Source organism: Streptomyces sp. MUM 203J (assembly GCF_022414595.1).
GTDB lineage: Bacteria > Actinomycetota > Actinomycetes > Streptomycetales > Streptomycetaceae > Streptomyces.
The window spans coordinates 1-57671 of the sequence record NZ_JADWYO010000007.1; the positions used below are offsets into that span (position 1 = coordinate 1).

A 57671-nucleotide genomic window follows, 5' to 3' on the forward strand; every position below is an offset into this window, starting at 1 on the left:
CCACCGAGCCCACGTCGTCAGTGTGGCCGGTGAGAGTGCGCAGCAGGCGGCCGGAAGAAGCATCCCAGAGCCGGGCCGTACGGTCTTCGCTTGCGGTGGCCAGGGTGCGGCCGTCCGGACTGAACACCACCGAGCCCACGTCGTCAGTGTGGCCGGTGAGAGTGCGCAGCAGGCGGCCGGAAGAAGCATCCCACAGGCGGGCCGTATCGTCGAGGCTGGTGGTGGCCAGGGTGCGGCCCTCCGGACTGAACACCACGGAGCTCACGCTGTCGGTGTGGCCGGTGAGAGTGTGCAACAGGCGGCCGGAAGAAGCGTCCCACAGGCGGGCCGTATCGTCGAGGCTTGCGGTGGCCAGGGTGCGGCCCTCCGGACTGAACACCACCGACCGCACCCGGTCGGTGTGGCCGGTGAGGGTGTGGGGGAGGGGGGTTGCGGCGGCGGTGCGGAGGCTGGAGGTGGCTTCAGCGGTGGGGGAGGTGCGGTAGGCGTAGGCGGCGAGGAGGGCGGCGAGGTCTGGTTCGGTGTCGATGAGGCTGTCGGATGCAGCGGCGAGTTCCCGGGAGATGGCTTGCTGGCGGGCAGTGATGGCGTTCTGGCGGGCGGTAATGGCGTTGTTCCATTGCCAGCTGGCCAGGACGGTGGCGATGAGGGTGAGGGTGAGCAGGCCGACCAGGAGGTAGATGCGCAGGCGGGCGCGGTGGCGGCTTTTGGTGATGTAGCGGTGGATGTGGGCGGGCAGCCCGCGCTGGCGGGCGTATTCGGTGCCTACGGCAAGGTCGCTGCCGTGCAGCAGCCGGCCGGCTTCCCGGTGGCGTTTCCAGCGGGTGTGCTGTTCTTCGGCGCGGTGGAGCCAGCGGTGGAAGTCCTGGTCCTTGGTGACCCAGGCGCGCAGGTCGGGCCAGTCACGGACGAGGGAGTCGTGGATGAGTTCCGCGACCGGCTCGCGGGGTTCCGGGCCTGTGCGGGATGTGTGGGTGATGATGATCCGGTGGCGGGTGAGGGCGTTCAGGACGGCGTCGACGTCGTTGTGTCGGCGTGAGGTTGGAGGCGTGGTGTGGGGCTGGTCGAAAAGAGCGTGGAGGGTGAACAGGGGGCGTTGGAGGCGGGCTGCGGGGGTGGCGTGGTCGGGGTGAGCGGGTAGGACCAGGGCAGTCAGGATCTGGCGGGCGATGTCGTGGTGGGGCTTGGGCAGGTCGTCGAAGACGCGGGTGCACCAGGTGGTCAGGGCGCCGGTGACGGTGCCGATGCGTTCGTAGGCTTGGTGGGTGAGCCGGCCGTCGGTGCGGCGCTGCCACAGTTGGTGCAGGGTGAGCTGCAGGGCGGGCAGGGAGGTGACCGGCGTGGTGCGGGCCGTGCCGCTGCCTGCTGCGGTGTCCGTGCCGGGCTGGGGGCTGTCGAGCAGGTCGGCGATGAGGCGGTTGGTCAGGCCTTCTTCGATGTGCAGTCCGGCGTGGGCGGCGGGGTGTTCGATGATGGCGCGCAGGTCGCGTTCGCTGAGCGTGGCGGGGATGTTCAAGGGTGGGGAGACAGCCTCCAGCAGGGCGGGCGCGCGGGCGGCCAGGGGTGCGTAGAAGTCGTCACGCATGATCAGGATCAGGGTGACCGGGGCCCGGGAGCCGGCCAGATGGGCCAGTTGGGTTAGTTGCTCGACTGCCGGACCGATGCCGTCACCGTCTGGAGTTTCGGTGGGGGCGAGCAGTTCTTCGAACTGGTCGATGACCAACAGCACCCGGATGTGCGCTGGTTGTTCGTCCAGCAGGCGCCGGGCAGCGGCCTCGATCCCCTCGGAGACGGCGCCGGGCAGGCCGTGGCGTTCGGCTGCGGCCAACAGGTCGTGGCCGGGGCGGGGGACAAGCACGGGCAGCCAGCGATCGCTACCAGGCACCGCCGTCCCTTCGGCCAGCGCGGGCAGGACTCCGGCCTGCAGGAGGGAGGATTTACCCGATCCGGACGGGCCCAGCAGCATCAGCGCCCCGGTGGGCCCGCGCATCGACGCGATGACGAGGTCCTGCGCTGTAGCGCGGCCGTGGAAGAAGGCGGCGTGCTCGGTGGTGAGCGGCTCCAGGCCCGGATACGGGCGCAACGCCAGCTCGGCCAGGTCGGGGCAGAGAGCGCGCAGGACCTTCACGGGAGTCGCATAGGCGGTACTCAGGCCGCGGGAGTGCCGGTCAGCGGCGGTGATAGCGGTCACCATACCGATCACCAGGCCGGTGATGTCATCGACGACCGGGGCGCCGCTGAAGCCCTCGGTGAGGTCATTGGCCTCGGTCAACTGCAGCAGACCCCCCGCCCCCGCTCCGGTGGGGCTGTCCAGGACATGCCCCACCGTCAGATGCCCGAAGTGCCCGCCGGGCCGGGCCTGTCGGGGGAAACCGTAGGAGCTGGCCGGGTGCCCCCGGCAGCCCTCGGCGCTGCCCAAAGCGAGCACCGGCACACCCGGCGGCAGGCCATCGAGCCGCAGGAACGCCACATCCTCCGCTTCCACCTCTCGCCACGTCCCGGCCTCCACCACCCCCCACGTCTCCAGGGACTCGGGCTGGCCGAGGAAGGCCAGCGACAGGCGGTCCCCGGGACCGCAGCCGGCCGCGCGCACCACGTGAGCACAGGTGACCAGCAGATCCTGACCGGCCAGGAAACCCGCCCCGGCGACCACGCCGCGCACAGTGCGGATCTCAGCGACCGACCGGGAAAACCCCCGCCCCGCCCCATCCAACGGGTTCACCGTGCCCTTCGTGGGCTGCTGTCAGCGGCCCTCATGGTCTTCGCCGGTGGAGGGGACGGGTGTGGCATGCCAGGTGACAGTGACGGTCAGGTGGCAGCCCGTCTCGGTCCTGGCGATCACGGCGCCGGCCTCGGCGGACAGGTCGACACCGAACTCGATGACGACCTCGTCCGGACCCGCCTGCCGCAACTGCTCCAGCGCCGCCCGTGCCATGCCCGTCACCGGCTGCAGAGCCTGCTGCACCGTGTGCGGCAACTCCTGAACAGCGTCTGCCAGCCGTCCCACCTTCACCGGCCCGTCCGGCTCCTGCCGTGTCGCCAGCAGGACCGAGCCTCCGTTCTCCAGCGGCAGCCGCGCGAGAACCCCCACTCCAACCTCCCCGTCACTGAAAGCCCCAGATCTTGAACGCAGCGTCCGGAGCATGAGCGAGAGAAACGCTAGCCCACGTGGCGCAATCCAACTGGAAATCGGGTGAATCAGAGTGAAGCTTTCGTTGGCAGGCGTCCTCGTCTCGGGAGTTGAGGAACATCCGTGCCCGGGCGTCAGCCACGACGCCTCCGGTTCGTCCTGCATCTGCAGTCGGCTTGTAAGCAACACCTATGATGCGGTGCCGAGATGCCCAGCCACGCACCCGGCACGAAAGAGTCGCTGCTACCGCCCTGTCGGTCCTGCTCGGCGGGCGCCGCGGGCGCGGGCGGCGTCGAGGCCCTCGCTGGTGCCCTGGACGATGAGTTCGCGGATGAACTCCGCGAGGGCGGCGAAGACATGGAAGACGAGCCGGCCGCCTGGGGTGGCGGTGTCCAGGTTCTCGTCCAGGGAGGTGAAGCCGATGCCGCGCTTGCGCAGTCCTGCCACGATGGCGATGAGGTCCTGGATGGAGCGGCCGAGGCGGTCGAGGGAGGGCACCACGAGGGTGTCGCCCTCGCGGGCGTAGTCGAGGGCATTCGAGAGTTCTTCGCGCTCGGCGTTCTTGCCGGACTTCTTGTCGGACTAGATCCGAGGGCAGACGGCCGCGTTGAGCGCGTAGATCTGGCGGTCCAGCAACTGCCCCTTCGTCGAAACCCTCGCATAGCCGATTGACTTCCCGTTGGGGATGGAAGGGACGGGGGCCAGCGGGTCATCAACGTCGCGGGGCTGCTGCGCCCGCAGATCGTACTCACAAATCCGGGGTGCCCGAGTTGTTGAGCACCCCGACTTCCTGACACCGTTTATGAGCATGATCCCGGCCGGACCGGCTTCCTCCGGACCAATTTTTGATCTTGCCCATCTATCGACCGGTACATGAGCAAGATCGGAAATGGCGTCCCGGGGCCCTTCCGTCAGCGCCCGGCCGGAAGGTCGCCTCAGTGGCAGTGCATGCGGGTCGCGGTGGCGGGAGGGTGGCGCGTTGCCGCTCCCGCACGGCTACCCGCTGCGGGTCTGCCGGTCGATCATGGAGACCAGGGTCGAGACGAGTTCCTCGGCCGTGATGTGCCACTTGTCCGCGTCCAGGTGCCCGCTGACCTCCATATCAGTGATCCCGTGCACGCTGGTCAACAGCAGCGCTGCGTATCGACTGGTGTGCTGGGCGCCGACCAGATCGCCGACGATGGCGAGGAACTCGTCCTGGGCACGGTCGCCCGCCTGCGTCGCCGCGCGGATCGCCGCCGGGTCGCCGGCCGGGGAGGCGAACATCAGCCGGTACAGGTGCGGCTGACGGCGGCCGATCGTCATCAGCGCGGAAAGTGCGCGGCGCAGCTTGTCGGCCGGGGGCGCCTGCGGATCGGTGCGCACGTCCTGCGCCTGATCCGCGAGCCGGTCCAGGGCTTCGGCTGCCACGGCGGTCAGCAGGCTGTCCTTGTCGGGGAAGTGCCGGTACGGCGCCCCGCGGGTGACCCCCGCGCGCGCCCCGACCTCGCGCAACGTCACCGCGCCCGGCCCGCCGCTGTCCAGCAGGTCGGCGGCCGCGTCCAGCAGGGCGCGTCGCGTTGCGGCGGCGGATTCCACTCGGCTGACCATGCCGATCACTATACAGTTGACACTGTCATCTGAGTGGTCCACCCTTGTTAAGGTGACAACGTCATCTGAAACTGCGCTGGAAGACCGCGGCTGCGTCGTCGTGACCGGAGCCTCGACCGGGATCGGCGCGGCGTCCGCCCGCGAGCTGGCCCGCCGGGGATTCCACGTCCTCGCCGGCGTCCGCCGCGACCAGGATGCCGACGCGCTCCGCGCCCCGGGCATCGAGCCGGTCATCCTCGACATCACCCGGCCCGACCACATCGCCGAGCTGGCCGCCCGCGTCGGCTCGCAGACAGGTGCGTTGCGGGCGTTGGTGAACAACGCCGCCATCTCCGTCAACGCCCCGGTCGAGGCCCTGCCGCTGGACGAGTGGCGCCGACTGTACGAGGTCAACCTGTTCGGCCACGTCGCCGTCACCCAGGCACTGCTGCCCGCCCTGCTGCGCCACCATGGCCGGGTGGTCAACATCAGCTCGGTCGGCGGGAAGGTCGCCATGGCCACCTTCGGCCCCTACGCGGGCACGAAGTTCGCCCTGGAGGCGGTCAGCGACGCGCTGCGCCGGGAAGTGACGCCGCTGGGCGTGCGCGTGGTGGTCGTCGAGCCCGGCGGGGTCCGCACCGAGATGGGCGACCGGGGCATCGCCACCACGAGCCGGCTGGCCCAGGCCATGTCACCGGAACAGCGGGATCGCTACGGACCGCTGGTCCAGGCGGTCATCGCGCTGACCGCCGCGGGCACCGCGAGCGGAAAGACCGCCGACGATGCCGCCCGGGTGATCGCCAAGGCCGTGACCGCCAGGAAGCCCCGCACGCGCTACACCGTCGGTCGCGACGCGGCCGTACTCACCCGGCTGTCGCGGGTACTGCCGGACCGGATGCTCGACCGCATCAGTGCGGCCGCCCTCCGCCCGCACTACCCGAAGACCACCACCCCGCAGGAAACCCACGTTCGAACGAGCAGCTGCTGACCACGCGGGCATGCCGCTGCCCAGGCCCTGATACGGCCCGTACGTTCCAGGCGTCCCGGGTGGGGAGAGAGACGGCCCCGCCCCGGACGCCTGGTCGCCGCACCCACGGAGTCCGTCACTTTCACGGCTGCTACTCCGTCGGCCACGACGCCCTATGGGGCGTCAACCGCAAGAAGAAGAGTGCGGTGAACACCCTGGCCGCACTCAGGTCGATCCGCGCGGCCAGGCCGGACGGCGCCCCGATCTACGTCATCCTGGACAACCTCTCCGCCCACAAGGGCGAGCAGATCCGATGCTGGGCCAGGAAGAACCGCGTCGAACTGTGCTTTACCCCGACCTACGCGTCCTGGGCCAACCCGATCGAGGCCCACTTCGGACCGCTGCGGCAGTTCACCGTCGCCAACTCCCACCACCGCAACCACACGGTCCAGACCAGGACCTTGCACGCCTACCTCCGCTGGCGCAATCAGAAGGCCCGCCACCCCGCCATCCTGGCCACCCAGCGTCGCGAGCGCAGCCGCAGCGAGAAGGGTGTCCGCTGGGGTGGGCGTCCACTGACAGCAGCCCGACCAGCGTGGATGCTTCTGGCAGTCATTCAGTCAGCGCTGCCTGGAGGGCATCGAAGGTCTCGCGTAGTTCGGGAGTGGTAATCGGATCGATCTCCATCTGAAAATGGCACACGTCGTCGTCTCCGTCAGGCGTGAGCCGCACGAAGAAGGCGAAGCCGTCCCCGACGGGCTCCGCCGTCAAGGCCAGAGGGTTGTTGCGTCCGGAGCTCACCACTTCGGAGAAGCGTCCGCCCGACGGTGCCTGCAGGCGAGAGAGCATCCGTGCTGCGAAGTCAGCGACCTCTGCGGTGCTGAGGTATGCTGTGAAGTCGGCTGTCAGGCAAGAGCACCAGTCGGCTGTGACCTGCCAACTGTCCTCATCGGTCCGAGTCACTGCCAGCCACGCGCTATCACTCCCGAGGCGTATCCGCGGCTGTTCCATCAGCTCCTCCTCCGATCCGCACCTGAGCCCAAGATCTTATGGTGCGGACCTTCCCGCCTGCAGCCCCTGCGGCTCACCACCTCGCACGTCACCGCCCCGGGGAACCTTCCCGGTCAGAGCACTAGCGACGGCACGGGGCCGCGAAGCGGCCGGCCGGAACACCGGGCGTGGACGGTCCGATCGGCGGGAGACCCGCCGTGGAACGGACCGTCCTGCCGCCACCGATCAGGAACTACCCGCGCCCCTGCACAGGCGCAGCGTCAGGATCTGGAAGGGCCGGAGTGTCAAATCCACTCGGCCGCCGCCGGTCACCGGGTGCCCTGACGCGTCCGGAAGCGGCCTTTCGAGCAGATCCGTCTCGATCGCCTCGGCGAGCGGGAAGCCCGTCGTCAGCGTGCCGGAGGTACGCGCGCCTGCAGCCTCGTAGATGCGGACCACGACATCGCCGCTGCCGTCCTCGGCAAGCTTGACGGCTTCGACGACGAGTGCGTCGTCGTCGACGGACACCAGTGGTTCGACGGTCCGGCCCGCACCGGTGACCGTGCGCTCGGGCAGGTTGATCCGATGGCCCTCGCGGACGGCGTCGACGACGCCCGCGCCCGGGGCGAGCCCGAACCGCAGACAGTGGCGGCCCTGGTCGGTCTGCGGGTCGGGGTAGCGCGGGGCGCGCAGCAGGGACAGGCGAACGGTCGTGGTCTGGCCCCCGTCCGCGCGCATGTCGCGCGTGACGTCATGGCCGTACGTGGAGTCGTTGACGAGGGCCACGCCCCAGCCCGGCTCTTCGACCTGAAGCCAGCGGTGGGCGCAGATCTCGAATTTCGCGGCCTCCCACGAGGTGTTGGTGTGGGTGGAGCGGTAGACGTGCCCGAACTGGGTTTCGGCGGCGGAGCGGTCGGCCTTCACGTCCAGCGGGAAGGCAGCCTTGAGGAACTGCTCTGTCTCGTGCCAGTCCACCTCGGCGTCGACGTCCAGCACCTTGGAGCCGGCGCGCAGCGTGAAGGTCTGCCGCACGGTGGAGTCGCCGAAGGAGCGGAAGACGCGGACGGAGACCCGGCCGCCGCCGGACTCGGCGAGGGTGATCTCGTCGACGTCCACCAGGTCGGTGACGTTGTGGCGGTAGAACGCGTCGATGTCCCAGGCGTCCCACATGTTGGGGAAGTCGGGGTGGATCTGCAGCAGCCCGCCGGCCTGCCCCGGGGCGATGGCCTCGCGCCGGGAGGCGACGTCGTACGCGGAAGTAATGAGTCCGCGGCCGTCGATCTCCACCCGCAGCAGGCCGTTGTCCACGGCGAAGCCCCCACCGGGGCGCGGCGACACGGCCACGGCCTGGGCCTGCTCGCGCGCGGCGGCCGGGGCGGCGCCCCCGCCGGGAACGCCGCCGCGGGCGTGCGGCGCCGCGTTGAAGACGACCTCCGTCCCGCCCTCGCCGGCCAGTGCGCCCTGCGCGCCTGCGATGAGAGCGGTCAGCTCGTCGCAGACACGCGCGTAGGTCTCCCGGGCCTCGCGGTGCACCCAGGCGATGGAGGAGCCCGGCAGGATGTCGTGGAACTGGTGCAGCAGCACCGTCTTCCAGATCCGCTCCAGGTCCGGCTTGGGGTAGCGGTAGCCGGGGACGCGCACGGCGGCGGTGGCGGCCCACAGCTCCGCTTCGCGCAGCAGGGACTCGCTGCGCCGGTTGCCCTGCTTGGTCCCCGCCTGCGAGGTGTAGGTGCCGCGATGTAGTTCGAGATAGAGCTCGCCCTGCCAGACGGGGGCGTCCTCGTACTCGGAGCGGGCCTTGTCGAAGAACGCGTCGGGCCGTTCGATCTCGACGCGCGGCGAGCCCTCCAGGTCGCGGGTGCGCCTGGCGCGGGCGAGGTGCTCGCGGGTCGGGCCGCCGCCGCCGTCGCCCCAGCCGAACGGCGCCAGCGAACGAGTGCCGCGGCCCTTCTCCCGGTAGTTGCGGGCGGCGTGGGCCAGCTGCTCCCCGCCGAGGTCGGCGTTGTAGGTGTCGATGGGCGGAAAGTGCGTGAAGACTCGGGTGCCGTCGATGCCCTCCCACCAGAATGTGTGGTGCGGGAAGTCGTTGACCTGGCTCCAGGAGATCTTCTGGGTGAGGAACCACGTGTTGCCGGCCAGTTTGACGATCTGCGGCAAGGCCGCGGTGTAGCCGAAGGAGTCCGGCAGCCACACCTCCTTCGTCTCGATGCCGAACTCGTCCAGGAAGAACTTCTTGCCGTAGAGGAACTGCCGGGCCATTGCCTCGCCGCCGACCATGTTCGTGTCGGACTCCACCCACATGCCGCCGACCGGGACGAACTGTCCGTCCCCGATCTTCTTCTTCACCTTCTCGAAGACCTCGGGCCTGTGCTCCTTGATCCAGGCCAGCTGCTGGGCCTGGGACATGGCGAAGACCAGCTCGGGGTGGTCGTCCATGAGGCTCACCATGTTGGAACAGGTGCGCGCCACCTTGCGCACCGTCTCCCGCAGCGGCCACAGCCAGGCGGAGTCGATGTGGGCGTGCCCGACGGCGCTGATGCGGTGCGCGGAGGCGTGGGCGGGGGCGGCGAGGACGCCGGCCAGCCGCTCCCGGGCGCGGGCGGCGGTGCCGGCGACGGCGGTGAGGTCGAGGGCGTCCAGGGCTCTCTCGACGGCGCGCAGGATCGCATGCCGTCGCGCGTCGTCCCGGGCGAGTTCGGCCATCAGGGACTGGAGCACTTCCAGGTCCTGGACGAGCTCCCAGACCTCGGTTTCGAAGACGGCCAGGTCCATGCGCGCCAGCCGGTACAGCGGACGGTCGCTCGCAGTGGTCCGGTCGCCCTCGCGGGTGGGGCCGTGGTGCACGAGGACCGGGTTGGCGGCGGCCTCGACGAACAGCTCGACATCCTCCCCGCCCTCGGCCCGTTCGTTGATCCTGACCCAGTCGTTGTACGGGTTGAGGGCTTTCACGGCCTCGCCGCTCGCCCGGTAGACCAGGCCCTCGCACTGGAATCCGGGCATCATCCGGTCGAAGCCCAGGTCGAGGACAGCCTCGACGGTGCGGCCCGCCCAGGCCCCGGGTACCTGACCGGTCACCTTGAACCAGGTGGTGCCCCAGGCAGGGCCCCAGGCGTCTCCGGCCCCGGCCGGCCGGTACGCGGCGGCGAGGCCTTCGGCGACGGGCGGCGGCTCGCCCGGCGCGTCCCACCGTTGCACGGCGAGAGGGACCGATGCGCTGTAGACGGCGGGCTTGACGCGCTCGCTGAGCACCCGGCGCAGCCGGTGTTCGACGATTTCACGGTCGTCGTGCATGAGAGAAGCTCCTAGGCGGTACGCGGGACGGCGGAGGGGGAAGGCTGCGGGCTACCAGGGCAGGTCTACCGGGGCCGGGGCCGACGCGGAGTAGTGCGCGCCGACGGCACGCACCGTGAGGCGGGTCCTGGCCTCGGACCCGCTGCGGCGGACGACCGGAACGTAGAACGCGCCGCCGCTGGTGCCGCCGAGGAAGCGGCGGCCGCCGCCGGGGAGTTCCTGGTGCACCACGTAGTGGCGCGCACCGCCGTCGCGCCGCCAGGCGAGGCGGACCTCGGCGGCGCCGGGCACGGTGGCACGGGACCCGGTGACGCGCAGTCCGGACGGCGCCGCGGGGGCCACCGGTTCGGTGTCACGGACGGCCAGCGCGCCCAGGCGCCAGCGGGCCGTGCCGCCGCCGGGCGAGGACAGGCGCACGCCCAGGGCGCGGATCGCGCGGATGCCGTCCAGGACTACGGCCGAGGTCGTCCAGCCGTCGGCGGCGGTGACGGCGGCGGCCGGCAGCAGCCGGTACGGAGCGGGCCGCCCGGGACGGGCGGCCTCGGTAACGGCGACGGCCACCTCGACGGTGACGGGTGCCGATCCGCCGTCGACGCGGTGGGCGATCTCCACGACGGCGTCGCACGCAGGCGTGAGCCGGGTCTGGTACAGCTCCAGCGTCACGGGGCAGGTGAGCGAGCCGTCGACCAGGACGCTGCTGCCGCCGTGCCAGGCGTCGGCGAAGTCGAAGCCCGCCTCGGGCCGCTCTCCTGCGGTGTGCAGCAGCCAGCGGCGGGCGGGCAGCACATCCTGCACGCCGAGATGGTTCCACTCCGTTTCGCCGGTGCGCTCGCCGTCCTCGTACCAGGCCACGCCGTGACCGGTGTTGAAGGTGGTGGCGAAGGGCAGCGAGGTGACGGTGGAGCTGTCGGCGACGTGCCGGGCGGCGGGCCGCCAGCGGCCGGGGCCCTCCGGACGGGCCGGATCACTGTGCTGCCCGGCCCAGAACCGGTCGTCGCGCGCATGGAACTGGGCCGGCGTGCGGGTGGCGTGGGGCAGCGAGTGCAGGGTCCACTCGGGGCGGTAGTAGCTGTAGGAGGTGACGTGGTCGCGCTCGTCGGGGGCGAAGGCGTCCCAGTCGTAGCTGCCGTTCCAGCCGCCGGGCTCCACGTTCAGGCCTGCGAACAGCTCGTACGGGGAGCGGCCCAGCCGTCGGGCGTAGGCGGCTGATGAGGCGAGTCTGGCCGCACTCCAGCGGAAGTCCAGGAACATGCCGTCGGCCTGACGCCGGCCGGCCCGGTGGAAGAAGGCGGCGTTGCGGTCGTTGAGGGCGCCCTGCCACGAGACGTCGCCCTCGATGGTGAAGGCGTCGTACCAGGTAATGGCGAGGTCCGGCGCACCCCGGCGCAGTGCAGCCGTGAAGTCGGCGAACAGGCGGCCGAGCTCGGGGTCGCCGCCGGAGGTCTCGCCATTGAGGAACCAGCCGTCGAAGCCGTGGGCGCGGGCCACCTGGATCAGCTTGTCGGCGATCGGGAAGCGGCCGGAGGCATCCTGCTGCACCAGCTCACGGGTCCACTTCAGCAGGCCGCCATAGGCGACGGGCGGCAGGAACACGTTGCCGAGGACACGCACGCCGTGCCGGTGGGCGGCGTCGACGACGGGGGCGTTGGGGGCGAGGATGACACCTTCGCCGGAAGAGCCGCCCCAGAAGACCAGCTCGTCGATGTAGGCCCAGTTGGTGAGCGCGTAGTAGTCGGCCTGCGCCGAGCCCTGGGAGGGGTTGGAGGCAGTGCCGGCGAAGGAGACCAGAGCGGTGACGCGGGCCTGGTCCCGGCGGGCGGTGGTGTTGGCCGGCGTGGGGGTGAAGCGCTCCGCGAGAGGCACGGAGGAGGTGTTGAACGGCAGGTCGGGGTCGTCCTGTGGACGCCAGTCCTTCAGGCTGCGCCAGACCGCGCCGGGGTCGGGGGGCTGGCTTTCGGGGAAGGTCTCGGGGTACCAGTACGAGGCATACGGCTGGAGGGTCCCGGCGGCGCCGGGACTGCCGGCGCCGCTGGCGGTTCCGGCGGCGAGCCAGTGCAGGGCGGCGGCCGACGTGCTCGCGGCGACGAGGGCGCGTCGGGTGATTCCGCGCCTCGCGGAGTCAGCCGCGAAGTCACGGGACTGGCGGTCGGTCACTGCGGTCTCCTGTCTGTGGGGTTGGTGCCGGTGGGCACCGTCACCCAACGTCCTGTGGGTGGACGAGTTCGGTGATGCCCCGTGCGGCCAGCTGCCCCGGGTCACCGGCCCGGTTCGCCAGTACGGCCGTGGCGCGCACCCCTTGAGCGGAAAGTCGCATCCAGGCTTCGAAGTACGCGCCGCCGGGAGCGCAGACCGAGCGCGTCGGCGCCGTGTCCTCCGCGCCGGCGTCCAGCACGAGAGCGGTGCGGCGGGGGGCCGCGGGGGCCGGCGGTTCACGCCTCAGCCTGGCGGCGAGGTCCGCGACGACCCGCCCGGCGGGTTTGACCTCGCGGTCGGCGGTGAGCAGCCCGAGGTCGTATTCGAGCTCGGGGAAGTCGGCCAGCGAGCGGGACACGTCGTGGGAGCACCACCAGGTGATGCCGTACAGGTCCTGGCAAGTCAGTACATTGGCAAGGGTGGCCTCGGTGAACTCGGCGGCGTGCTCGGGAGGGATCAGCGGCGCCGGGGCGCCGACTTCCTGAAGCCACACCGGGCGGTGCGGGTCTTCGGCCCAGGCCCGGGACAGCTCGACGAGGTACTCGGCCAGGCGCACGGTGGCGTCGCCGGTGTGGCCGTGGCGCTGCGCGGTGCCGTTGAAGACCCAGGAGTGGACGGTGGTCATGCGGCCGATGCGGGAGGCGTGCGCGGGGGTGAAGGGGTGGCCGTCCCGGAACCAGACCGCGTCGTACTCGCTGTGGGTGTGGGCCCGGCCGGGTGCGGCCCGCTCACAGACGGCGAGCAGCCGCTCCAACCACCGGCCGGCTTCCTCGTACGTGCACACGTCGGGGTCCGGGTGGGGTTTGCCGGAGAACTGGTTGACCTCGTTGCCGAGGCTGATGCCGAGGAAGTTCGGCCGGTCGGCGAGAGAGGCGGCGAGGGCGGCGAGGTAGCGCGCCTCGGCGTCGACGACGTCGGGGTCGATGAACATGTTCCTGCGGTGCCAGCTGTGCAGCCACGACGGCACGAAATCGAAGCTGGAAAGATGCCCCTGGAGCGCGTCGACGGCCACGGCGAGTCCGCGCTCGGCCGCAGCGTCCACCAGCCGCCCCAGCTGCTCGAGGGCGCGGCCGCGGATGAGCGTGCGGTTGGGCTGGAACAGCGGCCAGAGGGCGAAGGCCCTGATGTGGTCGAGGCCGAGGGCGGCCAGTGAGTCGAGATCCCGGCGGACGCTGTCCATTCCGGCGTCGTCGAAGTCGAGCCAGTGGTGGAACCAGCCCCGGGTGGGAGTGTAGTTCGCGCCGAGGCGCGGCGCGGACGGGGAGGGACGGCTCATGGTCGGTCGCTGCTTCCTGCACGGGGATGTATGGGGTGACGGGAGCTTTCAGGTCTTGAGCGCCCCCTCGCCCACACCCCTGAAGAAGAAGCGCTGAAGGGCGAAGAAGAGCAGCATCATGGGGGCGAGCGCGGCGATCGCGCCTGCGGCGATGAGCCGCTGGTCGTTGACGGTGGTGGCGCCCGCCAGGGTCTTCAGGCCGAGCTGGAGTGTGTAGTTGTCACTGCTGGAGAGCACGATCAGCGGCCACAGGAAGTCGTCCCAGGCGCCCATGAAGCTGGTGATGCAGACGACCGCGAGCGCGCCCTTGGCCGACGGTACGAACACCCGTGTGAAACGCTGCCATTCGTTGGCGCCGTCGAGAACGGCGGCCTCCTCCAGTTCTCCGGGCACCGCCAGGAACGCCGCCCGCATGATCAGGAGATTGAGCACGGAGACCGCCCCCGGCAGCCAGACGCCGATGAGGGTGTCCACCAGCCCCATCGAGCGGACCGTGAGGAACATCGAGATCATCACGGCTTCAAAGGGGAACATCAGCGTCGCGACGAGCACCGTGAACACGGCTTTTCGGCCCCTCCAGTCGGCCCGGGACAGGGCGTAGCCGCCCATGGCTGCGAAGACGCAGTTGGAGACGACGGCCAGCACGGCGACGGTCAGCGTATTGCCCACGTACTGGAACAGCGGGAAGGACTCGGCGACGCGCGCGTAGTTGCCGAGGGTGGGCCGGCTGGGCAGCACACCGTCGTACACGTTCTCGCCCCGGCCCCGGAGCGAGGTGAGGAACTGCCAGACGATCGGGCCCAGCATGACGACCAGCATCAGGCACAGGGCCAGATAGCGCCCGGCGAGCCCGAAGGCGGCCTGCGGCCGGGGCCGCCGCCCCTCTGAAACGGTGCGACGGCCGGAGGGGGCCGGGGCGGTCATCGCTCGTCTCCCTTCGACAGCCGGTGTCCCAGCAGGCTGAAGACCAGGGTCAGCAGGAACAGGAGGATCGACACGGCGGAGGCGTACCCGCTCTCCCCGGCGAAGCCGAGACCCACCTCACGGATCATGAACGGCAGGGTGCGGGCGTCGCCGCCGGGGCCTCCGCTCTCACCGCCGAGGATGTAGATCTCGGTGAAAACGCGCAGCGCGGAGATCGCCGAGAGGGTGCCCACCAGCAGCATCATCGGCTTGACGGAGGGGACGGTGATGCTGAAGAAGCGCCGCAGCGCGCCGGCGCCGTCCAGCGCGGCGGCCTCGTACAGCGCGGTCGGCACGTTTCCCAGGGCCGCCAGGTAGAAGACCATGTAGTAGCCGAGGCCTTTCCAGACCGTCACCGCCATCGCGGACAGCAGCAACGCCGTGGAGTCGGTGAGGAAGGGCACCGGGTCGGACACGAGCCTCAGCTTGAGGAAGACCGTGTTGACCAGTCCGTCGCTGCGCAGCGCCCACTGCCAGATCAGGCCGACGACCACCGTGGAGGCGATGACCGGGGTGTAGAAGGCCGAACGGAAGAACCCGATTCCGGGGATGTTCTTCTGCACGAGCACGGCGAGCGCCAGCGGCAGGAAGACCAGTGCCGGGACCACGACCGCGGTGTACAGAACCGAGTTGGCCAGGGCCTTCCAGAAGTCCGGGTCGTCCAGGGCCCGGGTGTAGTTGCCGAGGCCGACGAAGCTGCCGCCGCGCAGGATCTGGGCGTCGGTGAAGGAGAGGATGACGGTGTTGACGAAGGGCCAGAGGCTGAACAGTGCCACCATCGCCAGGCCGGGCAGCAGGAAGAGGTAGGGGGCCCACCAGCGCCGGTGCACCAGGCCAGTGGCTGTCTCCATCTCCTTCCGGCGGCGCCGCCGGTCGCGTCTGCTCGCCGGGGCGGCAGAGCCCGTCTCGGGAGGGTCCGCGAGCTCCGGGCCTGCGGTCTGCATCATCGGGTCCGTCACTGGTCCCGCTGCTTGGCGAGGATCTCGTTGGCGTCGCGCAGAGCCTTCTCGATCGCGCTCTGGGCGGAGATGTCACCCTTGATGGCCTTCTGCATATGGCGCACCACGGCGTCGCCGACCTGACTGGTCCACTGCACCGGGGTGTTGGCGTCCAGCTGCGCCTCGCGCAGCAGGCCCGCACCGGTGGCGCGGGCCGCGGTCTCGGCGTCGGAACCGTCGCCGGGATCGGTGAAGCGCGGGTCGTCGAGGCCCTCGGCGTTGGACGGGTAGACGGTGGCGTGCTGGGAGAACTCCACCTGGTTTGGCCCGTTGGTGACCCACTTGGCGAAGGCGGCTGCGGCGTCCACATGGTCGGTGTCCTTGCGCACGCCGACCGACTGGGTGTAGATGCCGATGTGGCCGAGTGTGCCGGTGATGGCTTCGGCGACGCCGGTGTCCTCGTAGACCTCCGGGGCGTTCTCCTTGATGTCCTTCACGAAGCCGGGCGAGCCGGGGCCGAAGACGAGCTTGGCCGCGCCGTAGAGCTGGTTGATGTCGGCGGCCCCGGTCAGTGACTCCCTGGGCATGGCGCCTTTCGCGTACAGGCTCGTCATGCGCTCGACCCACTCGACCGTCTTGGCGGTGTCGAAGATGAACTCGTCGCCCGCCTCGTCGAGGATGGGGACGCCCATCTTCTGCCAGTCGCCGGGCAGCCGGCCCGCCGGGTCGGCCATGAAGGCGCTGTACGCGCCGCCGGACCGCTCCGCGATCTGCTCGGCGCAGTCGAACAGCTCCTCCACGGTCGTCGGGGGCTTCCCCATGTCCAGGCCGGACTTCCTGAACAGGTCCTTGTTGTAGGTCAGGATCTCCGGTGTCACGTACCAGGGGTAGGCGTAGACCGCGTTCCCCTTGCCCGGGAGCTTGTACTGGTCCCAGGCACCCGGCACGAAGTCCGCCTGCGCCTGGGGGTCGAGCCGAGAGATGTCAGCCAGGATGCCGCGGTCGGCGAGCAGCTGGAAGGAGTCGGTGTTGACGTTGACGACGTCCGGCAGCGAGCCGGCCTGGGCGTCCGCGACGAGCTTCTCGTTGTAGCCCTCGCCGGGCACGTCTTCCCACTTCACGGTGACGTCCGGATGTTCCTTCTCGAAGGAGTCGATGACGCCTTGGATGTAGCCGGTGAAGGTCGGCTTGAGTTGTAAGGTCCGGAAGGTGATGTCGCCCTCGATGACGCCGGTCTTCCTCGGCAGGTCGTCCCCGGAGCCACCCGGTCCGCTCACCCCGCAGGCCCCGGTCGTCAGCACGGCGGCTGCCAGAGCCGCGGCGAGGGGGGATCCGGACAGGCGTCTGCGCATCTTGTCTCTCCTCTTCACGAAGGAAACCCGTCGCACCTCGAGTCGGCGGCGACAACGTTGTCGCCGTCCGGAGGCTCCGTCAACACCGTCGATGTCCCGCACCCGGACCGGGTGCGGGACCGGCACCGGATGAGGATCTTCCCGATGGCTCTGGTGCCTTCTTGAGATGCACTGATCCGCTTGAGTCTCCGTCGACTGCAGCTGCGTATCGATTCGATAACATGTATTCGGCAAGACCGGGCCCGTGCTCATCCCACCAGGGCGTGTACCTGATCGACGTCACACGGTTTGGCCAGCACAGCCAAGACGGTGCCCTGTGTGGTGATCGCTCGTCGGTCTGGCCAAGGGGCGGGGCACGCCCTGCACCGGCTCCACGCGGCGGCCTCATCGACGTATCCCGTGTCGTCCTCGACTCCGCCCATGTGAGGGCGCAAAGAAGACGGCGGCGATACCGGCCGGGCCCCGTGGACCGGGGCAGGCGGGGCTCCACGATGCACATCCTGTCGCACGTGAACGGACTGCTCTTGGCTGTCCGCGTCTCTGCCGCGAACGTCCACGACAGTGAGCTGCCCCGAGTTTCGTAGAGTCCAGTGATCTTGTTTCAGGCGGACTGCGGGGTCTGCTCCTGGCTCCGCCAGAAGGCTTCTTCGTACTCGGCGGGCGGTACGTAGTCGAGTGCCGAGTGGAGGCGTTCTTCGTTGTACCAGGTGATCCACTGGAAGATCGCCCGTTCGATCTGGTCGACGTCCTTCCAGGGACCCTGCATCTCGATCAGTTCGGCCTTGAAGGTGCCGTTCAGGGCCTCGGCCATCGCGTTGTCGTACGAGTCCGCGACCGAGCCGACCGATGCGGAGGCGCCGATGTCGGACAGTCGGTCGGTATAGCGAATTGATACGTATTGGGACCCGCGGTCGCTGTGGTGTATGAGGCCGGAGTCCTTCTTGATCCTCCGTCTCCACAGCGCCATCTCCAGTGCGTCCAGCGGGAGTTCGGTCCGCATGTGGTTCGCGACCTGCCAGCCGACGATCGTCCGGGAGTACACGTCCGGTACGAACGCCACGTATGCCCAGCCGGACCAGGTGCGGACATAGGTCATGTCCGCCACCCACAGCTGATCCGGGTGCGAGGCGGTGAAATCGCGGTCGATCAGGTCCGGCGGACGCGGTGCCGACGGTTCCGGAACCGTGGTCCGGCGCCGCCGGCCGCGGATGACGCCCTCCAGACCCAGCTCGGCCATCAGCCGCTCGACGGTGCAGCGGGCCACCTCGTGCCCCTTGCGCCGAAGTGCGCGGGTGATCCGGCGGGCACCATAGGTGGCCCCGGACTCCGCGTGAATCTTCTCGATCAGTGGCATCAGCTGCTCGTCGCGGAGCCGGCGGGCCGACTTCGGCCGCTTCTTGCGGGCGAAGTACGTCGACGGCGACAGCTCAAGAACCCGGCAGACGGGATCGACCCCGAGACCTCTGTCACGCAGGTGGTCGATCACCTGCTCGGCCTCGTCCGGGGACGGTCGATCTCCTGGGCAAAAAACACGCTGGCGGCTTTGAGGATCTCGTTCGCCCGCCTCAACTCCGCGACTTCTTTGCGGAGTTGCTTGAGCTCGTCCTGTTCGGCGGTGGTCAGCCGGTCGTCGCGCTCGCCGCGGTCGGCCTCGGCCTGGCGGACCCAGCCGCGCAGGGCCTCCTTGTGGATGCCCAGATCCTTCGCCACGTGGGCGATCGGGCGGCCGGTGGTGCGGACCTCACGGATCGCGCGCTCGCGGAGCTCGTCGGGGTATTTACGGGGTGCTGCCATGGTGCTGGTGGTTCTCCTTCGCCAGGACCGTAACCCTGGCATCAGGGACTCCACAAATCTCAGTACAGCTCACTGCGGTCGCTGCCAGACAGCCTGTCGGGTTCGTGACCTGCAGTGTTGAGAAGCCACTGACGAGCGGCGCAGGAACAGTCGCGGGTCGCCGGGCCCAGAAGCAGGGTGTGGCCAGCGACCGAAGCGACTCATCCCAGTGGTCGGCGAGGAGCAGCTCCTTGGCGTAGGCGTCGAGGCTGCCTGAGCCCTGCCAGACGTTGTCCGGGCAGAAGGCGTGATGCTCGGCGGCGACGACGAGAGCGTCGGGCAGTGTGCGGGGCGGGGCCGCGGCGGACAGCTACTACGAGAACCTCGAAGCTGAAGAGGTCTTCCCATCAGGGACAGCGCCGGATCGCCGCCCTGCCGGCATCGGGCCTCCGGCTGGAGTAGCTCCGCAGGCACCGAAGCCGAGACGAGAGCCGGGGCCTTGACCTGACGGTCTCGGCCCCGGCCTCAACTCCCCCACTGGGCAACGGAGTACCTGTCACTGTCAAAGCAGGGTGTAGACGCTGTCACTCACCCGGCTCCGGCGCGGTGGCCGGGTGCCCTTGAACCACGTCACCCAGGACCGCGGGAGGGCTTCGCGGTCCAGGACGAAGTCGTCGAGCACCAGGCAGTCGATATCTGACCTCAGGAAGCAGAGCAGGGCGTCGACGGGGGTGTGGACGATCGGCTCTCCCCGGAGGTTGAACGACGTGTTCAGGAGCAGCGGGCAGCCCGTCCGGTCGGCGAACGTCCGGATGAGGCGGTAGAAGCGCCCGTTCGTTCCCTCGGTGACGGTCTGCACACGGGCTGACTTGTCCACGTGGGTGATGGCCGGCAGCGACAGCGGCGACACGACCTCGCAGGTCTCCAGCATGAACGGCGACTCGTGGTCGAGCCGGAAGTGCTCGTGCGCGTGCTCGGCCAGCACAGCGGGCGCGAACGGCCGGAACGCCTCGCGCATCTTGACCGAGGCGTTGATCCGGTCCCGTGTGTCGTCGCCCCGTGGGTCGGCCAGGATGGACCGTCCGCCGAGCGAGCGGGGCCCGAACTCCTCCCGGCCGTGGTACCAGCCGATCACCTTGCCCTCGGCCAGTCGCCCCGCGACGGCATCGAGCAGACCCGCCTCGTCCCCGCGGAAGTCCGCGAAGGACTGGCCGGCGTACGCACCGAGCAGCCGGGCGATACCGTCGGAGTGCGTGCCGGAGCCGAGGAGCACCGAGGTCAGCCGGTCCTGTCGGGGCCGCTCCCCGGTCAGGCGCTGGTGGGCCACCGCCGCGCACCCGAGGCTGCCGCCCGCGTCACCGGCGGCCGGCTGCACGAACACCCTGGCGAAGGGGCCCTCCTCGACGATGCGGCGCACGGCGACGACATTGAGGGCCACGCCTCCGGCCATGCACAGGCTCTCGCTGCCCGACATGCGGTGGGCCTTGTCGACCATGCGCAGCAGGGTCTCCTCGGTCACGACCTGGATGCTGCGCGCGAGGTCGTGGTGGACCTTCTCGATCGCCGACTCCGGCACCCGCGGTGCCAGGCCGATCAGGGACGTGAAGCGCTCACCGAGCATGCCGTCCGGGTTGGTGAAGTCGAAGTAGTCCAGGTCGAGCCGGAACGACCCGTCCTCGGTGACATGGATCAGCCGGCCGATCTCGTCCCGGAACCGCGGTTCGCCGTAGGGGGCGAGCCCCATCACCTTGTACTCGCCCTCGTTCACCTCGAAACCGAGGTAGCCGGTGACCGCGCTGTAGAGCAGGCCCAGGGAGTGGGGGAACTCGACCTGCTCGGTCAGTTCGAGCGACGCGCCCCGCCCGACCCCCCAGCTGGTGGTGGCCCATTCGCCGACCGCGTCGACCGTCAGCACGGCGCTGTCGTCGAAGCCGGAGAAGTAGTAGGCGCTCGCGGCGTGGGAGAGGTGGTGGTCGACGAACTCGACCCGGCCCTCCCAGCCGAGCAGGTCCCGTATCTCCCTCAGCGGCCGGTCGGCGTCCAGGCGGTAGAGGGCGCTCGCGCTGCGGTCCGGGAAGGCCGGCAGCCCAGTCCACAGCTGGCGGTGGAGCTTCTTCGCCGGGTCCTCGTAATAGGCCACGCAGTCCACGTCGGTGATGCGCAGACCGGCTTGGTCCAGGCAGTCGCGCACGGCGTCGAGCGGCAGGTCGGGATCCTGCTTGCGCCGGGTGTAGCGCTCCTCGTGGGAGGCGGCCACGAGCCGGCCGTCGATCAGCAGCGCCGCCGCCGAGTCGTGGAAGTGGGCCGAGATCCCGAGGACCACGGGTCCGGCGGGTGCCGGAGTATGCGTGTTCTGCACGGTCATCGCGGGTCTCCCTGTCCGGCAGTGTGCGGCTCCGCCATCGCGACCGCGATCTTCCGGTCGCCGGCGAAGGGCTCCCGGCCGTGGCTGGACAGCATGTTGTCCACCACGAGGATGTCGTTCTGCTGCCAGTCGAAGCGGACCCGGCAGTCCGCGTAGCGGCTGCGCAGGTGGTCCATCACGTCGTCGGGGATGCGTCCGCCGTCGCCGTAGTACGCGTTCGTGGGGAGGCCGTCCTCGCCGGTCCCCTCGGGGATCAGCCCGTGCTCCTTGCAGCAGGCCTCCGCCTCGGCCCGGCTGTCGGTCCCGAACAGCTTGGCCCACGGGACGCCGAAGTCCGGGTGGTAGTTGCGCACCAGACTCCAGCGCCGGCGCGCGAACTCCTCCCGTACGCCAGGGTCGATCGCCGCGTACAGCCGCCGGGTGTCGGCCAGCGGTGTCGATCCCGGCGTCTGCGGCGCCCGCAGGCAGGAGAAGTGCAGCGTCATCGGCCAGGCGTCCGGGTAGGAGCACTCGTTGTGGAGGAAGATCTCCTCCTCGGCCGGGTGGTCGGTGGACGTGTACGCACTGCCCTGGACCGAGGTGCGCGGGGAGGACGCCTCGGTGCAGGTGAGCGTCTCCCCGGACAGCGCGTTGACGGTCGACTGCGATCCGTCGACACCGTCGATGTCGAAGCCGCGGAAGAGGAGCGCTCCATGGGTGCCGAGCGTCGAGCGGAGCTCGTCACGATCGTGCTCGATGGGGTCTACGAGGTCGGTGGTGGAACCTGCTTCCACCACCAGCGGCAGCACTGCCGGCGCGGGCATACGGTCTCCTGACATAACGGTGTTGCGGGCGGGCAGAGAGGTCAGACGGGCCGGTGCGGGACGTCCGGGGCGGGCGCCGTCACCCCGGCGGGCCCCAGGGCCTGTCCGAGAACCGATCCTCCGGACGGGCCCCGGCCGTCTGGTCCAGGAAGGGCGCGTCCGACGGCGACAGCGGCTGCAGGTCCGTCACCCAGGTCGCCCGCGGGTCGAACCGTGCGAAGAACGGCCGCCCGACCACCTCCGGGTCCCTGGCCTGCAGATAGCGCAGTGCGAGCGCGGACTGTCCCGCGATCTGCGTCACTCCGTCGACGACCACTTTGCCGCGGGTGGCGGACATCGACGGGCCGCGGACCGTGCGCGCGAGTCCGGTCACGGACGACAGAGCCTCCCGGTAGATCAGCCAGGCACGGACGAGCGGAACCTCGAAGTACTGGCGCGGACCGGTGTCCCGCTCCACGAACATGTAGTAGGGCACGGCATCGAGGGCGACGGCGCGCGTCCACATCTCCCGCCAGATGTCGGCGTCGTCGTTGATCGACCTGACCAGGGGCGCCTGGGTGCGGATCACGGCGCCCGTCGACCGGACTCGTTCGACGGCGCGCCGCACGGGCTCCGGGTGAAGCTCGCGAGGATGCGTCACATGAGCCATCACCGCGAGGTGCCGACCGCTTTCGCGAACCTCCTCGAACAGGCGCAGGAGGTCGTCGGCGTCCTCGTCGGCGGTGAACCGGTACGGCCAGTAGGTCAGGGCCTTGGTGCCGATCCGGATGTTCCTGATGTGCTCCATCCCCGGGGCGAGGAAGGGCTCCAGCGCGCGCCGCAGGCTGTCGGTGCGCATGATCAGCGGGTCGCCTCCGGTCACCAGGATGTCGGTGATCTCGGTGTGGTGCCGCAGGTAGGCGGCGAGCGCGTCGGCGTCGTCCTTCTCCACGGCCATCTTCAGCTCGGGCACCCCGACGAACTGTGCCCAGCGGAAGCAGTAGGTGCAGTACGCGTGGCAGGTCTGGCCCTGACGCGGGAAACAGAGCAGCGTCTCCTGGTACTTGTGCTGCACGCCCGAGAGCCGCTGCCCCTGCCAGACGGGGACGTTCTGGTCCGTCTGGCCCGCCGGGTGCGCGTTCAGCCCCGCGCGGATCTCCCGCACGGCGGGCGCGAGACGGGCGGGGCCCGCCTCCTCGCGCAGCAGGTCCGTCACGGTCTTCAGCTCGTCCGCGGCCAGCATGTCGGGCTGCGGAAAGACCAGCCGGAAGACGGGGTCGTCGTGCACGTCGTCCCAGTCGATGAGCTCGTCGACCACATACTGGTTGGTCCGGAACGGCAGGACCGCGGCCACGGCCCGTATCTGGAGCTTCGTCTCGGAGTCCGCCCCGCACCGGTCCAGCAGCGCGTCCAGATCGCGTGCCGAGTACGCCCGGAAGCGGGGCGCCGTCACGGCGCTCATCCGCGCCCCTCGTTCTGGCCAGCGGTGCCCGGCGCGACCGCGCGGGCGATCTCCCTGGCCGTGACCGCGGCATGGGACCGCTGCACCAGGGTGAAGTGGTCGGCGCCGGGCACGGTCCGGGTCTCAACCGGCGTACCCAGTGCCTCCTCCCAGCCGAGGGCCGGGGATGTCCCCTCCGGCCGCGTCTGGTCACCGGCGAGCACCAGCGTGAGCCGGGTGTCCCTGAGGCGGGCCCGCCGCATCCGGTAGTCCACGAGCGCGGTGGCGTTGGTGTCGAACACTGTGAACCTGCGGCGCAGTGACTCCTGCTCCTCGCCGGCCGTCGGCCGGTCACCGCTGAGCAGCGCGGTGTCGATCCCCTCGCCGGTCATGCGCTCCAGATCGCGAGCGAAGGACTCCACCCGGTCGGCGTCGGGGCCTGCGAAGTGCTCGAATGCCCTCGAGCCCGGCGCGTAGCTGTCCAGCAGCACCAGGGAGGCGGTGCGCACCCCCTCGAAGGAGAGCTGGCGTGCCATCTCGTAGGCGACGGCGCCTCCCATTGACCAGCCGGCGAAGTGGTACGGCCCCTCAGGCTGCACCTTGAGCACCTCGTGGAGGTAGGCGGCCGCCATCTCCTGGACCGAGGTGAACACGGTGCCGCCGTCAAGGCCGGGAGAGCGGACCCCGATCACCGTGAACTCGGCGGGCAGCGCCGACGCCACCTCCCGGAAGCACAGCACGTCGCCGCCGATCGGGTGCACGAGGAACAACCGTGCTCCCTTCGGTGAACCCTGCCGTAAAGTCAGCAACAGCTCGCTCGCCTGGTCGTCGGACTCCTCCCGCAACTGGCGTACCGACGCGGCCAGACGGTCGACGCGCGGCCCCTCCAGGAGCTTGCGCAGCGAAAGCGACAGGCCGGTCTTCTTCCGGATCCGGGTGAGCAGGATGGTGGCGAGCAGTGAGTGCCCGCCGACCGCGAAGAAGTCATCGGTGACGCCGAAGTCCTCGTGACCGAGGAGCTCGGCCCACATGGACGTGATCAGGGTCTCGGTGTCGTCCCGGGGCGCGACACGCTCCTGCAGGGCCGGGAACGAGGTGCCCCGGAGCGAGGACCGGTCAAGCTTGCCGTTGGGCAGCAGGGCGAACCGGTCGACGAAGAGGAACAATGAGGGGACGACGGCCAGCGGCAGCCGCTCGCGCGCGTGGCGGCGAAGTTCCTCCGTGGTCAGGGCGGAGCCGGCGGAGCGCACGACGTAGGCGACGAGCGAGCCGTCCGCCTCCTTGTCCGCCTCCACGTGGACCTGGCGCACCTGCGGATGGGTGGTCAGCTCGGCCGCAACCTCCGCGGGGTGCACCCGGACGCCGCGCACCTTGAGCAGGTCGTCGCTGCGCCCCTCGACGTGGATCTCGCCGAAGGCGCCGACCACGGCGAGGTCTCCCGTGTGATAGACGAGGTCGTCCGGGTCTTCCGACAGCGGGTTGGGACGGAAGTTCGAGGCTGCGCGGGCGTCGTCGAGGTAGCCCAGGGTCCGGTACGGCGTCCGGATGACGATCTCGCCGCGTTCGCCGGGACCGCGGACGGAGCCGTCCGCGCCCAGGACGACCGCCTGGGCGGCGGGCAGCGGCCGGCCGACGGGCACCGGTCCCGCGTCCTGCTCGGCCGTCACCCGGTGGAACGTCTTGATCATGGTCGTCTCGGTGGGCCCGTAGAAGTTGACGACTTCCGTGTCCGGGCCCAGCAGCCGCTCACGCAGCTCCTGGACGAGACGGCCGGTGAGGGGCTCGCCCGCGAGGCAGAGCAGCCGCAGGTCGGTGAGAGGCGTGTTGGCCCGGTCGGTGTCCCGCATCCAGGAAGCCACCACGCTGGGTGTCGTGTGGACGATGGTGACGCGCTCGCGCGCCAGCCAGTCCACCATCCGCGCCGTGTCGTCCAGGGCGCTCGTCGGCGGCAGGCACAGAGTGGCCCCCTGGGTGAGCGGCACGAAGACGTCGCGCAGGACTGCGTCGAAGGAGAGCGTGGTCAGCTGTGCCACGCGGTCCCCGGCGTGCACGCCGAACTCCGCCGCCTCCCAGTCGATGAAGTGGTCGAGGCCGCGGTGCGACCCGACGACCGCCTTGGCCTCGCCGGTCGTGCCGGAAGTGAAGAAGACGTAAGCCGGTTCCATGGGCCGGGCGGGGACGGGGCCGAGCGCCTCGCCCTCGCTCTTGGCAAGTTCCTCGAAGGAGAGGCGTCGCACGGTGGTGTCGCCCGGCACCTCGGTCGCGGTCGACGGCTCGGTGAGCAGAATCTGCCGGATGCCGGCCCTGGCCACCATGGCGGCGCGCCGTGGTTCGGGAAGACCGTCGTCCAGGAGTACGGCGGTGGCGCCGACGCCGACCGCGGCGACGAGGGCGGCCACGGTGGCGGGCGACTTGCCGCCCAGCACACCGACGCGCTGCCCCGCCTGAAGCTCCTGCGCGGCGGCCGCCACCGCGGCGGCCAGCTGCCGATAGGTCACCTCGCCTTCCGCCCAGGAGACCGCGACGGCGTCCGGGGTGGCGGCGGCCCGGCGCCTGAACCGCTCGGCGACGGGGACGAGGTCCCGCGTGGGAAGCGGCTCGGCGAACGGGTGGTCGGCGCGGTGTTCAAAGGCCAGCGGACGCGTCGGCTGCTCGGCGGCGAAGCGGAGCAGGCGCGTGAACCGCTCGCCGAGCGCGGCCGCGAACTCGGCCTGGACCGTGTCGGCGTCGTACTCGAAGTCCAGGACGGTGCCGGCCTCTCCGGGGCGCACCACCACGGTGAGGTCGAACTTGGCCGTCGGCGCCGTGCCGGAGCCGTCACCGGCTTCGGCGACCACGTCGACGGGACGCAGGAGGGCGGCCTCGGGCGGCAGTTCCCCGCGCGGTGGCATCCGCAGCATCACGGAGAACAGCGGGCTGCGGTCCCCGTCCCGGGCGGCGGCGACGGCCTCAACGACCTGCGCGTAGGAGACGTCCCGGTGCCCCGATGCCTCGACGAGCGTCGACTTGACCCGGCCGAGTGCCTCTTCGAACGTCGGGGTGCCCGCCATGTCGAAGCGATAGGCGTGCGTCCGGACGAAGAACCCGATGACGTCCTCGAACTCCTCGCGGTCCCGGCCCACGCTGTCGCTGCCGATGACGACCCGGTCCTGCGCCGCCGCCCGGGACAGGGCGTAGGCCAGGACGGTCATCATCGCCATGTACTCGGTGGCCCCGGACCTCGCGCACAGCTCGGCGAGGCGATCTGTCACCTCGCGGGCGACCGGAACCCGCAGCACCCGTGCCTGGTGCGGCCGTTCGCCTCGCACGGGACGTCCCCACGGCACGTCCGGGTCGGGGGTGCCGGCGAGCAGGTCGCGCCAGTAGGCCAGGTCGGCCTCTTCGCGCCCGCCAGTCGTCCGGCGCGCACGCCAGGCCACGTAGTCGCCGAACTGGAGCCGGGAGGTGTCGCCGTCCAGGTGCGTGTGCCGGTCGGTGCCGGCGAGCACCTCGTCGACCTGCTGCGCGATGAGACTCCACGACACACCGTCACAGCACAGGTGATGGACGGTCAGGCCGACGAGGAGCTCATCGTCCCCGACCCGGACCGTCCGGACCCGTACCAGCGGGCCGGCGACCAGGTCGAAGGCGGCGGCCGCCGCGTTCGACAGCGCGGCCAGGCCCGACGGCCTGTCGGCCACGGCCGAAAGGGCGGTGAAGTCGACGGCGGCCTCGCCCACGGACTGCACGGGGCGCCCGTCGACCTCGCGGAAGCGCAGTCGCAGCGCCTCGTGACGACGGCACACCGTGAGGAAGGCCGTGCGTACGGCCTCCTCGTCCAGGCCGGTGGGCAGCCGGAACACACCGGCCATGTTGTAGGCGGAGCCGTGGAGGTCCAGCTGCTGGAGGAACCAGAGGCCCTCCTGCTCGGGCGAGAGCGGCTGGTCGGCCTCGCGCGCGACGGGCACGGGCGCCGGTTCCTCCTCGGCCTGGGGGCCCTCCCGCAGCGCTCTGTCCACGGCCTGAGCGAGCGTGGCTATCGTCGCCGAGCGGTACAGGGTCGGCAGATTCAGGTCGGCCTCGAACGTCCGGCGGATCCTGGCAAGGAGCCGGGCCAGCATCAGCGAGTGGCCGCCCAGATCGAAGAAGTCGGCGTGCCGGGAGGTGATCTCCTTCTTGAACGCCTCGGACCACAGCTCGGCGACGCGCCGCTCCGTCGCGGTCCACTCGCCCTCGTCCGCCGCCTCCTCCGGCTGCTGCTCCGCCGTGTCGTCGGGGTCGGGGAGCGCGGACCGGTCCAGCTTGCCGTGGCCGGTGAGCGGCAGTCGCTCCAGGAGGACCACCCGGGCCGGGACCATCGCATTGGAGCCGGCCGCGGCCACGTGCCGCCGTACGGCGGAGGCGTCCACGCCCGCGCCCTGGGCCGGCACGACGTAGGCGACGAGCGCGGGGCCGTCGTCCCCGGCGCGGACCACGACGGCCGCGTCCTCGACCTCCGGCATGCGGGTGATCACCGCGCCGACCTCAGCCGGGTGGACGCGGACGCCGAGGACCTTGACCTGGTCGTCCACCCGGCCGTGGATCTCCAGGTCGCCCCGGGGGCCGATGCGGCCCAGGTCGCCGGTCCGCTGCACGAGGTCGGTGGGGTCGTCGGGGTTGAGCGGGTTCACCTGGAAGAGCGGGGCCTCTCCCACGGCCGGGCGCCAGGTGCCCCGGGTGAGGTGCGGGGTGCGGATCAGCACGTGACCGGGTTCACCGACGCCGCACCGCCGGCCGCGCTTGTTGACCACGAGCAGTTCGGCGCCGTCGATGCCCTTGCCCACGGGCAGGATGCCCGCAGGGACCTCGCCGTCCGGAACGGGGTACCAGGACTTGAGGATGGTGGCCTCGGTCGTTCCGTAGAGGTTGACGAACCGCGTGCCCGCGTCGCCGGTCGCATTCCGCCAGCGGTTGACGAGGCTGCCCGCGAGCGGCTCGCCGGAGAGACAGATCAGACGCAGTGCCGGGAAGCCCGTACCTGCGGGCTGCTCGGCCAGCAGCGTGGACAGCACGCTCGGCACCGTCTGGAGGACCGTCACCTCGTCCTCGCGCAGCCAAGCGAGTACCCGTGCCACATCGACGAAGGGCCGGTCGGTCGGCGGGAGGCACACGGTGGCGCCTCCGATGAGCGCCGGGAACAGGTCCTTGAACACCGCGTCGAAGGTGAGCGCGGCCATCTGGGCGACGCGGTCGCCCGGGCCGATGGCGAGGGCCTGCTGTTCCCACGCGCAGAAGTGGGCGAGCGCCCCGTGCCAGCCCAGGACACCGCGGGGCTCGCCGGTGGTGCCGGAGGTGAAGCACACGTACGCGTCCGCGGAGGCGGCCACGACGGGCAGCTGCACGTCCCCCGCCGTCGGCTGCTCCAGCTCGGCGAGCCGGACCACCGGCGGGGAGCCGGCGCCCGGCTCCCACGTTTCGTCGGTCGTGTCGACGAGCAGCGACGGGCGCGCCCGTTCCAGCACGTCACGCACCCGGCCCTCCGGCTGGGTGACGTCGATCATCACCAGGATCGCGCCGGCCCGCAGGACACCGAGCATGGCCACGACGGTCTCCGGCGACCGGCCGCCACGGACCGCCACCACGTCCCCGGGGGTCACCTCCCGCGTCCGCAATGCCCGAGCCGTCGCGGAGAACCGCTCCACGAGCTCCTGGTACGTGTGGGACCGAGTGCCTCGGACCAGTGCGACGGCGTGCGGGAGCCGGGAGGCCGTGGCCTCCATCAGGGCGGGGACGGTGGTGCTCTCGACCAGGTGCCGTGACGGCGTCGTCGACGTGGTGGGACGGTCGTCGGCGTACGTCATCTCAGTGTGAGTCCAATCGTGTGGTCAGGATTGCCCTGAGGGCCGGTCAGAGGGCTATCTCGTCGACGTAGGCGTCGGGCTTGTCCACCGCGGCCTCGACGAAGGAGGCGAGCTGGCGGGCCATGAGCGCGGCGCGCTCGCTCGAGATACGGCCCCGGGCGTACACGAGGCGTGCCTCGTAGCCCTCGGTGAGCGGGAAGACCTCGAACTTGAGGTCGTAGTGCGTGTGCCGGGGCGGGAACTGGTGGACCCGCACGGTGACGCCGTCGGCCTGCCGTTGCCACGCCGGCATGTTCTGGAAGACGAACAGGTTCTGGAAGAGGGGCAGCCGGTCGGTGCCCCGGGCTGCTCCGACCTCAGCGACGATGCGCTCGATGGGCACCACCGAGTGCCGCTGGCCCGCCACGACGCTGGTCCGGGCGCGGTCCAGCACCTGGGCGACTGTCGCGTCCTCGTCGATCTCCAGACGCTGCGGGACAGTCGTGACGAAGTGGCCGGCCAGGTCGGCGACCCAGGGCGGCGTCCGGTTCGCCATGGGAGTGCCGACGACCACGGTCTCCTGGCCGGAGAGCCGGGCCAGCCATACCGTGTAGCCGGCGAGCAGGGCCATGAACTCGGTGATGCCGTGCTCGCGGCACAGGCGCTTCAACCGGGCCGGGAAGTCCGGCGACCAGCGCAGCGCGACGCTGTCGGCGGGCACGCTGAGGGAGGGGCCGCGCGGCTCGTCCACCGGCAGGTCGAGCCCGTCCGGCGCGTTCGCCAGTACGGTGCGCCAGTGCCGCAGCGACTCCTGGACGGCGGCCCGGTGCTCCCGGAGGGTCTCGTGCGTGCGCTGCCACGCCGCGTGGTCGACGATCTGCAACCGTGCGTCCTCGGGCCCGCGGTCCGGTTCGGTCAGCAGTCGGATCAGCTCATCGGTCAGCAGCGACCAGGTCCATCCGTCCGCGATGATCTGGTGGGTGACCATCACGAGCAGGTGGTCGTTCGGGCCTAAGGTGACTCCGTGGGCCCGCAGCGGTGGTCCGGCGGCGAGGTCGAACGGCTCGTACGCCGTCTGCGCCACCAGTCGGCGCACGGCCGCGGGATCCGCGGACAGACCGGTCCCGTCCGTCCACTCCAGGGCCGGGAGCTGTGCGCCGACGACGGCCCGCGGCTCACCGTCCACGGAGCGGAACGTCGTCCGCAGCACCTCGTGCCGCCGTACCAGACCGGCGAAAGCCTCCGACACCCGCTCGGCGCTCACCCCGGTGATCCGTAACGCGGTGGGGGCGCTCATCGCGGTGCTTTCGGGCTCCAACTCCTGTAGGAACCAAAGGCGTTCCTGGTAGCGGTTGAGCGGCAGCTCATCACTGCGCGGTACTCGCGACGGCATCTTCGTCGTGTCCGTGCCTGCGGCGGAGAGCAGAGCGCGCAGCCGGTCGAGGGTCGGTTCCGCGAAGAAGTCGGCCAGGGCGACGGTGCCGCCGAACTCCTCGGCGACGTCGGCGAGCAGCCGCACGGCGTGCAGCGACGTGCCGCCCGCGTGCAGGAAGTGCGGCTCGGTGGAACCGAGCACGCCGGCCCACAGGCGTTCCAGTGGGTCGGCGCCGTCGGCGGCCTGCGTGCTCCGGTCGGACCGCTCCTCGATGATCGCGTGCAGTGCCGCCACGTCGGCCTTGCCGTGCGCGGTCTTCGGCAGGGAGTCCACGGGTGCGAGGCCGGCCGGTATCGAGCCGGCCGGCAGGATGCCCAGCAGGTCATCACGCCATCCGGACCACGGCACGCCGGGGACCAGGACGGCGACGGCGTTCAAGCGTGCGACGCCGGCCCCGTCGACACGCGTCACCACGACGCACTCCTCCACGTAGGGCAGCGACTGCAGGGCGGCTTCCACCTCGCCCAGTTCGATACGGACGCCGCCGATCTTCACCTGGCGGTCGTTGCGGCCGTGGTAGAGGTACGCCCCGTCCGGACGCCGACTGGCCAGGTCGCCTGTACGGTACATACGGCGGGTCGGGTCGGCCGGGTGGGGCACGAAACGCTCGGCTGTGACCTCGGGCAGGTTGAGGTAGCCACGAGCGACGCCCACGCCGGCGATGCACAGCTCACCGGCCTCGCCCGCCGGCACCTGGGCGCCGTCCTCGCCGACGACGAGCAGTTCGATGCCGGTGATGGGGTGGCCGATGGGGACCGGTGCGGTGGGCGAGGCGTTCTCGGCGCACTGCCAGTGGGTGACGTCGACGGCGGCCTCGGTGGGGCCGTAGAGGTTGTGGAGTTCGGTGTGGGGCAGCCGCTCGAAGAACCGCCGGGCGAGGTCTGGGCCGAGCGCCTCGCCGCTCACCATGACCGAGCGCAGCCGCGGGCAGTCCCCGGGCCGCACCTGGCGCAGAAACTCCGTGAGCATGCTCGGTACGAAGTGCGTGACGGTCACCTGGCGCTCAGTCAGGAACTGTGCCAGGTAGCCGGGGTCCCGGTGCCCGTCGGGCGTGGCGAAGGCCAGTTCCGCTCCGGTCATCAGGGGCCAGATGAACTCCCACACCGAGACGTCGAAGGTGTACGGCGTCTTCTGCGCGACCACGTCCCCAGGCCCGATGCCGAAGCGGTCCTGCATCCACCGCAGGCGGTTGACGATGGCGGCATGCTCGGTCATCACGCCCTTGGGGCGGCCTGTGGAGCCAGACGTGTAGATGACGTAGGCGAGGTGGTGCGGCGCGGCGGAGTCGATCGGCGGCGCCTGGCCGGGCGTCCGGTGACTGCGGGGCGTCAGACGCGGCACTCCGCTGCCGGCGAGTGACCACAGCCGGGACGACTCCTCGGTCACGACGGCTGCAGGCGCGGCGTCCCGCAGCATACCGAGGATCCGCCGGTCCGGGTCGGTGGTGGACAGCGGCAGCCAGGCCCCGCCCGCCCGCACGACCCCGACGATCGCCACGGCCAGGTCGACCGAGCGCTCCAGCTGGAGCGCCACGATCCGATCGGGCCCTACGCCCGCCGCCACGAGTGTCTCGGCCAATGCGGCCGAGCGGGCATCGAGTTCGCGGTACGTCAGGGCCTGCCGGTCGTCAGAGACCGCACGCGCGTCGGGTGTCCGGCGGAACTGCTCGACCAGCGCCGCACCCAACGACTCCGGAACGGTACGACACACCGTGTTGTCCCCCTCATAAGTACCCTGTCGGCGGGCCGACCAAGATCGCCCCGGCCATACACGACACGGAACCATGGCACGTCAGAGGCCGTTTAGGTAGATCTATATTTGGTCAATGAATCTTTCCTTGTGTTGATCAACTGGTGATGTAATCTGCCTCAGTCCCGCCCGGGCGGCAGCCTGCCGCACCAGGGCGGATGTTGACGTAGAGCCGTACCAATCAACTCTGGGAAGGGTGTTGACGGTGTGTGGACTCGCGGGCTTCGTCGGGCCACGACATGATCTCCGGGCGGCGCGCGAGACGCTCGACGCCATGAGCGCGGTCATCGGACACCGAGGACCGGACTCCACCGGATTCCATGTCGACGAGACCGTGGCGTTCGCGTTCACACGGCTGGCGATCAACGACCTCGGAGCCGGCGACCAGCCGATGTACGACGAGAGCCGGCAGATCGTCGCCATGACCACCGGCGAGATCTACAACTACCGCGAACTGCGTGACCTCCTCGTCGACCGGGGTCACACCCTGCGCACGCGCTGCGACACCGAGGTGATCCCGCACCTCTACGAGGAGTTCGGCCGCGACTTCGTCAGTCGGCTCGACGGGCAGTTCGCGGTCGTGCTCTACGACCACCGTGAGCAGCTCTTCATCGGCGCCCGCGACCACTTCGGCGTCACGCCGCTGTTCTACGCACACCAGGGCGGCGAGTTGGTCTTCGGCTCCGAGATCAAGGCCGTGCTGGAGCACCCCGCGGTGCCGCGCCGCGTCGACCTCGTCGGCCTGGACCAGGTGTTCACCCTGCCCGGTCTGGTGAGCCCGCGGACGATGTTCGAGGGCGTCCACAGCGTGCCGCCCGGCACCGCTGTCGAGTTCCGCCCCGGTGACCGGCCCAAGGCCTGGACGTACTGGGACCTCGCATACCCGCGCACCGACGCCGACTTCGAACGCCACGACGAGTCGTACTACGTCCGCCGGGTCGAGGACCTGCTGGTCCGTTCGGTCGAGAAGCGTCTGCAGTCCGACGTGGAGGTCGGCCTCTACCTGAGCGGCGGCCTGGACTCCTCCCTGGTCGGCGCGATCATGCGGCATCTGATGCCGGAGGCCGAGATCCAGTCGTTTGCGGCGGCCTTCCCCGAGCGGGAGCTCTCCGAGAGTGACTACCAGCGGTGGATGAGCGGTGTCCTCGACACCCGCCACACCGAGCGCTTCGTGCACGGCGAGGAGATAACCTCCCGGCTGCGCACAGTCGTACGGCACACCGAGTGCCCGCTGAAGGAGTCGTTCAACTCGGCCGCCCACGCGCTGTCCGAAGCCGTGCACCGCGCCGGGGTCAAGGTGGTGCTCACCGGACAGGGCGCGGACGAGCTGTTCGGCGGCTACATCGGCTACCGCTTCGACCAGGTCCGGCGCGCACAGGCCGCGGGCGGCGTCACCGACCTGCGGGAGGCCAGGATTCGCGAAGGCCTCTGGGGGGACGAGAACTTCTTCTACGAACGCAACGACGCCGGATTCAGGGCCACGAAGGCCCGGCTCTACTCGGCGCCGGTGCGCGAGCGGCAGGACGAGATCGACTGCCTCGGTCACCCTTTGGTCGACCGCGAGCGCCTGACCGGCCTGCACGATCTGCACCGCCGTTCCTACCTCGACCTCAAACTCCGGCTGGCGGACCATCTGCTCGGCGACCACGGCGACCGCATGGTGTTCGCCAACTCGGTGGAGTCCCGCCATCCGTTCCTCGACCGGGAGCTCGTCGAGTTCCTCGCGACCGTGCCGCCCGAGCTGAAGCTGAAGGGTCTTGAGGAGAAGTACCTCCTCAAGCAGGTCGCCCGGGACTGGATTCCGCGCCGGATCGTGGACCGCGAGAAGTTCGGCTTCACCGCGCCGGGCAGCCCGCACCTGATCCGGCAGGACGACCCCGCCATCGAGGCCCTGCTGTCCCGCGAACGCATCGAGGCGGACGGCTACTTCGATCCGGACCACGTGGAGCGGCTCGTCCGCGAGTACGGCACGCCCGGGTTCCGCATCAACGTTCCCTTCGAGACCGACCTGTTGATGACCGTACTCACCTTCAACCTCCTCCTCGACCTTTACGACCTGCCCGCATACTCCGCCTGACGGCGATTCAGGCGCGCGTCGGGCAGCCCTGCCCGGACCCACATTGCCAAGGGGACAACGGATGCCGCCGACCGATCCGACTCACAGCATCACCGAGCGACTCAGCCACGCCCTGTCCGGACCGGAGGGGACCCTCGCCCTGGCCCGGATGCAGGTGCTGGGCCGACCCGTCGAGCGCTCGACGGAGCTGGCCGCGCCCCAACTGTCGCAAACCGAAGTGGGCGTGTGGCGCCTGGCGGACGGACAGTTACGCCGGGACACCGAGCGCCGGGACGAATGGCGCTACTGGGCCGACCGGCCGGAGATACCCCTGCGCCCCGGACACCGCCTTGTCGCCGTGCTCGGGGAGTCCGCGACCCGCGGCTACTTCTTCGACCCGGCGTACTCGCTGGCCGGGCTCGTCGACGCCGCCCTCGACGGCACCGGCGTGGACGTCCTCGACCTCGCCCGCACCAACTGCTCCCTGGCGGAACTCCTCAAGACGGCCGCCGAAGCCCTCGCCCTCGGGGCCGACGCACTCGTGGTACACGCCGGGAACAACTGGAACAACATCGACCCGACGCCCGTGGAACGCCACGAACTGGCCCTGCTGCTCGAAGAGGGCGGCTTCCCGGCGGCCGCGGCGTCCTTCCGGGATCTCGTCACCGAGGTCGCCGCGAGCGCGCTGGACCTGCTGCGCGAACTGGCGGGGAAGGTCCCCGTCGTCCTGGTCGTCCCGGAGTTCAACCTGGGCGACTGGACGGACGAGCCGATCCTCGACTGCCCCGCCCTGCCCGCCGGACGGATGCGGCGCTGGCTGAGTGCCCGGGACGAGGCCGAGCGGGCTCTGCGGGACGGCGACCTCGCCGGCGCCCGCACGGTCGTCGCCGAAATGGCCGGGCTCGACGGCGGCTCCAGTCCTGTCTCCCACCGCCTGGCGGCACGCTGCGCGGCCTCGCCCGACGAGGCACTCACCGCGCTCCGGGCGGCCAAGGACGCGGTGGTCAGCCCCTTCGCCGTCCACTCCCCGCGTACCCTGACCTCCGTGCAGGAGGTGATGCGCCACAAGGCCGAGGAGGCCGGGTTCCACCTGGTCGACCAGGCGGCCCTGTTCCGGGAGGGCGACGCCGGCGCACCCGGCCGCCGGTACTTCCTCGACTACTGCCATCTCACCTTCGACGGCCTGCGCGCCACGGCCCTGGCCGTGGCGGAGGCCCTCGGCAGCGCCCTGGAGCTGCCCGAGCGGCCGGGCGCCGGCGGCGTTCCGGTCCGGGCCGCGGCCGACCGGCTCGCCCTGGCCCATTTCCTCGCCGCCGTGCACAACGCCCACTACGGCCAGCCCGAGGACGTGCTGCGCCACCACCTGACCCGAGCGCTCGATGCCGACGCCTCGGTCGCCGGCCGCTTCGAGGACTACCTCGACTACCAGACGAGGACCGCCCCGAACTGGATGTGCTCCTCCTACGAGCGCTCCACCCAGGACCCGGCGTTCCGGCGCTACATGGTGGTCGGCGACGGCCGGCTCAACGGCAAGCTGGCGGACCACGGCCTGCGCGAGGTCATGCTCGACGCACTCGAAAGCAGGGGCGTCCCGGCGCGCCGGCGCTACGAGAACCTGCTTGTCGCCGAACACGTCGGCAACACCGACCTGCTGGCCGACGCGAACCTCGCGACCACGTTCAACGAGCGTCGTCAAGCCGGCGTCGGCCCGCGGGTGGCATACCTGCGGGCGAGCTCCCCCTGCACCCGGTCCACCCTGGTCGTCGACGAACCGGCCCCGCTCGTCATCGAAGCGACCTGGCGGCTGCCGGCCGAAGTACCGGCCGCGTCGGTGTCGGTCGCCGTGAACGGACACGTGGTGGGCACAGCCGAGGCGGGCACGACGTGGACGACCCGGAGGTTCACCGTGGCCCCGGACATCCTGCGCCGCGGACGCAACACCGCCGAGATCCGCTGGCCGGAGGGAGGCGACGGCACCGACACGCTCGTCGCCGGGGCCCCGGCCCGCCTGGAGTGCGGCGAGAACGTGCCGAGTCACCCGGTCCACGGCCACGTCCACGGCTGGTCCGCGACCCGGGCCGTGCCCGCCGCGGTCTGACCGCCCCCGCCTCTGCGTTCCGACAGACAGGAGAGTCCCTTGCGCTTCAGCGTCATGTTCTTCGCCTCCGGTGAGGCGGCCCCGCGGGAGACCTGCCGGACGGTGCTGGAGACCAGCCGTCTGGCCGACGTACACGGCCTGGACGCGGTGTGGACTCCCGAACGGCACTTCGACCAGTTCGGCAGTGTGTTCCCCAACCCCGCGCTCACCAGCGCCGCGCTGGCCACCGCGACCGAACACATCCAGCTGCGGGCCGGCAGCCTCATCTCTCCGCTGCACCACACGGTGCGCATCGCCGAGGACTGGTCCGTCGTCGACAACTGGTCGTCCGGCCGTGCGGCAGTCTCCTTCGGCTCCGGCTGGAACGCCAACGACTTCGTGCTGGCCCCCGAGGCCTACGAGTCGCGGCACCAGGTGATGCTGGAGCAGATCGACACGGTGCGCGCCCTGTGGCGAGGCGAGGACGTCGAGCTTCCCAACGGCACCGGGCAGCCCTTCGCGGCACGCCTGCACCCCAGGCCCGTCCAGCCGGAACTGCCGATCTGGATCACCTCGTCGGGGAACCCGCGGACCTTCCAGGACGCCGGGGTCCGCGGCCTCAACGTGCTGACCCACCTGATCGGCCAGAACCTGGACCAGCTCGCCGAGAAAGTGGCCCTCTACCGCAAGGCCCGCGCGGACGCCGGCTTCGATCCGGCCACCGGGACGGTCTCCCTGATGCTGCACACCCACCTGGACGACGACCCGGAGGCCGCCGAGGCCCGCAGCCGCGCACCGTTCCGCGACTATCTGCGCTCCGCGGTGAAGCTGGAGCTCCGGGCCGCTCAGGGCGGCGGCACCATCAGCGGCGGGCATGTCCTGCCCGACGACGAGATACCCGAGGACCTCCTCGACGAGTTGCTGGACGCGACCTACGAGCGTTATCTGCAGGGCGGCTCCCTGATCGGCTCCCCGGACACCTGCCGGGGCATGGCCGACCGGGTGGCGGCGGCGGGTGTCGACGACATCGCATGTCTGCTGGACTTCGGCGTGCCCAGCGAGCGGATCCCCGCGGTGATCCCGCTGATCGCCGCCCTCGCCGGCGAGAGCGGCTCCGGACGTGAGGTCGTCGAGAGTGCGCACTGACCTCGCCCTGTGGGCACGTCTGCGCGATGTGCTGATGCTGCAACGGCGTGAGACCAGACTGCTCCTGGCGAGTGTGACCGCCGACTCCTTCGGCACCGGCATCTTCACGGCGACTTCGGTCCTGTTCTTCACCACCGTCCGGGGCTTCAGTGTGTCCGCCGTCGGCCTGGCGATCTCCCTGGGAAGCCTCTGCGCGTTCTTCCTCGGCCCCCGCATCGGCGCCCTCGCGGACCGGGTCGGGCCGCAGAAGAGCCTCATCGTGCTGTTCGGCGTACGCGCCGTGGGCTACGGCCTGTACCTGCTCGCCGAGCAGTACTGGCTGTTCGTGGTGCTCGCCTGCGTCGTGACCACGGCCGACCGGGCCAGCCCTGCCATCAACCAGGCCCTGATGGGCCGGCTGTTCGAGGCCAGGGACCGGGCGACGATCCTGGGCACCGTGTTCTCGGCGCGCAACGGGGCGATCGTGCTCGGGTCGCTGGCCGCCACCCTGCCCGTCGTCACCGGCTCCAGCGCCCTGTACCTGGTGGGGATCGGGGTCAACGCCGCGTCCTTCATCGTCGCCGCGCTCCTCGTGGCCCGGCTGCACGTCCCGAAGGCGGAGCCCGCGGCCACCGGCCGGGACAAGGAACGCCGCGGCGGACTTTCCCCCTTGCGCGACCGGCGGTACCTGGCCATCACGGTCGTCAACGGCGTGGCCCAGACGCACAACACGATCCTGTCGCTGGTGCTGCCCCTGTGGATCGTCCACGCCACCAGCTCTCCCAAGTGGAGCCTCACCGCGCTGCTCGCGCTCAACGGCGCGCTGGCCATGGCGGCTCAGGTACCGGTGAACCGGATGTTCGCCGACTTCTCCGCCGCTCTGCGCGCGTCCGCGCTCGGCGGTGTCGCCATCTGTGCCGCGTGTCTCGCCTATGCCGGGGCCGGGGCGGTGGGCGACGCCTGGGTGGCGCTCGCGGTCCTCGTGGTCGCCATGCTCGCCCACACAGCCGGGGAGAGCCTCTTCATCGCGAGTACACCGCTGTCCTTCGAACTCGCCCCGAAGGAGTCGCTCGGACGGTACCTGTCCTTCTACAACCTGGGCCGGGTGGGCCAGGACCTCGTCGGGCCGCTGCTGATCGTGGGGCCGCTCGTGGACCGGGGCGCCCCCGTGTGGGTGCTGGTCGGCGCGGTCGTGCTGCTAGGCGGCCTCGTGCCGTGGACCCTCCTCAGGGACGACGCGCTCGCCGTGAACGGGCGGTCGGCACGGTGAGCGCGGTCACCTCCGGGTACCGGACCGCGACGCAGGCACCCGATCCGGCGGCGTCCGGCATCGTCGGTGTGCTCGGCGGCATGGGGCCGGCCGCCACGGCGGACTTCTTCGCGAAGCTGGTACGGGAGACGCCCGCCGCCAGTGACCAGGAGCATCTGCGGACGCTGGTGTGGTCCGACGCCACTGTGCCGGACCGCACCGACGCCATCCTGTGCGCCGGGCCCAGCCCGCTCCCCCGCCTGCTCGAAGGGGTGCGCCTGCTCCAGTCCGCGGGGGCCGCAATCATCGCCATGCCCTGCAGCACCGCGCATGCCTTCCTCCCGGAGCTGCGGCGGGCCTCGGCGGTCCCCGTCCTCAGCATGATTGACGCCAGTGTGCGGCGGCTGCGCGCGGCCGCGCCGTCGGTCTCCCGGGTGGGGCTCCTCGCCACCACCGGCACGCTGGTGACGGGCCTGTACCAGGAGAGTCTGCGCGAGCAGGGCATGGACGCGGTGGTCCCCCCGCCGCTGCTTCAGCAACGGTCCGTGATGCGGGCCGTGCGGCTGATCAAGGCCGGCGAGCTGGAGGCCGCCGAGCAGGCACTGGCCCCGGCGGTCAGAACCGTCGCCGGGGCCGGAGCGGGCATGATCGTCGCAGCATGCACGGAACTCCCCCTGGTGCTCGGTCACCGGGCCGAGAACCTCCCCGTCTTCGACCCCACCACGGCACTGGCGCAGGACGCCGTGGCGCTCGCCAGGCGTCTTCCGCGCCCCGACCACACGAAGGAATGACCATGAACACGCGTGTCTGTCTCGTCTCGCCCAAACCCCCGATACTCCAGCGGGCCAGGCGGCTGAAGCTGGACGTGGTCTGCGTGTACACCCCCGAGGAGTTCCGCAAGCTCCCCGCCGACGCCGTGCACGACGAGATCTGCCTGGTGCTGCGGCACCAGTCCGACCCCCGGGAGCTGGTGGACTCCGTCCGTGCGCTGCACGACCGTACGCCGTTCTCGGCCGTGGTGACCGTTCAGGAGGAGGGCGTCATCACCACCGCCCTGCTCAACGACGCCCTCGGCCTGAACGGTGTCTCTGCCGAGACCGTGGCACTGCTGACCGACAAGTGGCACATGCGCCGGCACACCGCGGAGCTCGGCGTCAGCACCGTGCGGGCGGCCGTCGCGTCGAGTCTGGAGGACATCAGGGAGTTCGGTGCGGCCCAGGGATACCCGTTGATCGCCAAGCCGCTGGGCGGCTCCGCGAGCATCGGCATCCACAAGATCGACAGCCCCGGGGCGGCCGAGTCCGCGTACGCCACGCTGAGTGGGCTCGGCCTGAAGCAGTTCCTGCTGGAGGAGTACCTCGAAGGCCCGGAGATCAGCGTGGACGCTCTCTCCTTCGACGGCCGTCACGTGCCGATCGCCATCGCGGACAAGATCACCGGAACTGGCTTCGTCGAGTTCGGGCACGCCATTCCCGCCCAGCTGGCCCCCTCCCTGGAGGAGGAGGTGTGCCGCACGGTGTCCGACTTCCTGGACGCGGTCGGCCTCCGCAGCGGTCTGTCGCACACCGAGCTGAAGCTCACATCGGCCGGGCCCCGGGTGGTCGAGAGCCACAACCGGCGCGGGGGCGACCGGATCAACACCATGACGCACGCCGTCTACGGCATCGACCTGGAGGAGGCCGGCCTCGCCTGGGCCACGGGTCTGCTCCAGCCGCTCGCCGAGCGTCCCGCGGCAAACGGCGGAGCGGCCGTCGTCTTCTTCGAGGCCGAGCCCGGCCGCCTGGTCGCCATCGAGGGCGCCGATGAGGCGCGCGCCCACGCCGGTGTCGTCGAGTTTCACCTCAATTTCGAGGTGGGCCAGCTCATCCCACGGGTCCGCTGGTCGCTGGACCGGGCCGGGTATGTGGTGGTGACGGCCGAGACGGCCCAGGCCGCACAGGAGCTGGCCCAGTCGCTGGCCTCCCAGGTGCGGTTCGTGACCGAGCCCGACCCGGCGGCCGAGGAGGACGGTGCGCAGGGGCTTCGCCGCCATCGCGACCTCGTGGCAGAACTCAATCAGGTCCCCCACGTCGATGCCCTGACGTAACGACACGACGTACGAACTGGGCAGGGCAACACCCTTCTGAGGGGTCGCTCTGCCCAGTTCTCCGGTGGCGATGCTCCGCTTGCGTCCCGCGTTCTTCTTGCCGGCGTCGATGCCATGGCTGGAGGCGGGAACAAACGTCGGCACGGTGAGCGGCCCTGCGCGCCAGTTCGCCGCCACTGAGGCCAGGCACGCGACGACGGCGCTCGGCGCGCTGCCCGGGGTGCTCCGGGTGAACCGGCCCCAGGTGAACGCGGACTGCACCAAGCCCGTCCGGCTCGCCGCCGCCGCATGCGGCCTGCACGTCCCTGACACGCTGATCACGAACGACCCGGCCGACGCCGCCCCGTCCGCCGAGCGGTGCGGCAGCCGGATCGTCACCAAGGTGCTGTCGGGTTCATCGCCGTCGGCGTCGCCGACGGTTGTCCCGAGCACGCCGAGCTGGTCCGGGCCGGCCCCCTCTACGAAGCGGAAGCCGACCTGACCGGTCCGGTCGCGGACGGCAAGGCCTCCCTCACCGTGGTCCGTGGCGGCGGCGTTCCTCTCCCGGAATCCGTACCAGCTCTGCTCGTGCCCTGAGGGAGTCTGGCGACTGCCGCGGTGAAGGACCCACTCGTGCCGCTCAAGGCCCCGGCAGACCTCAGGTACTTGATCGTTGAAGTCGGGGCGAAGACGGCGTTGGCGGGGAGGGCCGGCCACAGTGCCTACGGGGCCCGCCACACATTTGCGTAGGCCGCGTTCTCGATGGAACGCCGCTGACGTACGGCTTCCAGTTCCATCACCGCGTCGTTGACGGCGGCAAGCACGGTCGTCACCGCTTCGCCGTGCGAGCCGACATCATCGTGGGGGCGTTCATCAGGGTGGATGCCGATGGCCGCGGCGAGGGCCCTGAGAACGGGTTCGTCCTCCTGCCAACGACTCTGTGCATGACGCCGGGTGGGCGTGTCAACGAGCTCCATGCGCTCGGCCCCGAGGTTCAGGCGGCCGCGCCGCGCACGGGTCAGCAGGCCGTCCTCTTCGAACGCGGCCTGGTAGGCCGCGGCGAGGTCACGACCCCTGCGCCACAGCCAGTCCTCGACGCTCTCATACGGCACCTGCCGCACGAGTGCAGACGCCGCTGCACCCAGCAGCCGGTCGTCCAGGTCCGATCGAGGGCCCGGCACGATGACATCGCCGTCCAAGCTGATGGCCTCGGCATGAAGGAGGTCGACCAGTTCCGCGCCCGCGAGGGACAGGGACAGGTCGCCCTGCCCCACGGAGCGCTCCGGCCGGGGTTCCAGGGCAATGGTGAACAGGTCTTTCGCCGTGGTCATGTACGGCTCCCTCGTCGTCGGCCGCACCCGCGTCCCGTCGCGGGGCGGGGTGATGGTCAAGTATCGCTCATCCGGTCTTTGTCCTCCTTCCATGGCATGTCCGTGACCGGGTGTTGCCATCCGCCTGCCGGGGGCGGCCCGCGCAGCCCCGGGCGGCCACCGTGTCCGCCCCGCAGGCGCGGTCGGCGGCACTGTCCGGGTTCGCTCACGGCGACGACCTGGGAGTGGCGGGCACGGATGACGGGGCCTCCCCATGGGCAGAAGCAGCCGGCCTGTACGGCCGTCTCGCAATGGCACGATGTCCGATGGGAGTTCATTCGTGACGCCATGGGGGGCTTGTGGCAGGAATGGTGATCGAAGCGCTGGACGATGTGCCGTGGGAGCAACTGGAGGCGGCGACCGAGCACTACCCGGCTGAGGAGATGCCGCGCGTCCTGCGGCGCCTGGCGCTCAAGGGCGGGGCGGCGACCGAGGAGGACCAGTATCCCCTGTTCGACTGCTTCGCGTTGGGGACCGGGCGCATCACCTCCGTCGCGACCGCCGCGCTGCCGTTCGTCGTTGCCCTCGCCGGTGATCCGGACATGGGCGCCCGGGTCACGCTCGTCCAGTTGCTGACAGGGCTGGCGAAGACGGCGGCCGAAGCCGGACCGGGGCTGGTCGACGCCGGGTGGCACGAGGCGTGGCAGCGGCAGCGCTCCCGGATGCGGGCGCTGCTCGCGGACCCGCGGCCCGAGATCCGCAGAGACGCCCTCCCTCTGGCAGAGGGGGTCGGGGAGCTGCTGGAGCGGTGGCACGCCGTGGCGCACCCGGCGGTGCGGCTGCCCGCGCTGCTCGCGCTGGGGGAGGCTGCGGACCGTTCCGATGACGCCGGGGTGAAGGACCGGGTGCGCGCGGTGGTGGCCGAGGTGGTGCGGACGGGTGGTCCCGTGATGCAGGTCGCGGCCGTGTGTGCCTGGGCGGCGTTCGATTCTGTGGCTCCGGTCCGCGAGCAGGAGCTGCTGGTGGAGATCCTTTCCGACCCGGCTGTGCGTCCGCAGTTCGAGGCGGTCTGGTACGTGCCGGACGTCGACGGTCCCCACACCCGTGAGGATGTCGTCTCGTGGGCGGCCTACCTGCTCGAAGACGCGCCGCGGACGCGGCTTTCCTTCGTGGTCCGTCTCATCCGTGCGGCGCGCCGGACCGGGGACACGCTGCTGTGCCGGGCCGCGCTGGACGAGGGGTGGCGGTTACTGGTGGTCCGGCCGTCGGCGGCCTCCGCGCTGCTGCCGCTCGCGGGCGCGTTGCTGACCGACCCGGACGACGGCGTACGGTACCGGGCGGCCCACCTGCTCGCGGTGCTGGGGGCGCGTGCGGCTCCGTACGTCGACAGGCTGGCAGAACTCCTCGACGACGCGGGCGAGACAGGCTGCGGTCGCGCTGTGGTCGATCACAGGAGAGCCGGAGCCGAGTGCGTCCGTTCTGGAGGAATACGTGCGTCCCCTCGCTGACGGAGGCGATGCCGACTTCTGCCTCGACGCACTGCGGGCCCTCGCCCGGATCGGCACGGTTTCCCCTGGGACGCGGGAGATCCTGAGCGCGGTGCGGGTATCCGACCGGCGGCTGTCGGCATATCGGGACTACCGGGCGTTCCTGCAGGACGAGGATGCCAGGTCCGCGATCGACGACATCCTCGCTTCACCCTGATGACCGCCCCGCCCCCGGGTCGACTCCTGCCTGCGGGAAAACCTGCGACAGGCGACTGCGCCGCCCCGTACGATCACCGGGTACGTGAACGGGCTGGCTGGGGGGCGCGGCAATGCGCGAGGGTGTCGGGACCAGGTGGATGCGGCGGTGCTGCTCTCGTACGGCGCACCGCTCGTGAGCGTACTGGGTGCCGCCGAGTCCGGTGATTGGCTCGCGCTGGACACCGGGGTTCGCGATGCGCCCCTGCACCGGTCGGTGTACTTCCCCGAGCGCCGCTGCCTCGCACCGCTTCCCGACGATCTCGCGCAGGCGGACGAGCCACGCCTCGCGGTCGCACTCTGCCATCGCGACGGCCGGATCCGCGCGGCCGCGCTCCCGTTCGCGGAGCGGTACCCCGGTCTGCTGCCACTGGTCGTCATCCGCTGTGCCGACTGGGCGGAGCCGGTGCGGCAACGCGCCCGGCAGCTGCTTCGCGACGTGCTGGACGCGGACACGGCTGCCGGCCTCGCGGCGCTGGTCCTTCGCATGGGCCGTCGTGATCGGGGCGTTTTCGCTGTCGAGCTGCTCACCGAGGTTCTGGGCGCGGCACCACGGGACCGGCTCGATGTCCTCCTCGCCAGCCCGGACCTGGCCGTGCGGCGCTTCACGTACCGGCTGGGCGTCGAACACGGCCGTCTCGGCCCGGGCGAGCTGGCCGTCGCGGCGGGACGTGATCCGGACACCGTGGTCCAGGACGTCTGCTCCACAGCGGCGCTGGCAGCCCTGCGGGATGCCGGGCCGTCGGACGAGGTGATCGCACCCCTGCTGGCCGCGCGCGGGCCGCGGGCCCGTTCGGCCGGGGTCACAGCGCTGAGGCGGGCCGGACAGACCGAGCGGGCAGAGCCGTTTCTCGCTGACCGGTCCGGCCTGGTGCGCGCGTGCGCCCGGTACGTCGTGCGGCACCACGGTGGCGACCCCGCAGCCTGGTACCGGGAGCGGTGCGTGGTCCCGGGCGGTCCTGTTTCGGCACCCGGCGCGGTCATCGGCCTGGCCGAGTGCGGGCACCGCCATGATGCCGGGCTCTTGCGGTCGCTTCTCGCCCACCCGGACGGCCGGGTGCGGGCTCATGCCGTCGCCGGGTTGCGTGTGCTGGACGCGGCGGACGCAGATCTGCTGCTGCCGCTGATCGACGACCCGGTGTCCCGTGTCGTGCGGGAGACGGTCCACGCCCTGTTGCCTCATGCGAAGGCGCTGCCCGTCGGTCACCTGACGGGGCGTACCGGGCGGCAATGGCCGCGGCACGTCCGCACCGCCGCGTTCCGGCTGCTCACCGCGCGCCGCGGGGTGGTGGCGCTGCGCGCGGCGGTCGCCGGGCTGGACGATCCGGACGTGAAGCTGCGCACCTGGGCCGAGCAGGGCGTGCGGTGCTGGAGCCCCGCCGACGACGAGCCGCTCGTCGACACGGAGGTCGATGAACTTCTCGAACGGAGCCGGCACCTCTTCAGCGGCTGACTCCACGCTGCGGCTACGCATGCGGCGAGCCGGGCACCCTGCACAGCAGGGCGCTCCGATGACAGATCAGTTCCCTTGCCGGGAGGTTCGTGAGGTGGTGTTCGCCTCTCGCTGGGGGTGAGGGTGCGGGGCGGGGGTCTGGTTCGGCCGCCCGGCCTACGCCGGATCGTCCCGCTCACAAGGTCGTCATGGGTTCGATGAGGATGCGGGCGTCCGCCCGCTCTGCACAACGCATCGACTACGTGCTCTTCCGTGGCAGGATCAAAGCCCTGGTGAGCGACCGGGGGGCCGGTCAGCTTGACGGGCTCGGCCTCGACGCTACGGCGGCGGGGCGGAGGCGGGCGCGGGTGTGACCGCGGCTGACGCGGTGGCATGAAGGTTTCGGCGGACGGCGGTGGGCGGACGCTCCCGTCGGGGACGTGCTCCCCCGGCTGCCGCCGATACCTCCTCGCTCGACGCCCGTTCATCCGCCGTGGCCCCCGTCGGGCGATTCGCCCTGGTCGTCGGCGGGCTTCGCATCCTGTCCGGGTGTATCGGTGAGGGCGTCGTCGTAGAGGCGGAAGAGCTTCAGGTCACTGCGGTCCTGGCGGTGCTCGTTCTCGGCGGCGAGGGCCTTCCAGCACTGCGCGGTCAGTGCGCGGGCGCGGGTGCCCGGCCAGGGCTGGGGAAGCAGTTCGGGGGGCAGGAGCGGGTCGGGCCGCATGGCGGTGGTGAAGGCAGCGGCGAGCTCGACCGCGTACGTCAGCCGTTCGTTCGTGGTCGGCCGGGCCGCTCGGGTCAGCCGGTCCAGGCGTGCGGCGGCGAGGGCGGCGAGCTCTTCGTGGCGCTCCGCGATCGTGTCGAGCGGCCAGAGTCGGGCCGCCAGTCGTGCCGGGTCGTCCTCGTCGCCCAGACGCAGGTCCCGGCTGGTCAGGCTGGTGAGGAAGGGCATGACACCGAGGTGTCGGGCGTGGGCCTCGACGATCGGGCCGATCGCGTTGGCGGAGACGTAGAGACCGCCCTGGAGTGGTGCGGCGCCGAGATGGATGAGCGTGTCGCGCAGGGAGTCGCGGGCGTGGCGGGCGGTTTCGGGGATGGCGAAGGCGAACAGGTGCCAGGTCTCGTCCCAGGGGGCGAGTCCGTGGTCCTGGCGGTAGGCGTGGCGGACGTATTCGGCGTCGGGTGCGATGGCTCCGGTGGGGTCGGCGGTGGCCCGCAGCACGGCCTTGCGGCCCCGGCCCTGCCGGGTGAAGCGGCCCTCGGCGACGAGGCGTTTGACGCAGAGCCTGACTTGTTGGCCGGTCATGCCCAGGGCGTCGGCCACGGCGTGGAGTTCGCCGGCGTCGACGGTGCCGTCCTGGCGGAGGAGGGCGAAGACCAGGGTGCGGGTGGCGACCTGGGGTGCGGTGACTCCGGCGAGAGGGGTCGCCGCCGGGGCCTCGGCCATCACTGCTCCTCGGGGGCGTCGGCGGGGTGTGTGGAGACGGCGCGGTGCATGGTCGTGACCGCGCCGAAGCCCATCAGGCCTTTGAGGTACGGGGTTCGCTCCGTGCGTACGGGGAGGAATCCGTGTCGCCGGTACAGGGCGAGGGCACGCGGGTTGACGTCGATCACGTCCAGGCGGACACGGGAGCAGTCGTGTTCGGCTGCGATGGCGGCGATCTCCGTCAGCAGGAGGCCGCCGATGCCCGTGCCCCTGCAGGTGGGAGCAACGGCGATGCCGTCCATGACCAGTTCGCCTGGTGCGGGGGCGCGTTCGAACAGGGCCAGGAGGGCGAGGCGTGGCAGGCCGCGGAAGAAGCCGTAGCGGGACAGCACGTCACGCACTCCGCCTCCGGTCAGGGCGCGCCCCGCCAGCTGGTAACCCGCCACGCCCACGACGCCGCCGTCCGGGGCGAGGGCGACCACGGCACGGTCGTGGTGGAGGTGGCGGGCCATGAAGGCGCGGCCCTGGTCGGCGGGGCCCAGGGCGGCGCCGAGCTTGCGGCCGAACGCCTCCCAGTACAGCTCGGCGACACGTTCCTCGGCACCGCGTGGGACGCCGCGCCGGATGACGACCGCTGTGTTCACAACTCCTCCTCGCACTCGCCGAGCAAGCATAGTACGTTCGTTCTGAATACGATCGTTCATTAAACGATAGCTTCTGGAGAGGGGGAGGCCGATGGCCGGGAGAGGGACTGCACCGACACGTCGCCGGAGGGCGGTACGGGCCCTGCTGGCGACACTGGCCGCACTGGCGGTCGCGGCGGCCGGCCTGGGTGGGCTGGTGGTGTGGCAGCACAGCTACGACCTGCGGGAGGAAGCCGTGACGGTCCGCCACGGGGGGCACGTCCTGAAGGGGGTCCTGGCTCTCCCCGCGGATGGGGAGGGTCCGTTCCCGCTCGTGGTCTTCGTCCACGGGGACGGGCCCGTCGACGCCACACACGATTCCTTCTACCGTCCGATCTGGGAGGCCCTCGCAGAGGCCGGGTACGCGTCGCTGTCGTGGAACAAGCCGGGGGTGGGCGGCGCTCCGGGAGACTGGCTCGACCAGTCCATGGACGACCGGGCCGACGAGGCCGCCGGCGCCATCGCCTGGGCCCGGACGCGGCCTGAGATCGACGGCCGTCGGATCGGGCTCTGGGGCGCCAGCCAGGCCGGCTGGGTCCTTCCGAAGATCACCGCCAGGGTGCCCGGGGTACGGTTCGCCATCGCGGTCTCACCCGCCGTCAACTGGCACCGGCAGGGCCGCTACAACCTCCTCGCCGAACTCCGCCGCGACGGCGCCTCGGACACGGAGACCGCGGCCGCCCTCCGCCGCCGCGAGAAGGTCCTGGAGCTGCTCGAACGCGACGCCTCGCACGAGGAATACGTACGGGCCATGGGTGACGGGCACGGAATGACGGCCGCCCGCTGGCGGTTCGTCGCCAGGAACCACACCGCGGACGCCGGCGCGGACCTGCCCGCACTGCGCGGCGTGCCTCTCCTGCTGGTGCTCGCCGGAAAGGACGTGAACGTCGACACCGCGGAGACCGAGTCCGTCTACCGGAAGCTGCTGCCCGGTCCCGCGTTGCGCGTCGCCCACTACCCCGGCGCTTCACACAGCCTGGTCAGGGACGACGTCGAGAGCTCACCGCTGCGTCTCCCCCTGACGGCTCTGTTCGCGCCGCGTGGCCTGTTCGCCGAGGGCTTCCTGGCCGATCAGCGCGATTTCCTGGCCTCCCTCGACACGGCATCGACGCCGTCGCGAGAAGCCGGTGCCGAGCCCTGGCGGGACGGAAACCGTACCCCGTGACTCACGAATGAGGCCCGTGGGCTGCGAGAACACCTGGGAGCGGCGGATGCGCACGCCGCGTGACTTCGCAGAGCTGTTCGGCTCCGCCGACCTCTCCCTGGTGCCGATCCGCGAGCCGGGGCGCCCGTGCGTGGAGGGAGTGCTCACGGAGAAGGCGGACGCCCCGGCCAAGGGCCTGCCGCCCGTGCGGCAGCGTTGACGACCACGACGCCGTCCAGGTGGTGCCGCACCCTTCCGGTCCGGGCCTCGTGCCCGTCACGGATGAGGTCGAGCACCACCGCGCGTCCGGCGACCGGGCCGAGCACTCCCTGCCCGGGCACACTCAGCTCGTCCAGGGCGTGGACGTAGTGCGCCACCGCCTGCCGGGCCGGTGATCACGGGATCGCCGTCAGCACGATCTTGCCCTGACCTGAAGGTGGCCCTGCGCGGCCCGTGTATGTGCGCTGCCCGCCTCGGGCAGTGGGTAGGTGCTGTCCACCGCGACCTGGAGCCTGCCCTCGCCGAACAGGCGCCCGGTCTCGGCGAGCTGGCGGCCGCTGGAACGCACCTGGATGTTCGAGACGGTGATGCCCAGACCCGCCGTCACTTCCTGGTCGTACTGGGCGAAGAACACCGGCAGCATGGTGCCGCCACGCTTGAGCACGGTCAGGAAGCGTGAGCTGTCCGGGCCACCGACGGTGTCGATCACCAGGTCGACGCCGCTGACCACGTCCGCGGCCTGCGTCCTGGTGTAGTCGATGAACTCGTCGGCGCCGAGCTTGTGCAGGAACTGCTCGTGCCGGCCCGAGGCCACCGCGACGACGTGTGCCCCCTGCCATTTCGCCAGTTGCACCGCGAAGTGGCCCACCCCACCGGCGGCCCCGTTGACCAGCACGGTCATAACTGGCGTGATCGGCACCGGCCGGTGCACCCGGCCGGTGAAGGGGGACGGCACGTCGTGGCCGAGATCAACCAGGTACTGCCAGGCCGTGAGTACGGCCATCGGCGCCCCAGCCGCCTGCACGTGACCGATACCGGCCGGCTTGTGCGCCAGGTCCGAAGCCGGCGCGGCCACACGGCGTGACGACGGCCTGGAGCAAGAACGGCATCCGGGGATGGATCCAGACGTTCCGCGACGGCGAGGTCCGCGTCTCCTTCGCCGTCTGGATCCGCGATGTCGACGCGTCGGGCTACTTCGACGACCTGGACGCCGCCTACGAGGAAGGCGAACGGGTGCTGAGCGCCTGCCTCCCTGAGATCGAGGAGTCTCCGCTCGCAGGGCGCCTCGTCGAAGTCCAGCAGCAGGCGGCGGGCGAGGACGACTTCATCGCGGTGCGGAAGTGGGCGTCGGGCGGCCAGATCCTGACCGCCGGCGTGATACAGCAGGACACCGACCTGCCGGTCATGGTCGTCATCGCCTTGCAGGAGCCCGGGCCCGCTTCCACGTGAGCCGACCCGACGTGCGCCCGCTGCCCCTGAGCCGGCGCAGGTCACCCGGGACACCAGGCCATCGGCACGGACGGCAGGGGCGGTCTGTGCCGACGGCTGTGGAAGGGGCGGACCGCACTCCGCTCGGGCAGGCGAGCGGCCCCGCCGGCCCGCCAGGCCCTGTGTGTCAGGCGCTGCCGCGGCAGCGGCCGCCCGGCCAGCCGCTGGACGAGACCGCCGCGCTCGCGCCACTGCTCCTGTCGTCGAGAAGCCCTGAGCCGCTCGGGCAGACGCCGCCCGAGCCCTGTCACCACGGCGCACCCGGGCCGATGGCCGAGGGTCCTCAGCCTCCACACACTGCGACCTCCGGCTCCGGTCGTCCGTGCGGTCGGCATCGGCGTTGCCTTCGCCTTCGCCTCGACGGCGATGGTGTTCAGCTCGATGGCGTAGGCCGCTCGGTCCACGCGTGGAGCTTGTCGGGGTTCAGGACCATCCACAGGTCCGTGATCCTGTCGTCGTTGTCGACGTCGACGGCGATGACCGCGACCGTCGCGCCGTCGAGGCGGACGACGAGGCCAAGACGGTCGTTGACATGCTCTTCGACGATGTCCATGCCGGGGTCCTTGCGCATGAGCCCGATCAGCAGGCGGGCCACCTTCTCCCCGCCGACCACCGTCCGGGTGGCGGCCCGGACCTTGTCACCGCCGTCGGCGTGCGAGCGCGCTTCGGGGTCGAGCAGCTGGACCAGAGCGTCCAGGTCACCGGTCTCGCACGCGACGCGGAACGCGGAGACGACGTGGCGGTGCCGGTGCGCGTCGTTGGTGAGGGGGCGTGCCTTGGCCAGGCGGCGCCTCGCGGAGGCGGCGAGCTGGCGGCAGGCGGCGGGGCTGCGTCCGACCGTCTCCGCGACCTCGGCGAAGGGCATGCCGAACACGTCGTGCAGGACGAAGGCGACGCGCTCGGCCGGTGTCATCGACTCCAGGACGACGAGCATGCCCATGCTCACCGACTCGTCCAGGGTGACCTGGTCGGCGGGGTCGCGGGTGTTCAGCCGGGTGCCGTCTCCGTCGGTACTGCTCCAGGTGCCGCTGTGGCGGAGCGGTTCGGGCAGCCACTCGCCCGTGTACTGCTCCCGGCGCACGCGGGCCGAGGCGAGATGGTCCAGACAGATACGGCCGGCGACCTTGGTCAGCCAGGCCAGGGGGGTGGCGATGGCCTGCTGTTCGGCTTCGGACAGGGCGTACCAGCGCGAGTACGTCTCCTGTACGACGTCTTCGGCATCCTGGAGGGTGCCGAGCATGCGGTAGCTGAGGTTGATCAGTCTGCGGCGCTCCGCGAACAGCGCGGGCAGCGACAGTTCGGTTTCCGGGCTGTCGGATGTGCTCATGGTGTGTGTTCCTCTACAGGCACGAAGGGCGGGGCGAGTGCCCTCGAAACGACCGTCCGTCCCGAGGGCGGCGAGCGAGGGAGGAGGGCGGGTTCCGGGTCAGGCGTAGTGCTCGGCCAGCCACTGCTCGAAGGTCTGTACGCCGCGGGGGCCTGGGCCGGTGGGCAGCAGGGCTCCGCCGCTCATCGCGGCCCCGGCGGAGCCGGGGAGTCTCACCGGCACGAGGAGCCGGTGCTGATGCTTGGCCTTGAGCAGGGTGCGGGCCATCTCCACGATCTGCTCCTCCCTGGGCCCGGCGAGTTCCGGCGCGTGTCCCCGGGGCTTCTCCTTCACCAGCTCGGCAAGCGAACGTCCCACTTCGCGTGCGGCGATGGGGCGGGAGTGCATGCGCGGGGCGACGGCGATGGGACCGGAGATCTGGGCGAGGGTCTGCTCGGCGAACTCGTGGAACTGCGTGGCGCGCAGAATGGTCCACGGAACGGGTCCGTTCCTGACGACTTCTTCCTGCGCGAGCTTGGCACGGTAGTAGCCGAACCCGGCGGCCCTGTCGATTCCCACGATCGACAGCGTCAGGTGATGGCTTACGCCTGCCCGCTCCTCTGCGGCCAGGAGGTTGCGGCCCGCCTTCTGGAAGAACTGGGTGGCGGGCTTGGCTGCCGACTTGGGGGAGTTGGTCACGTCGACCACGGCCTGGGTTCCGGCGAGCGCCTCGTCCAGGCCCATGCCGGTGAGCAGGTCCACGCCGCGCGACGGGGAGAGGACCACGGGCTCGTCGCCCGCTGCGGTCAGGGCTTCGACGACGTAGCGGCCCACCAGGCCGGTTCCACCGGCTACTGCGATTCGCATGGGTGTTGTGCTCCTGGAAGTCATGTCCGGGTCGTGGTCGTGCCGTCGGTGCGGCCAGGTGCCCTGGCCGGCCGGGAGCGGAACTCCGCCGGCCTGGGCGCGTGAGTCAGCGGGACCAGCAGCGCCGCCGCGATGATCGTCTGCGCCGACAGCAGTACCACGTTCAGGATCTGGTCAATCGTGTCGTACACATGCAGGTGCTGCACGTGATAGACGAGGTGAAGGATGTTGAAGGTCAGCCATGCCGCACCGGTCGTCTGCACCATCGGGTTGCTGCGCACGTACCGCAGGGCGATCACACTGAGCACAGCCAGCGCCAGGTACATCGCCCCGGTGTCCTTCGCCAGGTGCTGGTTGTACGGCCCCAGTTGCGGAAGCCAGGAGCGGCCGAACCCGGGAAAGGTCTCGTGCCAGTGCTGGGGGGCGAAGTAGGCCCAGACACCCACGTAGAGACCGGACACGATGAACAGGCCCAGGGCGACCTGTCTCGTCACTTTCACGTTCATGCCCTTATGACGAGACAGGGCATCGGAATGTGAGGTGTCGGCGCACATCTCTTCGTGATCCGCTGGAAGACGCACGCCGGAGGCCGAGCCGAAGGGGCCCTCCCCTGTACCGGGCCGGGCTTCGTCGCGCGACGTGGCGTACGCGGGTGTCCAGAGGGGCCGGTGGTCCCGCACCCGAGGCGTTCGTCGCTCCTGGTGACAGCAGGAAGAGCCGGTTGAGGGATGCGTGGGGGCCGCGTGTGCTGCGCTCTGCCCCCGGAGCGCCTCTGTCCGGGTGGCCCCCCGGTGCGGAAGCCGAGACCGATTGTCAGTGGTGGGTGAGACGGTGGGGACATCGAGAAGGAAGCAAGGGGGAGTTGTCATGTCCGGAAGCCAGAACTACATCAATCACGTTGCTCTTGTGCTGGACGCCAGTTCGTCCATGTCCCACCTGAGCCGCAAGGTCGTCGAGGTAGCCGACCAGCAGATCGCCTATCTTGCCCGCCGGTCGAGGGAGCTGGACCAGGAGACCCGGGTCACGGTGTACGTCTTCGCCGACAAGGTGGAGTGCGTCATCTATGACAAGGACGTGCTGCGGATGCCGTCGCTGAAGCAGCTGTACCGGGTCGGCGGGATGACGGCCCTGCTGGCGGCCGCGCTCAAGTCGCAGCGGGAGCTGGCACAGACCGCTCAGCTGTACGGCGACCACAGCTTCCTGACGTTCGTGCTGACCGACGGGCAGGAGAACGTCAGTCACCGCTGCCCGGATGTGCCGGCCAGGGACCCGCGTGCGCTGGTCGAGGCCGTGGCCACCATGATCGAGACCCAGCAGGACAACTGGACGCTGGCCGTGCTCGTACCGGACCAGATGGGCAAGCGCGAGGCCATGCGGTGCGGTTTCCCCAAGGACAACATCGCCATCTGGGATGCCACGAGCACACAGGGCCTGGAGGAGGCCGGGCAGGTCATCCAGGAGGCCACCGAGAAGTTCATGGTGGGCCGCGCCCAGGGCATCCGGGGGTCGCGGGCGGTGTTCTCCGTGGGTGCGGAGGCAGTCAACAAGGACACCATCGAGGCGGCCGGTCTCACTCCCGTGCAGGAGTCGGAGTACCAGCTGATCCAGGTGACCCGCGCGGTGGCGATCCGGGACTGGGTCGTCGAGTGCGGGCACACCTACCGGACCGGCTGCGCGTTCTACCAGCTCAGCAAGTCGGAGAAGATCCAGGCACGCAAGCAGATCGCGGTGCTGGAGAAGAAGACAGACCGGGTGTACACGGGTCCGGAGGCCCGGGCACTGCTCGGCCTCCCGGATGTGGAAGTCCGCGTCAAGCCGGACCACAACGACGACTTCACGATCTTCGTACAGAGCACCAGCGTGAACCGGAAGCTCGTACCGCACACGCGGCTCCTGCTCATGAACTGACGGCGGGTCCGGGACACCGCGGACCAGACGCTGTTGCCGGAGGTGTGGGCGGGGACGCTCTCGTCCGGTCCTCGCGCAGTGAGCCGGCGCCCACGCGGCGCTGTAGGTCCGTGAAGCACTCCTCCGCGCGGCTTGGCCGGAGAGTGTGAGCGATGATTCGCCCGGCAGGCCTTGAGGTGCACGCCCTGGGATCGCAGGAGAACAACCGCCGCTCCCCCGGTTCCGCGCCGAGGTGCTTGCTGTGCCGGTTCGCGTATGCCGGGCCGATGGCGGAGTTACGCAGACAGCTCTGGGTGACGCGGCGTAAGGGCATCGGCCTCGGGGGCGGTCAGGCGGCCGCCTGCTGCCGGGCCAGGCCGGTGGTGGTGCCAGAAGGGGCACCCGGTCAGAGGTATGCGGCGTGCCGGGTCCTGGGTGATGGTGGCTCGGCGGAGGCCGGCGGTGTATGCCGTGGAGCCGCGGCCGGCGGTTGAGGCGGACACCGTGCGTGCTAGACCGGGGAGCCGGACCACAAGGTCGGCTCGTCCGTCGAGACGGGACAGGGGCCGGTACGGAACCGTTGATGCGGGACCGGGCCCGGCGCCGCGGTCGGCCTGTCGGTCCTTGGACGACGCTCCGGCCCCGTGGGGCGGGCTGTCCCCAACGGGCCGAAGCGGTTCCGGGTGCGGGGTCCTAACTGTTCGCGGCCGTGGTCGCGGTGCGGCCCAGGCGGGTCCGGACCGCTGTGGCGGCGCAGGCGATCACAGCCGTGCCGCCGACGGCGGTGGTCCAGGTGAGCTGTTCGCCCAGCAGCAGGGCGGCCCAGCAGATGGTCAGTACGGGCTGGACGAGCTGTGTCTGGCTGACCTGCGCCATGGGGCCGTGCGCGAGTCCGCGGTACCAGGCGAAGAAGCCCAGGAACATGCTCACCACACCGAGGTAGGCGAAGGCGGCCCATGCGAGTGGTGTGCCGGTGGGAGGCTGCCGGGAGATCGAGACCACGGCGAGGGTGACCATCAGGGGCGCGGAGAGCACGAGTGCCCAGGAGATGGTCTGCCAGGCACCGAGTTCGCGGGCCAGGAGACCGCCCTCGGCGTAGCCGATGCCCGCTGCGACGACGGCACCGAGGAGGAGCAGGTCGGGCCACCGGGGCGTGGTGAGCCCGCCGCTCCGCAGGGTGGTGAACGCGACTGCGGCGAGGGCGCCGAGGGCCGCTGTGGCCCAGAACGGGGCAGGGGGGCGCTCATGCCCGCGGATGACGGCCGTCACGGCGGTCGCGGCCGGCAGGAGGGCGATCACCACGGCGCTGTGGCCGGCCGAGGCCGTGGTGAGCGCGAAGGAGGTCAGGACAGGGAAGCCGATGACCACACCGGCGGCGACAACGGCCAGACGTGCCCACTGGGTGCCGCGGGGCAGTCGCTGCCGGGTGACCGCCAGGGCGACGGCTGCCAGGAGCGCGGCGATCACCGCCCGGCCCGAGCCGATGAAGAGCGGTGACATAGCGCCCCCTTCGACGGCGACCCGGGTGAAGGGGACGGTGAACGAGAACGCCATGACCCCCAGCAGGCCCCAACCGAGACCGGAACGGGAGGGAAGGTCCGAGGAAGGAGAGGTGGGTATCGGTTGGCTCTCAATGTGAGTAGCGCTACTGTCTACTGTCATGAATGACGATAGCAGTTCTCGGATTGCCGCTGCGCTTCGTGAGTGGATCAAGGGGGCTGCGCCGGGGGCGAGGCTGCCGTCCACACGGGAACTGGTCGCGCGGTACGGAGCGAGCCCGGTCACGGTGCAGAAGGCGCTGCGGACCCTGGCGGCGCAGGGGATGGTGGAGAGCCGTCCCGGTGTGGGGACGTTCGTCCGTGCGGTGCGGCTGGCCCGTCCGAACGACTTCGGGTGGCAGACCGCGGTCCTGGGCTCGCCGCAGACCCGTCTGCCGCGGATGTCAGCGGCGTTGCGGACCGTCCCGAACGATGTGATCGCGCTGCACTCGGGGTACCCGGACCGGGAGCTGCTGCCCGAGCGCCTGGTCCGGGCCGCGTTCACCCGGGCGGCGCGCGGCGGGGGCGCGGTCAGCCGTCCGCCGACCGCGGGGCTGCCGGAGTTGCAGGCGTGGTTCGCGGCCGAACTCGGCTCGGTGATGCCGGTGGGAGTCGCGCCGCCGATGCCGAGTGACGTGGTCGTCTTTCCGGGCAGTCAGAGCGGGCTCAGCACCGTGTTCCGCTCGGTCGTCGGTGCGGGCCGCCCACTGGTCGTGGAGTCGCCCACCTACTGGGGGGCGACTCTCGCCGCCGCGCAGGCGGGTGTGCGGGTGGTGCCCGTGCCCAGCGGGGCGACGGGCCCGGATCCGGAGGAGGTGGCGCGGGCACTGGAGCGGAGCGGGGCGCGGGCGTTCTACGCTCAGCCGAACTTCGCGAACCCGACCGGCGCCCGGTGGTCTCCCGATGTGGCCGGGCGGGTCCTCGATGCCGTTCACGCCCATGGCGCGTTCCTGATCGAGGACGACTGGGCGCACGACTTCGGTATCGAAGGGGATCCGGTTCCGGTCGCCGCACGGGACGACGGCGGGCATGTCATCCATCTGCGGTCGCTGACCAAGAGTGTCTCCTCGGCGGTCCGGATCGCCGGGGTCGTCGCCCGCGGGCCGGCCCGGGAACGCATTCTCACCGGCGCGCAGGCCGAGTCGATGTATGTGAGCGGCATTCTGCAGGCCGTGGCACTCGATGTGGTGTCGCAGCCTGCCTGGCGCACACATCTGCGGAGCCTCAGGCAGCAGCTCGCCGCCCGCCGTGACCTGCTCCTGGGCGCGCTCCGGGAGCATGCGCCCACCGCGCGTCCGGAGTCGGTGCCACAGGGCGGGCTGAACCTCTGGGTGCGGATGCCGGACGGTACCGACCTGACACGGCTCGTTCGTGACTGTGAGTCGGCGGGAGTCGTCGTCGCCTCCGGTGACGAGTGGTTCCCGGCCGAGCCGACCGGCGCGTACCTTCGGCTGAACTACTCAGGGCCGAGTCCCGGCGCCTTCCCCGAGGGTGCGCGGGTGATCGGACAGGCGCTCGCCCGGCAGCAGGCGGACTAGCGCGGGGCCGCGTGTGCGAGCGGCTCTTCGAGGTGCCGGGCGGCGGTGTGCCAGGCGGCGGTGACGGCCGAGTGGGCGTCCGCGGTGCGTGTCGCGCAGTCGCCGGTCAGTTGCCGTGGGGACCCGACATGGACGTGGAGGGCGGGGCGGCGCAGGGGTGCGGTGGCGAGGCCGGCGAGCTGCTTCGCACGGCTGCCGGAGGTGATGCGGCGGGCACCGGCCTGCCCGAGGGGCACGATCGGGGCACCGGTGTCGTGGGCGAGCCGCGCCAGTCCGCTGCGGAATGCCTCCGGGGCTGCTTCGGCGGCGTCCCTGCGGCGGGGCAGCCGGCCCTCGCCGTAGATCAGGACGAGTCGCCCCCGGGCAAGGGCGTCGGCGGCGGTGTCCAGGGCGTCGGCGGCGCGGGCGGCGCCCCGGTGTACGGGGATGTGGTCTCCGCGCGAGAGCATCCGGCCGAGCAAGGGTACCCGCCACAGGCCCGCGGCGGCCATGACCACCGGCCGCACGCCGAGGCGGTGCAGCGCGGCGAGTACGACGGCGGGGTCGGCCAGTGACGTGTGGTTCGCGGCGATGATGCTGCCCGGCGCGAGCGGGGCGTCGGTGTCGGTGGTGACGCTGAGGCGGCCGACGGCCGGGATCAGGGTGGCGGCGGCGCGGCCGAGCATGTGCGGGACCTCCCGAGGGCTGTGTGCTGTCGGCCTTCAGCCTGCGGTGTGCCGGGGGGTC

The 57671-nt window shown here is 70.9% G+C and carries 42 protein-coding genes and 3 pseudogenes; 18 read left to right on the forward strand and 27 right to left on the reverse strand.

The window, feature by feature from the left end; all coding sequences use genetic code 11:
• The 4 genes and pseudogenes from I3F58_RS06225 to I3F58_RS06240 form a co-directional block, all read right to left on the reverse strand.
• The coding region (locus I3F58_RS06225) for a trypsin-like peptidase domain-containing protein (protein WP_240107218.1) at nucleotides 1-2653 on the reverse strand (2653 nt) is incomplete at its 3' end.
• Between the two features lie 90 nt (nucleotides 2654-2743).
• Nucleotides 2744-3091 carry a CU044_2847 family protein gene (locus I3F58_RS06230; protein ID WP_240107219.1) on the reverse strand — a complete coding sequence of 116 codons (348 nt, stop codon included), beginning with the start codon at nucleotides 3089-3091 and terminating at the stop codon, nucleotides 2744-2746.
• Between the two features lie 282 nt (nucleotides 3092-3373).
• A pseudogene (locus I3F58_RS06235) lies at nucleotides 3374-3697 on the reverse strand (recombinase family protein); the annotation flags it as partial.
• 429 nt (nucleotides 3698-4126) lie between these two features.
• On the reverse strand, nucleotides 4127-4720 hold the full coding sequence (locus I3F58_RS06240; protein WP_240107220.1) for a TetR/AcrR family transcriptional regulator: 594 nt from the start codon (nucleotides 4718-4720) through the stop codon (nucleotides 4127-4129).
• 52 nt (nucleotides 4721-4772) lie between these two features.
• Here I3F58_RS06240 and I3F58_RS06245 point away from each other — a divergent pair, with 52 nt between their 5' ends.
• Both I3F58_RS06245 and I3F58_RS06250 read left to right on the forward strand, forming a co-directional pair.
• Nucleotides 4773-5687: an SDR family oxidoreductase gene (locus tag I3F58_RS06245; protein ID WP_240107221.1), complete on the forward strand. Its 915-nt coding sequence runs from the start codon at nucleotides 4773-4775 to the stop codon at nucleotides 5685-5687.
• Nucleotides 5688-5710: 23 nt separating this feature from the next.
• A pseudogene (locus I3F58_RS06250) lies at nucleotides 5711-6253 on the forward strand (transposase); the annotation flags it as partial.
• A 25-nt stretch (nucleotides 6254-6278) separates the two neighbouring features.
• Here I3F58_RS06250 and I3F58_RS06255 read toward each other — a convergent pair.
• The 14 genes from I3F58_RS06255 to I3F58_RS06325 form a co-directional block, all read right to left on the reverse strand.
• A complete protein-coding gene (locus I3F58_RS06255; RefSeq protein WP_240107222.1) occupies nucleotides 6279-6677 on the reverse strand; it encodes a hypothetical protein in 399 nt (132 codons plus the stop codon).
• A gap of 225 nt (nucleotides 6678-6902) precedes the next feature.
• The gene (locus I3F58_RS06260; protein ID WP_240107223.1) at nucleotides 6903-9947 is read right to left on the reverse strand and encodes a glycoside hydrolase family 38 C-terminal domain-containing protein; all 3045 of its coding nucleotides are present in this window, start codon (nucleotides 9945-9947) and stop codon (nucleotides 6903-6905) included.
• Between the two features lie 51 nt (nucleotides 9948-9998).
• On the reverse strand, nucleotides 9999-12101 hold the full coding sequence (locus I3F58_RS06265; RefSeq protein WP_240107224.1) for an endo-beta-N-acetylglucosaminidase: 2103 nt from the start codon (nucleotides 12099-12101) through the stop codon (nucleotides 9999-10001).
• A gap of 40 nt (nucleotides 12102-12141) precedes the next feature.
• Nucleotides 12142-13416, reverse strand: a complete 1275-nt coding sequence (locus I3F58_RS06270) for a glycosyl hydrolase (RefSeq protein WP_240107225.1) — start codon at nucleotides 13414-13416, stop codon at nucleotides 12142-12144.
• A gap of 48 nt (nucleotides 13417-13464) precedes the next feature.
• Nucleotides 13465-14340: a carbohydrate ABC transporter permease gene (locus I3F58_RS06275; RefSeq protein WP_240107226.1), complete on the reverse strand. Its 876-nt coding sequence runs from the start codon at nucleotides 14338-14340 to the stop codon at nucleotides 13465-13467.
• Entirely contained in the window at nucleotides 14337-15230 is an 894-nt protein-coding gene (locus tag I3F58_RS06280) for a carbohydrate ABC transporter permease (RefSeq protein WP_240107227.1), read from the reverse strand. The genes I3F58_RS06275 and I3F58_RS06280 overlap by 4 nt, the downstream gene beginning before the upstream one ends.
• 104 nt (nucleotides 15231-15334) lie before the next feature.
• A complete protein-coding gene (locus tag I3F58_RS06285) occupies nucleotides 15335-16669 on the reverse strand; it encodes a sugar ABC transporter substrate-binding protein (protein ID WP_240107228.1) in 1335 nt (444 codons plus the stop codon).
• A 601-nt stretch (nucleotides 16670-17270) separates the two neighbouring features.
• Nucleotides 17271-18463 (reverse strand): IS3 family transposase gene (locus I3F58_RS06295; protein ID WP_374207915.1). Its coding sequence is split into 2 segments (ribosomal slippage): nucleotides 17271-18199 and nucleotides 18199-18463, totalling 1194 coding nucleotides; the frame shifts between segments, so codons are not numbered across the junction.
• A complete protein-coding gene (locus I3F58_RS06300; protein ID WP_308354956.1) occupies nucleotides 18447-18812 on the reverse strand; it encodes a DUF4253 domain-containing protein in 366 nt (121 codons plus the stop codon). The genes I3F58_RS06295 and I3F58_RS06300 overlap by 17 nt, the downstream gene beginning before the upstream one ends.
• A 192-nt stretch (nucleotides 18813-19004) precedes the next feature.
• Nucleotides 19005-20807: a carbamoyltransferase N-terminal domain-containing protein gene (locus I3F58_RS06305; protein WP_240107230.1), complete on the reverse strand. Its 1803-nt coding sequence runs from the start codon at nucleotides 20805-20807 to the stop codon at nucleotides 19005-19007.
• A complete protein-coding gene (locus I3F58_RS06310) occupies nucleotides 20804-21610 on the reverse strand; it encodes a TauD/TfdA family dioxygenase (RefSeq protein ID WP_240107231.1) in 807 nt (268 codons plus the stop codon). Before I3F58_RS06310 ends, I3F58_RS06305 begins: the two co-directional genes overlap by 4 nt.
• Nucleotides 21611-21689: 79 nt before the next feature.
• Nucleotides 21690-23051, reverse strand: coding sequence for a KamA family radical SAM protein (locus tag I3F58_RS06315; RefSeq protein ID WP_240107232.1), 1362 nt, complete (start codon nucleotides 23049-23051; stop codon nucleotides 21690-21692).
• Entirely contained in the window at nucleotides 23048-28849 is a 5802-nt protein-coding gene (locus tag I3F58_RS06320; protein WP_240107233.1) for a non-ribosomal peptide synthetase, read from the reverse strand. The genes I3F58_RS06315 and I3F58_RS06320 overlap by 4 nt, the downstream gene beginning before the upstream one ends.
• Before the next feature lie 46 nt (nucleotides 28850-28895).
• Nucleotides 28896-31949 carry an amino acid adenylation domain-containing protein gene (locus I3F58_RS06325; RefSeq protein ID WP_240107234.1) on the reverse strand — a complete coding sequence of 1018 codons (3054 nt, stop codon included), beginning with the start codon at nucleotides 31947-31949 and terminating at the stop codon, nucleotides 28896-28898.
• Nucleotides 31950-32217: 268 nt separating this feature from the next.
• Between I3F58_RS06325 and asnB the strand changes: the two genes are divergently transcribed.
• The 7 genes from asnB to I3F58_RS06360 all read left to right on the forward strand — a co-directional run bounded on the left by asnB (nucleotide 32218) and on the right by I3F58_RS06360 (nucleotide 41086).
• Nucleotides 32218-34089 (forward strand): asparagine synthase (glutamine-hydrolyzing), encoded by a 1872-nt coding sequence (gene asnB, locus I3F58_RS06330; RefSeq protein WP_240107235.1) that lies wholly within the window; start codon nucleotides 32218-32220, stop codon nucleotides 34087-34089.
• 61 nt (nucleotides 34090-34150) lie between these two features.
• Nucleotides 34151-36166 carry a hypothetical protein gene (locus I3F58_RS06335; protein ID WP_240107236.1) on the forward strand — a complete coding sequence of 672 codons (2016 nt, stop codon included), beginning with the start codon at nucleotides 34151-34153 and terminating at the stop codon, nucleotides 36164-36166.
• Nucleotides 36167-36205: 39 nt separating this feature from the next.
• A complete protein-coding gene (locus I3F58_RS06340; protein ID WP_240107237.1) occupies nucleotides 36206-37291 on the forward strand; it encodes a MupA/Atu3671 family FMN-dependent luciferase-like monooxygenase in 1086 nt (361 codons plus the stop codon).
• Complete coding sequence (locus I3F58_RS06345) at nucleotides 37281-38540, forward strand: MFS transporter (protein WP_240107238.1); 1260 nt, start codon at nucleotides 37281-37283, stop codon at nucleotides 38538-38540. The genes I3F58_RS06340 and I3F58_RS06345 overlap by 11 nt, the downstream gene beginning before the upstream one ends.
• Complete coding sequence (locus I3F58_RS06350; protein WP_240107239.1) at nucleotides 38537-39310, forward strand: aspartate/glutamate racemase family protein; 774 nt, start codon at nucleotides 38537-38539, stop codon at nucleotides 39308-39310. The genes I3F58_RS06345 and I3F58_RS06350 overlap by 4 nt, the downstream gene beginning before the upstream one ends.
• A 2-nt stretch (nucleotides 39311-39312) precedes the next feature.
• Nucleotides 39313-40605 carry an ATP-grasp domain-containing protein gene (locus I3F58_RS06355; protein WP_240107240.1) on the forward strand — a complete coding sequence of 431 codons (1293 nt, stop codon included), beginning with the start codon at nucleotides 39313-39315 and terminating at the stop codon, nucleotides 40603-40605.
• Nucleotides 40606-40750: 145 nt separating this feature from the next.
• Complete coding sequence (locus I3F58_RS06360) at nucleotides 40751-41086, forward strand: hypothetical protein (RefSeq protein WP_240107241.1); 336 nt, start codon at nucleotides 40751-40753, stop codon at nucleotides 41084-41086.
• A 220-nt stretch (nucleotides 41087-41306) separates the two neighbouring features.
• On the opposite strand, the gene I3F58_RS06365 is transcribed toward I3F58_RS06360, so the two are convergent.
• Nucleotides 41307-41915 carry a GPP34 family phosphoprotein gene (locus I3F58_RS06365; protein ID WP_240107242.1) on the reverse strand — a complete coding sequence of 203 codons (609 nt, stop codon included), beginning with the start codon at nucleotides 41913-41915 and terminating at the stop codon, nucleotides 41307-41309.
• Nucleotides 41916-42262: 347 nt separating this feature from the next.
• Between I3F58_RS06365 and I3F58_RS06370 the strand changes: the two genes are divergently transcribed.
• The 3 genes from I3F58_RS06370 (at nucleotide 42263) to I3F58_RS06380 (ending at nucleotide 45089) form a co-directional block, all read left to right on the forward strand.
• Nucleotides 42263-43402, forward strand: coding sequence for a hypothetical protein (locus I3F58_RS06370; protein ID WP_240107243.1), 1140 nt, complete (start codon nucleotides 42263-42265; stop codon nucleotides 43400-43402).
• Nucleotides 43386-43598 carry a hypothetical protein gene (locus I3F58_RS06375; RefSeq protein WP_240107244.1) on the forward strand — a complete coding sequence of 71 codons (213 nt, stop codon included), beginning with the start codon at nucleotides 43386-43388 and terminating at the stop codon, nucleotides 43596-43598. Before I3F58_RS06370 ends, I3F58_RS06375 begins: the two co-directional genes overlap by 17 nt.
• Before the next feature lie 135 nt (nucleotides 43599-43733).
• Nucleotides 43734-45089: a hypothetical protein gene (locus tag I3F58_RS06380; protein WP_240107245.1), complete on the forward strand. Its 1356-nt coding sequence runs from the start codon at nucleotides 43734-43736 to the stop codon at nucleotides 45087-45089.
• Between the two features lie 463 nt (nucleotides 45090-45552).
• On the opposite strand, the gene I3F58_RS06385 is transcribed toward I3F58_RS06380, so the two are convergent.
• Nucleotides 45553-46515, reverse strand: a complete 963-nt coding sequence (locus I3F58_RS06385) for a PaaX family transcriptional regulator C-terminal domain-containing protein (protein ID WP_240107246.1) — start codon at nucleotides 46513-46515, stop codon at nucleotides 45553-45555.
• Nucleotides 46515-47138 (reverse strand): GNAT family N-acetyltransferase, encoded by a 624-nt coding sequence (locus I3F58_RS06390; RefSeq protein WP_240107247.1) that lies wholly within the window; start codon nucleotides 47136-47138, stop codon nucleotides 46515-46517. The genes I3F58_RS06385 and I3F58_RS06390 overlap by 1 nt, the downstream gene beginning before the upstream one ends.
• A 91-nt stretch (nucleotides 47139-47229) precedes the next feature.
• Here I3F58_RS06390 and I3F58_RS06395 point away from each other — a divergent pair, with 91 nt between their 5' ends.
• The 3 genes from I3F58_RS06395 to I3F58_RS29290 are packed head-to-tail and all read left to right on the forward strand — an operon-like array spanning nucleotide 47230 to nucleotide 48716.
• Complete coding sequence (locus I3F58_RS06395) at nucleotides 47230-48342, forward strand: S9 family peptidase (RefSeq protein ID WP_240107248.1); 1113 nt, start codon at nucleotides 47230-47232, stop codon at nucleotides 48340-48342.
• Between the two features lie 46 nt (nucleotides 48343-48388).
• Nucleotides 48389-48541 carry a hypothetical protein gene (locus tag I3F58_RS06400; protein ID WP_240107249.1) on the forward strand — a complete coding sequence of 51 codons (153 nt, stop codon included), beginning with the start codon at nucleotides 48389-48391 and terminating at the stop codon, nucleotides 48539-48541.
• Nucleotides 48542-48590: 49 nt separating this feature from the next.
• Nucleotides 48591-48716 carry a hypothetical protein gene (locus I3F58_RS29290; RefSeq protein WP_275678222.1) on the forward strand — a complete coding sequence of 42 codons (126 nt, stop codon included), beginning with the start codon at nucleotides 48591-48593 and terminating at the stop codon, nucleotides 48714-48716.
• Between the two features lie 14 nt (nucleotides 48717-48730).
• Here I3F58_RS29290 and I3F58_RS06405 read toward each other — a convergent pair.
• Nucleotides 48731-49399 (reverse strand): annotated as a pseudogene (locus I3F58_RS06405) (NADP-dependent oxidoreductase); the annotation flags it as partial.
• A 2-nt stretch (nucleotides 49400-49401) separates the two neighbouring features.
• Between I3F58_RS06405 and I3F58_RS06410 the strand changes: the two are divergent.
• A complete protein-coding gene (locus tag I3F58_RS06410; RefSeq protein ID WP_240107250.1) occupies nucleotides 49402-49770 on the forward strand; it encodes a hypothetical protein in 369 nt (122 codons plus the stop codon).
• A gap of 412 nt (nucleotides 49771-50182) precedes the next feature.
• Here the strand turns inward: I3F58_RS06410 and sigJ are convergent, their stop codons facing one another.
• The 3 genes from sigJ to I3F58_RS06425 form a co-directional block, all read right to left on the reverse strand.
• Nucleotides 50183-51136: an RNA polymerase sigma factor SigJ gene (gene sigJ, locus I3F58_RS06415; RefSeq protein ID WP_240107251.1), complete on the reverse strand. Its 954-nt coding sequence runs from the start codon at nucleotides 51134-51136 to the stop codon at nucleotides 50183-50185.
• A 99-nt stretch (nucleotides 51137-51235) separates the two neighbouring features.
• A complete protein-coding gene (locus I3F58_RS06420; RefSeq protein ID WP_240107252.1) occupies nucleotides 51236-51982 on the reverse strand; it encodes an SDR family oxidoreductase in 747 nt (248 codons plus the stop codon).
• A 20-nt stretch (nucleotides 51983-52002) separates the two neighbouring features.
• Complete coding sequence (locus tag I3F58_RS06425) at nucleotides 52003-52482, reverse strand: hypothetical protein (RefSeq protein ID WP_374207916.1); 480 nt, start codon at nucleotides 52480-52482, stop codon at nucleotides 52003-52005.
• 367 nt (nucleotides 52483-52849) lie between these two features.
• On the opposite strand from I3F58_RS06425, the gene I3F58_RS06430 reads away from it, so the two are divergent.
• On the forward strand, nucleotides 52850-53890 hold the full coding sequence (locus tag I3F58_RS06430) for a vWA domain-containing protein (protein WP_240107254.1): 1041 nt from the start codon (nucleotides 52850-52852) through the stop codon (nucleotides 53888-53890).
• A 672-nt stretch (nucleotides 53891-54562) separates the two neighbouring features.
• On the opposite strand, the gene I3F58_RS06435 is transcribed toward I3F58_RS06430, so the two are convergent.
• Nucleotides 54563-55531: a DMT family transporter gene (locus I3F58_RS06435; protein WP_275678223.1), complete on the reverse strand. Its 969-nt coding sequence runs from the start codon at nucleotides 55529-55531 to the stop codon at nucleotides 54563-54565.
• Here I3F58_RS06435 and I3F58_RS06440 point away from each other — a divergent pair.
• Nucleotides 55530-56945, forward strand: a complete 1416-nt coding sequence (locus I3F58_RS06440; protein WP_240107256.1) for a PLP-dependent aminotransferase family protein — start codon at nucleotides 55530-55532, stop codon at nucleotides 56943-56945. The genes I3F58_RS06435 and I3F58_RS06440 overlap by 2 nt on opposite strands.
• On the opposite strand, the gene I3F58_RS06445 is transcribed toward I3F58_RS06440, so the two are convergent.
• Nucleotides 56942-57610 carry a lysophospholipid acyltransferase family protein gene (locus I3F58_RS06445; RefSeq protein WP_240107257.1) on the reverse strand — a complete coding sequence of 223 codons (669 nt, stop codon included), beginning with the start codon at nucleotides 57608-57610 and terminating at the stop codon, nucleotides 56942-56944. The genes I3F58_RS06440 and I3F58_RS06445 overlap by 4 nt on opposite strands.
• Between the last annotated feature and the right edge of the window lie 61 nt (nucleotides 57611-57671).

What these genes read in the sequence shown, in the direction of transcription:
- I3F58_RS06445 (WP_240107257.1), bottom strand. Translation starts at nt 57,610, where the DNA reads ATGCTCGGCCGCGCCGCCGCCACCCTGATCCCGGCCGTCGGCCGCCTC.
- I3F58_RS06280 (WP_240107227.1), bottom strand. Translation starts at nt 15,230, where the DNA reads ATGGAGACAGCCACTGGCCTGGTGCACCGGCGCTGGTGGGCCCCCTAC.
- I3F58_RS06435 (WP_275678223.1), bottom strand. Translation starts at nt 55,531, where the DNA reads ATGACAGTAGACAGTAGCGCTACTCACATTGAGAGCCAACCGATACCC.
- I3F58_RS06385 (WP_240107246.1), bottom strand. Translation starts at nt 46,515, where the DNA reads ATGGCCGAGGCCCCGGCGGCGACCCCTCTCGCCGGAGTCACCGCACCC.
- I3F58_RS06400 (WP_240107249.1), top strand. Translation starts at nt 48,389, where the DNA reads ATGCGCACGCCGCGTGACTTCGCAGAGCTGTTCGGCTCCGCCGACCTC.
- I3F58_RS06315 (WP_240107232.1), bottom strand. Translation starts at nt 23,051, where the DNA reads ATGAGCGCCGTGACGGCGCCCCGCTTCCGGGCGTACTCGGCACGCGAT.
- I3F58_RS06370 (WP_240107243.1), top strand. Translation starts at nt 42,263, where the DNA reads ATGGTGATCGAAGCGCTGGACGATGTGCCGTGGGAGCAACTGGAGGCG.
- I3F58_RS06255 (WP_240107222.1), bottom strand. Translation starts at nt 6,677, where the DNA reads ATGGAACAGCCGCGGATACGCCTCGGGAGTGATAGCGCGTGGCTGGCA.
- I3F58_RS06420 (WP_240107252.1), bottom strand. Translation starts at nt 51,982, where the DNA reads ATGCGAATCGCAGTAGCCGGTGGAACCGGCCTGGTGGGCCGCTACGTC.
- I3F58_RS06335 (WP_240107236.1), top strand. Translation starts at nt 34,151, where the DNA reads ATGCCGCCGACCGATCCGACTCACAGCATCACCGAGCGACTCAGCCAC.
- I3F58_RS06275 (WP_240107226.1), bottom strand. Translation starts at nt 14,340, where the DNA reads ATGACCGCCCCGGCCCCCTCCGGCCGTCGCACCGTTTCAGAGGGGCGG.
- I3F58_RS06310 (WP_240107231.1), bottom strand. Translation starts at nt 21,610, where the DNA reads ATGCCCGCGCCGGCAGTGCTGCCGCTGGTGGTGGAAGCAGGTTCCACC.
- I3F58_RS06270 (WP_240107225.1), bottom strand. Translation starts at nt 13,416, where the DNA reads ATGAGCCGTCCCTCCCCGTCCGCGCCGCGCCTCGGCGCGAACTACACT.
- I3F58_RS06240 (WP_240107220.1), bottom strand. Translation starts at nt 4,720, where the DNA reads ATGGTCAGCCGAGTGGAATCCGCCGCCGCAACGCGACGCGCCCTGCTG.
- I3F58_RS06305 (WP_240107230.1), bottom strand. Translation starts at nt 20,807, where the DNA reads ATGACCGTGCAGAACACGCATACTCCGGCACCCGCCGGACCCGTGGTC.
- I3F58_RS06285 (WP_240107228.1), bottom strand. Translation starts at nt 16,669, where the DNA reads ATGCGCAGACGCCTGTCCGGATCCCCCCTCGCCGCGGCTCTGGCAGCC.
- I3F58_RS06320 (WP_240107233.1), bottom strand. Translation starts at nt 28,849, where the DNA reads ATGACGTACGCCGACGACCGTCCCACCACGTCGACGACGCCGTCACGG.
- I3F58_RS06440 (WP_240107256.1), top strand. Translation starts at nt 55,530, where the DNA reads ATGAATGACGATAGCAGTTCTCGGATTGCCGCTGCGCTTCGTGAGTGG.
- I3F58_RS06260 (WP_240107223.1), bottom strand. Translation starts at nt 9,947, where the DNA reads ATGCACGACGACCGTGAAATCGTCGAACACCGGCTGCGCCGGGTGCTC.
- I3F58_RS06365 (WP_240107242.1), bottom strand. Translation starts at nt 41,915, where the DNA reads ATGACCACGGCGAAAGACCTGTTCACCATTGCCCTGGAACCCCGGCCG.
- I3F58_RS06430 (WP_240107254.1), top strand. Translation starts at nt 52,850, where the DNA reads ATGTCCGGAAGCCAGAACTACATCAATCACGTTGCTCTTGTGCTGGAC.
- I3F58_RS06355 (WP_240107240.1), top strand. Translation starts at nt 39,313, where the DNA reads ATGAACACGCGTGTCTGTCTCGTCTCGCCCAAACCCCCGATACTCCAG.
- I3F58_RS06395 (WP_240107248.1), top strand. Translation starts at nt 47,230, where the DNA reads ATGGCCGGGAGAGGGACTGCACCGACACGTCGCCGGAGGGCGGTACGG.
- sigJ (WP_240107251.1), bottom strand. Translation starts at nt 51,136, where the DNA reads ATGAGCACATCCGACAGCCCGGAAACCGAACTGTCGCTGCCCGCGCTG.